Source organism: Prevotella sp. P3-122, from assembly GCF_002251365.1.
In the GTDB taxonomy this organism is placed as follows: domain Bacteria; phylum Bacteroidota; class Bacteroidia; order Bacteroidales; family Bacteroidaceae; genus Prevotella.
The window spans coordinates 1-43,394 of sequence record NZ_NPJH01000077.1 but is presented as its reverse complement, the minus strand read 5'-3'; the positions used below and the strand labels follow the sequence as shown (position 1 = coordinate 43,394).

Genomic DNA, 43,394 nt, shown 5'->3' with positions numbered 1-43,394 from the left:
TATATCTCGAGTGACAATATATTGTTGCGTGGTCGATGCATATATATATCATTGCCGATAAGGTTAATAACCTTACGCCTGCAAGGTTAATAACCTTAAGGCCGTAAGGTTATTAACCTTATCAGGGATGCAAACGTATTCATATCCTATGGCAAACGGTTTCACCCACTTCATTTAATAATTTACTTCAGGAATAATATATTATTTTCTCTATCGTATCGAATTCTCTATAAATCCATCTTTCATCGCTGACAAAGATAACAAAATAATCCATCTTTTAAATCATTTTTTTCTATTTTTCTTGTGTTATATTATAATTATCTTTGCAAACGAAAACTAACATAATTCACAATGATGGGTAAAAACGAAAAGCAATATCTGTATTTTATTTGTGCAGTCTCCGCAATGGGAGGTCTGCTCTTTGGTTACGATTGGGTTGTTATCGGTGGTGCGAAACCTTTTTATGAGTTATTCTTTGGCATCAACGAATCCCCTCTGATGCAAGGTGTAGCCATGACAACGGCATTGATAGGATGCCTTGCAGGTGCTACGGTTGCCGGAGCAGCCGCTGACAAATATGGTCGAAAGCCACTGCTGATGGTATCAGCACTGTTGTTCACCATTTCTGCCATTGCCACTGGATTATTCAACGACTTCACCTTATTTAATATAGCGCGCTTCATCGGAGGTGTAGGTATCGGTGTGGCAAGCGCCCTTGCACCGATGTACATTGCAGAAGTAAGTCCTGCAGATATCAGGGGCCGGATGGTGAGTCTGAATCAGATGACCATAGTATTGGGTATTCTTTCCGCACAAATTGTCAACATGCTACTGGCAAGAGATACGACCGTAGCGGAGAGCCAGACATGGAACATTGAATGGGGATGGCGATGGATGTTCTGGGCAGAGACACTTCCTGCGGCCCTGTTCCTATTGATGAGTTTCTTCATTCCAGAGAGTCCGGTCTTCCTCCGTCTCAAAAAGGACCACGACAACGGAACGCTTCAGGGTTCGACCGAAGCGGGATTAAAAGAACTATTTCAGTCAAAATACAGTGGTTTACTACTTTTAGGACTGGTCATAGCTGTCTTCCAGCAGTGGTGCGGCACGAACGTGATCTTTAACTATGCACAGGAAATATTTGTGGGTGCAGGCTTCAACGTTGACGGTATGTTTATCAACATTGTAATCACGGGAATCGCCAATGTTGTATTTACCATCGTAGCACTCTTTACCATAGAGAAATGGGGGCGTCGCACGCTGATGCTGTTAGGTGCCGCAGGACTGGGACTGATTTACCTAATCCTCGGAACATGTTACTATGCTGGTGTGACAGGTATCGTTATGGTTATTCTCGTAGTGGCTGCCATCTCGGTGTATGCCATGACTTTAGGTCCTGTGACATGGACATTACTGGCAGAGATCTTCCCCAACCGTATCCGTGGTATAGCCATGGCTACCTGTACCTTCGCCCTGTGGGTGGGATGCTGCACCCTCACTTTCTCTTTCCCATCGATGAACGCGGCTTTGGGAAGCAGTGGATCTTTCTGGATTTACAGTGCCATCTGCTTGTGTGCTTTCCTTTTCCTCTTCCATCGTTGTCCGGAAACGAAAGGAAAGAGCTTAGAAGAATTGGAAAAAGAATTGGTTCTTAAGCAATAAGAATAATAATTGTTAATTCGCTCTGCTTTGGCAAGTGGGGCAAAAATAAAAAAATCATGGTAAAAGCGTGGAGAGAAACGGTTCTGATCCCAACGTATGAAATTGGGGAACCTGAAAAGAATCCTATTTTCTTGGAGAAAAGAGTCTATCAAGGATCCAGCGGTGTGGTCTATCCATACCCTGTCATCGAATCGATCAGTAACAAGAAGGTTGACAAAGAATGGAAGGCTGTCTATCTTGAAAACGAATATATAAAGGTGATGATACTTCCTGAGTTGGGAGGACGCATTCAGATGGCTTACGACAAGATCAAGAAGCGCCATTTTGTATATTATAATCATGTAATCAAGCCGGCTCTGGTAGGACTTACCGGTCCTTGGATATCCGGAGGAATAGAATTTAACTGGCCACAGCATCACCGTCCGTCAACTTATCTGCCTATCGACTCCACAATCAAGGAGAATGCCGATGGCAGTGTGACGGTGTGGGTGAGTGAGATAGAAAAGATGTTCCATCAGAAAGGAATGGCTGGCTTTACGCTGCGCCCCGGCTGTGCCTATCTTGAGATACACGGCGTACTATATAACCGCACAGATGTGCCGCAGACATTCTTATGGTGGGCAAATCCAGCCGTAGCTGTCAACGACGCATATCAGAGCGTCTTCCCACCAGATATTAATGCGGTGTTCGACCATGGGAAACGGGCGGTGTCTTCTTTTCCCATCGCCACAGGAACCTATTACAAGATGGACTACTCCGCCGGTGTTGACATCTCCAACTATCGTAACATCAAGGTGCCAACCAGCTATATGGGGGTGAACTCGCGCTTTAACTTCGAAGGCGGTTATGAGAACGATACTATGGCAGGTATGCTGCATGTAGCCAGCCACCACCTCTCTCCTGGCAAGAAGCAATGGACATGGGGTAACGGTGATTTCGGACAGGCATGGGATCGTAACCTCACGGATGACGACGGTCCGTATATAGAACTGATGGCAGGTGTATATACCGAAAACCAGCCCGACTTCACTTGGCTGATGCCCTATGAAGAAAAGAAGTTCGTCCAGTATTTCATGCCTTACAGGGAGCTGGGCATCGTCAAAGAAGCATCAAAGGATCTGATGCTCAATATCGAAGAGACCGCCTCAGGAAATATAACTTTCAAGGTCTTCGCTACCAGCAGACAATCTGTACGTATTGAGCTGACCAGTGACAATGGATCCGTTTTGTATGATGAGTGTCATGAACTATCTCCCGAAAAAGTGTTGGTGAAGTCGGTGGATACAAAGGGTATCTCTTTCGGAGAACTGAACCTGAAGATATATAAGACACTATATGAGAAAGAGAGTTGTGTGATGCACTGGCATACGGAAAGCGACGAGATCCGCCCGATACCTGATAGTGCCGAGGCTGCGCTGCTGCCCGAACAGGTGAAGACCAACGAGCAGCTCTATCTCACCGGCCTGCACCTGGAGCAGTACCGCCACGCAACTTGGTGCCCGACAGATTACTATGAAGAGGCTTTGCGACGTGACCCCAATGACATCCGTTGTCTCAATGCCATGGGACTATGGTATATCAGAAAATGTCGTTTTGACAAGGCGGAGGAGTATCTTCGAAAGGCCGTCAAACTATCACAGAAGCGCAATCCTAATCCCTATGATGGGGAACCTATCTATAATCTGGCCATTGCTTTAAAGTATCAAGGACAGTTGGAGGAGGCTTACGAATGGTTCTGGAAAGCCACTTGGAACAAGGCGTGGACAGATGCCGGATATTTTGAAGCTGCTAAAATCAGCGTTGCACAACAGCGATTAGATGATGCGATAGAAGAGCTTAACCGCTGTCTGATCTTCAATGCACATAACCAAAAAGCATTGGCGCTGAAAGCCTCAGTTCTTAGACATATGAAGAAAGAAGACCAAGCACTTGTCGTATGTGAAGAGGCATTGGCCATTGATCCCTTTAACTACGGTTGCCTGTTTGAGCAATTCTTGTTAACAGAGGCAACAGAAAAACTGGATGAGATGGTCCAACTTATGCATGGTATGTCCAACAACTACGACGAGATTGCACTCGATTATCTGTCGGCCGGATTGCGAGAGGAAGCCGAGGCGTTATGGCAGACAGCCATCAACGAAGGGGCTGTCACCCCTATGACGTACTACTACATTGGACGTTATGAGGAGGCCGAACAACAAAGCCCCAACTACTGTTTCCCAAACCGACCAGAGGCAGCTATAGCATTGGAGAAGGCAAAGAGAGAAAATCCCAAGGGAGCACGGGCACCGTATTACCTGGGGTGTCTTTATTACGACAAACGACAGTATGACGTTGCTATTGAAAACTGGGAATTATCGGCAACCCTTGATCCGATGTTTCCTACCGTATGGCGTAACCTTGCTCTGGCACGTTTCAATAAACAAGACAGGCAGAAAGAGGCTGTGGAATATATGGAGAAAGCCTTTGCGCTGGATCATACCGACAGTCGTATCCTCATGGAGCTGGATCAGTTATACAAACGCATACAGAAGTCACCTGCCAAACGACTGCAAATCCTTCAGCAATATCCCCAACTTACAGCACAACGTGATGACCTGCTGTTGGAGGAGATCACCCTGCTCAACCAAGTGGGAAAATATCAAGAGGCAATGACAAAGTTGGACAGTCATCAATTCCATCCCTGGGAAGGTGGTGAGGGTAAGGTACCCACACAATATCAGATTTGTAGGGTGGAACTGGCAAAACAAGCTATTGCTGACAAGGCATACGACAAAGCGATCAAGCTTCTGGAAGAATGTCTTGAATATCCCCACCATTTAGGTGAAGGAAAGCTATATGGTGCCCAAGAGAACGACTTCTATTATCTGCTCGGCTGTTGCCATGAGGCTCTGGGTGAGAGAGACAAAGCGCACCAGTGTTGGGAGCTGGCGACACAAGGTCCTCAAGAACCGGCAGCCGCCATGTATTACAACGATGCAAAGCCTGATAAAATTTTCTATCAAGGACTGGCTTTGATAAAGTTGGAACATAAAGACCAAGCGAACGGTCGTTTCTATAAACTCATCAACTTTGGCAAACAGCATATCTTTGAGAAACAGGTAATGGACTATTTCGCTGTGTCGCTACCCGACTTACTTATTTGGGAAGACTCACTCGACCGTAAGAATGAGATTCACTGTAAGTATATGCTGGCTTTAGGCTACTACGGACTGGGTGAGACCGAGAAAGGTAAGCGTTATCTCTCCGAGTTACTTCAGGCTGACATCAACCATCAAGGCATTATGCAACTACAGTCATTAATAGATTTGAACCATTTATCCAAATAACTAGGGTGTGCATCAAACTGCACACCCTATTTTTCCCTTTTCTCCACCCTGTAGTTTACTGGCGACATTCCTACCTGCTTCTTGAAGAATGTTCCGAAGGCCGAGGGATTAGGGAAGCTAAGCGAGTCGGATATCTCCTTGATGGTCTTGTCGGTATTCATTATCAGGAAGATGGCGCGCTTGGTGATGGCCTTGAACACGAGCTGCTGCACGGTGCATCCCGATACCGACTTCACCATCTGTGTGAGGTATTTCGGCGACAGACATAGTTTCTCGGCATAGAACCTCACGCTTCTCTCCTCATGGTAGTGTTTGCTTATGAGCCTCATAAGCTCTGCATAGATGTCCATCTTGCGCCCAGCAGAGTCGGTGCCGAAGGTGCGGCTGCAGAAGATGTCGCAGAGCCTGTATGTCAGTGACAGCATCAGTAGGGTAAGCTCGTCATCGTTGAAGTTGCTGTCGGACATAGTCGCTGCCGATGACAGCAGCTCTGAGTATCTCAGCAGGTCTTCCTCATGTCCCGTATGCCATACTGTGCAGGCCGTAGGGTTGACAATCTCAAGTAGTCTCATGCCGGCAATGGTGCTGCCCAGCAGGTCGCGTATGGAGTCGGAGCTGTAGAATATCAGCGAGTAGCCCAGGTCGTAGCTTTGTCCCTCGATATGGAAGTATGAGCCACGTGTGAGGAAAACTGTTTCTCCTTGCTTGGCCTCGTGTCTGATGCCGTTGCTTGCAAAGCAGAAGCTTCCCCGGTGGCATACTATTATTCCTATATGCTCAACGAGGAAGCTTCCGTAGAATATCTTGGGAAATCTGTTCTGTATTCCCCCAGAGCAGCACAAGCGGTTGCTTGCAGCGAGCTGTTTGTCCAGCAGTTCCAGATCTGTATTATAGGCTTCCATTGGTATAGTTAGTTTACAACAGACGTTTTTTCGGGTGCTAAGATAGTGAAAAAAACTATACTCTCCAAATGTCAGGCCATAAATTAATGTTTCTCAAATGTCCCCAGAATGCCGCCGAGCTTGCTTTGGGCTGACTGGAACTCTGGTGAACCGCTTTCGGGGTGTTGGTTACAGTGCGGCAGTCGCTATTGGTGGCGGAGTATCGCGCACGTCCTTTGATATGTCCCTTTTGGGCCATGGCACCATCACCACGATGGCGGCGCATGCAAGGCATCCGTAGATAGTCCATCCAGCCATCTCCTTGATGGTAGACAGCGTTGCCTGCACCTGTATCTTGCCCTTTGCAGACATTGCTGCCATGTGCTGCGCCTCGGTCTCGCTCTTGCCCTGATACTGCATACCCCGTGCCGTCTGGTCGTATGATGCCGCCGTCTCGGCGTTGGTGCGGTCCATGCCGTGGGCATAGCGCGTGATGTAGTATTGCTGGCGGTACTGCAGTACGGTACCGTAGAGTGCGGAGCCTATGCCCGGCGCCACAATCATGCGCACGGTGAGCATTATGCACACCCATGTCGACATGAGCCTGTAGGGCATGCGCTGGTTGGCGTAGACGGCAGTCAGCGAGTAGAGCAGCATCATGCCCGTGCCCCTGATGATGACGGGCCATTTCATGCGCTCGTACAGGCCGTCGGTCTGTACCTCGAAGTACATGAAGAGCGAGGCTGCGCCTATGAGTAGGAAGCCCATGGCGAAGAGCCATTTCAGGTGGTAGCCCTTGGAGCTGCTCACTATTGCCATGACAAGGCCGATGAAGTAGCCCACGAGAACCCAGTTGCCGAGCATGGCGTTCTGGATGTTCTCCGTCTTCATGCCCACGCTGACAAAGACGTTGACGAACATCTGGCTCGAATTGAGTATCATCAGTCCCATGAACAGCAGTATGCCGCCCTGGATGCTGCGGTGCTTGAAGGCCTCAAGCAGGAAGTATGGCGACTGCCTGGTCTTCTCAAGATATATGAACAGCGCCGTGGAGACAACGCATATCAGCGTGGCCCAGCGTATGGTCGAGTCGTCGTACCAGTCGAGTACCTTGCCATATACCATAATATATATGAACGAGCAGCACATCAGCGAGAATACCACCACGTTGCCGAACTTGGAGAATGACAGCGGGATGTGCCTTGTGGGGTAGGGGTTGTAGGGCATGGTGAACAGGATGATGAGTATGGCCACGAGCATGGCGCCCATCATGGCGTAGTATACCATCTGCCACTCGTAGTTGTAGGCGAACCATGCCGTAAGCCATGTGCCGAGTTGTCCGAGCAGCATGAAGAAGAAGTATATGGTTGGCATGCTCGCCGTCTTTTCCTTGTCCAGCTTGTCCCATCCCTCCTCGCTGTCTGGCTCGTTGCCCGGTGTGAGGTTGCGCGTGGCCTCGATGCCGAAGCCGTACTTGATGAGGGTGAAGAGGTTGCACATGAGCAGAACCTGCCTTACAAAGCCCATTATGAGGCTGCACAGAGCCAGCAGGAACAGGCTGTCGGTGTTGGCGCAGACGTAGCTGAGCATTGCCAGCAGCGAGAAGCCTGCCACGCACATGAGTTTCTGGCGGCGCACGCACACCAGGGTGTAGAAGAATGGCGAGAAGGCCGCCATGCCCACAGACGTGACAAAGCCTATGAAGGAGATGTGTTCAGACAGGATGCCAAGCCCTCCCACCATCTCGCTGCTGTTGGCCGAGTAAGCGCCGCTAACGGTCATGATAGGTATGAAAAGGGCCACCAGGAAGATGATGCCGAGAGGCTTGGGCACCCAGTCGTAGAACGGGAAATTCTTTGGAAGTTGTTGTTGCATACGTGTGCAGGACATTAGAGTTGTGCCTTTACTACTACCATCATGCCGGCTACCAGACGGTCGTTGTCCTCCTTGCTCAGGCCCTCGAACTCAATGCGTACGGGCACGCGCTGCTGTATTTTCACGAAGTTGCCTGCCGAGTTGTCGGTAGGCACGAGCGAGTATTTCGAGCCTGTAGCTCCTGAGATGGCTGTAATCTTTCCGTTGAAGACTTTACCGTTGATGGCGTCGACGGTCATCTTCACCTTCTGGCCGACATGGAGGTTTTCCACCTGTGTCTCCTTGTAGTTTGCGATGACCCATTTCTCAGTGTCAGGCATGATGTAGGTAATGGTCTGTCCGGCGTTCACGGCCTGTCCCTCCTCAAGGGCGCGTCGTCCGAGCTTGCCGTCGCATGGTGCGAGCACTACGCAGTAGGACAGGTTGAGTCTTGCCATCTCCAGTGCGGCCTCGGCACGCTCTATGGCCGCCTCACTGTTGGCACGGCGTGTCTGCACCTCGTTCACACCCGAGTAGGCGGCTTTCTGCTGCCTGCGTGTGGCGTCGAGCTTTTTCTTTGTGGCGTCATACTCCGTCTCTATCTGCTCCAGCTGTATGGGCGTGGCGGCATTCCTTGCCACCAGGTTCTGGTATCTCTGCTTGTCTTTCTCCAGCTTGGCGAGCCTTATCTCAATCTCCGCTATCGATGCCTCGTAGACTGTGGCCGAGGTCTCGGTGGTCTGCAGTGATGCGTTCACGACGTTGGCACCGGCTTGAGCGTCCTTGAGTGCGGCCTCTGCCTCCATGACCCTGATGCGGTACTCGCGGTCGTCGAGAACCAGCAGCGTATCGCCCTTCTTGACGTCCTGATGCTCCTTGAAGTATATTTTCTTGATGTAACCAGTAGCACGCATGTTTACTGGAGATATGTACTGCTCAATCTGAGCGTCGTTGCTTGTCTCGGTGTTCTTGTAGTCAAGGAAGAGGCATGCTATCTCGAAGATGCCCCATACGAGTATGGCCACTCCTATGGCGCTGACTACGTATTGGCGTATGCGTTGTTTCTTCAGTTTCTTTGCAGTTGCCTCTGCTGATGTGGGTGCGCTATTGTTGTTCGTATTTGTATCCATGACGGTATATTTGTTATCGTTATCGTTTTCGTTATCGTTTATCGTTATCGTTATCGTTATCGTTTTCCGTTATCGTTATCGTTTTCCGTTATCGTTTAGGCTGCCCTTCACAAGCCTTTCCAGCTGCCCTGTGAGCTTGAGCAGGGTGAGGTTGGACACCTGGTAGTTGTAGTGGGCGGTGAGATAGTTGTTCTGAGCGTCGCTCATGCTCATCTCGTCCTGCAGCACCTCGGTCATCGATGCTATGCCCTCACGGTAGCGGTCGCTTGTCACCTTGTACACGTCCTCAGCCAGCAGGTAGTTGTCGCGCTGCTTGCTGAAGTTGCGCTGGTTGTTTGCCTGGTCGTTGACGGCATTGGCGTATTGCGTCCTCATGTTCTTGAGAGTGTTCTCGTAAGATATTTTTGCATTGTCGATGTCCACTTGCGCCTTGCGTATCTTTGACCTTTTCTCGAAACCGTCGAAGACGGGAACGCGCAGCGATAGGCCGATGCCGTTGGACTGGTACCAGTGGTTGGACTCGCCGGAGTGGAACCAGTTTTTGAACTTGTCTGTGTATGCCGTGTATGCCCATGTGCCGGTGAGTGACAGCGTAGGCAGATAGCCGTCGCGCACGAGCTTCTGCTGCTTCTCGGCCAGAGTCTGCTGCTGTCTGAGCATCTGCAGCTCGTACAGGTTCTCGTTGAGTCCTGACAGCTCGGCCATGTCCTGTATGTCCATGGTGGCATGCTCCACGGCGATATCGGCGTCAGCAGGATAGTCGAGAATGTATTTCAGCATGTTGTACTGCTGTACGAGCATGGCCTTTGCGTTGTCGTGCTGTACCATGAGGTTCTCAAGGTTGACGCTTACCCTCTTCACGTCAACCTCAAGCGCCATGTCGTTGTCGTAGAACGCCTTCGTGATGTCCCTGAGCTCCTCCAGTCTTTTGATGTTGTCGCAGATGATGCCTATCTGCTCCTCGGTGTTCTGAGCCAGGTAGTACATCTTGCTTATCTGTACTATAAGGTCCTCGCGCGCCTTCTCGTAAGACAGGGTGTTAAGGTGGTCAAGGGTCTTGGCAATGTCAACCGCCGTAAGGGCTGTCTGGCTGTAGAGAGGCATCTGCAGCTGCAGGCTTGCCGAGGCATTGTACTGCAGGGTCTTGGTGACGTTGTAGAGCTTGCCGTAGGCCGTACCGTCGGTTACGGACACTGCGGGGTCGAAATTGTCGTTGAAGCCTGCGCCGAGGTTTATCTGCGGCAGCAGCTTGGCGCGGTTCTCGCTGATGGCGTGCTTGCCTTTGACCACGTTTCCCTCGTAGGTCTTCAGCGAGAGGTTCCTCTCAATGCCCATCTGCAGGCATTGCGACAGTGACAGCCTCTCTTCTGCCGACATGTGCAGGGAAGAGAGTGTCAGAGTGAAAATGAACAGAAATTTTCTCATACCTATCTATTATTCTGAAAATCGGATGCAAAGTTACTGTATATTACCCATATAGGACTATTCATAGAATATCGCAAACTGTTCATATTTTCCTTTTCAGCCGTCAAGTGACGTTAACAAAAGCTAAATGAACAGAGAGAGGCAACCTAAAGTTTCCCTATTATCGTATTTTGCAGTACTTTTGCACGGAAAAATGAAACATACAGCTACATATTATCAACAACAGAAGGGCAAGCGCGTGCTCAGCATGCTCACTGCCTATGACTACCATACGGCCAGTATCGTCGACGAGGCTGGCATCGACATGATCCTTGTCGGCGACTCTCTTGGCAATGTCATTCTCGGATATGACAACACCCTTGCCGTGACCGTAGAAGATATGATACACCATGGCAGGGCGGTATGCCGCGGGGCGAAGAACGCCTTCGTTGTCGTCGACATGCCCTTTATGTCGTATCAGACCTCGGTATACGATGCCGTCAGCAATGCGGGACGCATCATGAAGGAGACCAACTGCCAGGCAGTGAAGCTGGAGGGAGGTGCCGTGTATGCCGACCGCATACGTGCCATCGTGGATGCGGGAATACCCGTCGTCGCCCACATCGGCCTTACGCCGCAGTCGTTCAACACTCTGGGAGGATACAAGGTGCAGGGCAAGACGGAGGACTCTGCCCGAAAGCTCATGGAAGACGCACAGGCCGTGGAGAAGGCAGGAGCCTTTGCCATAACGCTGGAGTGCGTGCCTGCCGACATTGCAGCCGCCATCACGCAGCGCACGTCGGCACTGACCATAGGCATCGGCGCTGGCAACCAGTGCGACGCGCAGGTGCTCGTCTGTCACGACATGCTCGACTATAGCGGCGGCTTCACTCCAAGGTTCGTACGCAAGTACGCGTCGCTACACGACACCATGCTGCAGGCATTCCGGCAGTATAAGGATGATTGCGAGAACAGAACATTCCCCGCACAAGAGAATATGTTTTAGGTCTGAGGTCAAAGGTCTGAGGTCAAAGGTCTGAGGTCTATTCCCTCTATCTCCTCTATCTGCTCTATCCCCTCTATTCCCAGAAAAAAACTTTCACCAAATGCAAATAGTAAAAACAATCAAGGAAGTGCGCGCCATAGTAAAGGAATGGCGCCGCTCGGGGCTCACAGTAGGCCTCGTGCCCACTATGGGCTACCTGCATGAAGGCCATCAGAGCCTCATTGCCAAGTCGGCACAGCAGAACGACCGCACGGTAGTGTCGGTATTCGTCAACCCCATACAGTTTGGTCCAAATGAGGACCTTGAGGCATACCCGCGCGACATAGAACATGATATGAAGGCCGTGGAGACGGCTGGCGGAGACCTCATATTCCATCCGGAACCATCGGAGATGTATCCTCCGCATTTCACATCCTTCGTTGACACCACTGAGACTACAGAGCTGCTCTGTGGAGCATGCCGGCCAACCCACTTCCGCGGAGTATGCACCGTTGTGAGCAAGCTGTTCAACATCGTGCAGCCTGACAGGGCCTACTTCGGGCAGAAAGACGCACAGCAGCTGGCAACCATTCGGCGCTTCGTACGTGACCTCGACTTCGACATAGAGATTGTGCCATGTCCTATTGTGAGGGAGGACGACGGACTGGCCAAATCGAGCCGTAACACATACCTCAGCAAGGAGGAACGGCAGGCTGCCCTCGTACTGTCGCGCAGCCTGAAGGCTGGACACGACGTTATAGAGAAAGGCGAGCGCAGCGCAGACAACGTAATAAAAGTCATAAGGGACGTGCTGGAGAAAGAGCCTCTTGCGCGCGTGGACTATGTAGAGGTGGTGGACTTCTGCAACATACAGCGCACGGAGACGATAACTGGAGAGGTGCTCGTGGCTATAGCGGTGTATATAGGCAAGACACGACTCATAGACAATTTTATCTGGAGAGAGGAGTAGGGCATGGAACTGACAATGCTTAAGGCGAAGATACACCGCGCCACGGTCACGCAGGCTGAGATAGACTATGTCGGCAGCGTCACCATCGACTCATACCTGCTTGAGCAGTCGGGCATCATGGAATATGAGAAGGTGCAGATTGTCGACGTAGACAATGGCGGCCGACTGGAGACTTACGTCATTGCCGGCGAGCGAGGCTCGGGCATTATATGCCTCAATGGTGCTGCGGCACGGTGCGTTAAAGTGGGCGACAAGGTTATCATCATGGCTTACGCCAACCTCACACCGCAGGAAGCTGCTGTCCATAAGCCGACGGTGCTGTTCGTAGACGCGGATAACGCTATTGTGCGTAAGGCCCACTACGAGAAACATGGCCTGCTGGAGGAAATGGAATAGTACGGTCAAAGGTCTGAGGTCTGAGGTCTAAGGTCAAAGGTCGAAGGGCTGGGGTCTAAGGGTTAATGTTGGATATCAAAGATATTAATTGGATGCTAAGCGGAAAAACAATACTTCTAGGAGTTAGCGGCAGTATAGCTGCATACAAGATAGCAAATCTCGCCTCGATGCTTGTCAAGGCGCATGCTGACGTACACGTCATCATGACGCGCAACGCCTGCCAGTTTATTACGCCAGTGACTTTCGAGACGCTAACAGGCAACAAGTGCATCGTTGACACCTTTGACCGCAATTTCGAGTTCAATGTCGGGCATGTGTCGCTGGCTGCTAAGGCCGATGTCTTCATGGTTGCTCCCGCAACGGCTAATGTCATTGGGAAGATGGCGGCAGGCATCGCCGATGACATGCTCACAACGACCATCCTCGCCTGCAAGGCTCCAAAGGTTATTGCGCCTGCCATGAATACCAACATGTGGGAAAACCAGATAGTGCAGGACAATATTTCAAAACTTAAGGCATACGGCTACGATATAATGATGCCGGCAGAGGGACGCCTGGCATGTGGTGACACAGGACGCGGCAAGCTGCCTTCGGAGGAGTTGCTCATGCAGCGCATTCTCTTCCATACAGCATGTCCTCACGACATGGCGGGACTGAGGGTTCTCATCACGGCAGGCCCTACAAGGGAGCACATAGACCCCGTAAGGTTCATAACCAACCGCTCCACGGGAAAGATGGGATATGCCATAGCCAAGATGGCTTGCCTGCGCGGAGCAAATGTGGTGCTCGTCAGTGGCCCTGTGGGATTGCGCCCCTTCGATGGTGTTACCGTGGTAGACGTCGTTAGTGCAGATGACATGCATAGAGAGACCGTAGCCCGCTCGGCCGATGCGGATATCATAGTGATGTGCAGTGCCGTGGCAGACTATACGCCTGCCTGCTACTCGGAGCAGAAGATTAAAAAGAATGATGGTGACATGAATATCCCCTTGACCCGCACAACCGACATCCTTGCAGAGCTTGGCCAGAATAAAAAGCCCGGGCAGACACTCGTTGGCTTTAGTATGGAGACCGCCAATCTGATTGCCAACTCCACGGCGAAGCTCGAAAAGAAGCATGCCGACATGATATGTGCCAATTCCATCAGCGAGGAAGGCACGGGATTTGCCGCCGACACCAATAGAGTCTCCATCATTACCCGCGATGGAGTAGAGCAGCTCCCTCTGTGCTCCAAAGACCAGACGGCAGCACTCATTCTCGACAAAATAATGAGAAACCGCCCTTAGCCCTTAGTCCTTAGTCCTCAGCCCTTAGTCCTTAGTCCTCAGCCCTTAGTCCTTCGACCTCAGCCCTTAGTCCTTCGACCTCAGCCCTTCTCCGGATATTCCAGATTTTCGGGCTTGATGTCTCTCAATACTTCTAAATATTTTTTTGCTTCGAGTCGTGCCATGGGCAGGTCGTGCAACAGGTAGTTGCCGCAGTCTTGTGGCTGTGTCCCCGGCACCTCACCTTGATAGTCGGCTATGAAGGCGAAGGTGTCTATCATTAGTTGCAGGATATCACGGCTCTCAAGGTCACCTCTGACGAGGAAGTAGTTGCCTGTGAGGCATCCCATTGGACCCCAGTATATTATCCTGTCTGCCCACTGGGCGTTGTTCCTCAGGTAGGTAGCTGCCAGATGCTCTATGGTGTGCAGGGCACCCTGGTGCAGAGCCGGCTCGCGGTTGGGTGCCTTCATGCGGATGTCGAATGTCGTTACCACATCGTTGCCGACGTTGTCCTTGCGGCTAACGTAGATGCCAGGCAACAGGCGCAGGTGGTCTATGGTGAAGCTCGGTATTTTTTTCATATCTTGTTTTTTGAAATAAAGTTTTGGCGAAGGAAGTACTATAAACTATATGGCACAGGAAGCACTATAATTTTGAGAGAAAGTCTTTTGTGACGTTAAAGCTGCCCTCGGCCATACGGTTCCAGAAGTCGAAATACTGTGAGGCATCAGTGTCGTTGAGTGGTACGTCGCTGATTATTCTGAACGACACGAAAGGTGTCTTGTATTTGTGGCATGTCTGCGCAATGGAGCAGCTCTCCATGTCAACAGCCTTTGCTGTGGGGAAATGGTCGAGTATGGACATCATTTTCTCGCGGCTGTCAACAAACCACTCTCCGCTAACTATTAGGCCTGCCGTTACATTTCCACAGCTCAAGGCCTTGTCCACGAGAGCCTGCGGCGACTTGTATCTTGCCGGCATGCCCATTATCTGTCCGTACTCACACTCGCTGCCGCAGTAGGCGTCGTGGTATGTGCATTCTGTAGATACCACGACGTCGAGTGGCGACATTTTAGCGTCCGCACCACCAGCCACGCCTGTGGATATTATCAGGTCGGGGGCATAGCGGTTTATCATTTCCACGGCTCCTATGGCAGAGTTCACCTTTCCAATGCCGCATTGTTGCATGATTACCTCGTTGTCTCCAATCCTGCCACTGACAAAGTCTGTGTTGTGGTAGTGCTCCTTGCAGCTGTCGTCAAGGAGTGTCATCAGCTGTGCGAACTCCTTGTCCATGGCTACTATAATTCCAATTCTCATATCTTGTTCAATATTCGTCAACTATATGAGGGGTGTATGTGTAGGGTTGCAAAAGTATAAAAAAAAAATGATGTGTGGAAATGTTTTTCATACATTTGTAGCCGAATGTCATATTTTTCCCGTATCTTTGCATACTGAGAAATAGCCTGTTGCCGTGCGGCCACCGGGGCTATGCATTCTCGCATACTCTTCGGATAATAAAAAACGAAATACAACAAATGAAGGAAAGGTTAAAACAACTGTTGCCCGACATTATTGTCGTAGCACTCTTTGCCGCTATCGCATTCTTTTATTTCATGCCGGCTGACATAGACGGCAGAATACTCTACCAGCATGACTCACAGGCCGGAAAGGGCCTCGGGCATGAGCTAAGCGAATATTACCAGAGGACGGGGGAGAGAAGCCGGTGGTCGAATTCCGTGTTCGGAGGTATGCCCACCTATCAGACGGCACCGTCGTACAAGAGTACCGACAGTCTGGCGGCTCTTGCCAAGGCTTATCATCTGTGGCTGCCAAGCTACGTGTGGTATGTCTTTGCCTATCTGCTGGGTTTCTACATACTGCTGCGCTCGTTCGACTTCCGCCGCCATCTCGCTGTGCTGGGCTCGGTGATATGGGCGTTCTCATCCTATTTCTTCATTATCATTGCTGCAGGCCATTACTGGAAGGTGGAGGCTCTCGCATATCTGCCACCAATGATAGCCGGCGTGGTGCTGAGCTTCCGGGGCCGTTACCTGCGCGGCTTCCTCGTTACGGCGATATTCTCGGCTTTCGAGGTGCTGGCAAACCATGTGCAGATGACTTACTATTACCTGTTTATCATTATCTGCATGATAGTGGCCTACCTCGTAGAGGCAATACGGAACAAGCGGATGCTCCATTTCCTGAAAGCCTCTGCAGTGTGTGCAGCTGGTGCCGTAATAGGTATCTGCGTCAATATTTCGAACCTCTATCATACATGGGAATACGGACAGGAGAGCATGAGAGGAAAGAGCGAGCTGGTGAAGGCCAACTCGGCTAATCAGACAAGCTCGGGACTGGACCGCGACTATATTACCCAATGGAGCTACGGTATTGACGAGACATGGACGCTGCTGGTGCCTAATGCCAAGGGTGGTGCGTCGGTGCCCCTTGCCATGAACAAGACTGCCATGGACAAGGCCGACCCTAACTTTATCCCCGTTTACCAGCAGATGGGACAGTACTGGGGTAACCAGCCCGGCACAAGTGGCCCCGTGTATGTGGGAGCCTTTGTTATGATGCTCTTTGTCTTGGGACTGTTCATCGTCAAGGGACCTATGAAGTGGGCGCTGCTCGTGGCAACCGTGTTGTCGATACTGCTGTCGTGGGGACGCAACTTTATGCCCTTCACCGACTTCTTCCTCGACTATGTGCCCATGTATGCCAAGTTCAGGACGGTGGCGTCGATACTTGTCATTGCAGAGTTCACGATACCACTGCTTGCCATGATGGCACTCAAGACAATAGCTGATGATCCGACCATACTGAACAAAAAGCTTAAGACATTCTATCTCAGCTTTGCCCTCACGGGTGGAGTATGCCTGTTGTTCGCTCTGATGCCGTCGGTATTCTTCTCCGACTTCGTGTCAGCGCAGGAGATGAGGTCGCTGCAGCAGATACCGCAGGAGTATCTCAGCCAGCTCCTCCCTAACCTCCGGGCTATGAGGCAGGCAGTGTTTACTGCCGACTGCTGGCGCTCGCTGGCCGTAATTGTTGCAGGCACGCTCGTGCTGTTGCTTTTCAAGGCGGGCAAGCTCAAGCAGACATGGATGGTGGGCACGCTTACCATGCTGTGCCTTGTCGATATGTGGGCGGTGAACAAGCGCTACCTCAACGACGACATGTTTGTTGAGGCAAGTGTGAAGGAGGCTCCTGTGCCAATGACCGACGCTGACCGTGAGATTCTGCAGGACAAGGCACTCGACTATAGGGTGCTGAACCTTGCCTCGAACACCTTCAACGAGAACGAGACATCATACTACCACAAGAGCATCGGTGGCTACCATCCTGCCAAGTTGCGCCGCTATCAGGAAATGATAGACGCATACATAGCGCCTGAGATGAGAAAGCTGATGCCGGCAATAGCAGAGACCATGGGAGATATGACCAAGGTGAACGGTGACTCTGTATGGCCTGTGCTAAACATGCTGAATACAAAGTATTTCATTGTGCCGTTGCAGGGTGGACAGACGGTGCCCATACAAAACCCATACACCTACGGCAATGCATGGATGGTTGACAAGATTACATATGTTGACAATGCCAATGACGAGATAGCGGCTGTAGGGAAGGTCAACCTTAGACACGAGGCCGTTGCCGACAAGCGTTTCAAGGACGTGCTTGGAGAGGCGGTAGCGCAGGACGAGGTGTCGGTAGCTTCTATTACTGCCTACGATGCCAACAAATTAGCTTACGAGGTGAGCACGGGCAAGGGAGGAATCCTTGTCTTGTCGGAGATTTACTACCCGGGATGGAAGGCTACCGTCGACGGCAAGCCCGTAGAGGTGGGACGAGTAAACTATATATTGCGAGCCATCAACATCCCGGCTGGAAAACACAAGGTTGAGCTGACATTCTTCCCGAAGAGCGTCGACAATACAGAGACTGCGGCATACATAGCGTATGCTATAGTAATCATAGTGATTCTGGCAACATTGGCAAGAGCATGGTGGAAGAGAAGGAAAGGGAAATAGCTCCCTTCCTTCCTACCATACCTACATCCTACAAAAAACTACATAACCTTTAAAACCTATACCATTAACGCAACCTTCATCATCTACAAATAACCTAAGCCACTATACAATAACATAAATCCCTTCTTAATATCCAATAACAATGACTATAAGAACCTTTATCCTATCAGCAGCAGCAAGCTGCGCAATGATATCTTTGGCTCAGGAGCCAAGAGTGTCATCGAGCATGTATCTCAACCCTCAGCCAACGGGAGCAACCCTGGTGCCATTCTCCATATTCTCCGATGGCTTAAAGTTCCCCATACGATGGGGACTCGACGTGGCATGGGATAGCGAGCAGAACGTCAGAAAGGGCATCAACCATATTGGCAAGGAGAATATCTCCATAATGAGAAGCAGTTTCCAGACTACTTACCCGCTTGTTGACGACAAGGAGCTCACGTCAAGCCAGATAGCGCGACTGGACACCAGGACAAAGCTAATAAACCTTGTCGGCACTGATGTTGACATCGTACTGAACGAGGACCAGGAGGCAGGCATTCACAGCTACTATGTGGAGAACGGTGTCGCCAACACCGACCACTGGGCAGAGCTTATCAATGCCAGCGTGAAATGGCTCAACGAGAACTATCCCAAGCATAAGGTTGTCGCCATATCGCCATACAATGAGCCCGACTTCGGCTGGGGACAGGGCAATCTTGCGAGCTTCAAGGAGATTGCACAGAAACTGAAGGCAAACTATCCGCTTTTTGCTGATGTTGCCATTACGGGAGGAAATACCCTGAACTGTGACGAGGCTCTGAAATGGTACAACGGCCTCAAGCCTTATGTCGATTGGGGCAACACGCATCAGCTGGCAGGCTCGTTTGACACCTATGCCAATTTCTTCAAGACGGTGGCCGAGGACGGCAACTACCCTTATGCCGACGAGCTCCACAATGTCGGTGAGGCAATGGTGGGCGCAGAGTATGGCATGAAGATGGGTGTATGGTGGGGCTTCGACAGCCGCGCCCGTGGAGAGTTCTGCCGTATAAGCAACAGCGGCTCAAGACTGGCTTATGCCGAAAACCGTCCGGCATGGACATCAGCATCTGTATATCGTGACGAGACATCGGGAGAGGTGAAGGCGTTCATAGGCTCGTCAGAGAGGCAGGCCAATACCTCAAGCTTCCTTTTCGTCTCCAAGGACAAGGATGTCTACTACGACGGCTACGGCCCCGTAAGGGAGCTGAATATGTCTGTGCCGGGAGGTACAGGATATCAGAACGGACAGACTAATGCGGAGAGGGTGATTGACGTTACTTGGGGAGCTGACGTGCAGCCAAGCGTCATAAACGGGAGGTACAGGATTATGAACAGGAGCACACGCTATGTGGCTGCTGAGTATGGCTCAGACAACATTGCTCTCGTGAAGGCGGCTGACAACTCCAGTGCTCAGATATGGGATGTCGCACCCGTAAGCGACCGTATAGGCGGCGACTATAGCTTCCTTACTTTTACGAATGCTGCTGACAGGAGGCACATGAACGTGTTGAACTTCTCGACGGTGAGCGGAGCAAATGTCATAGCATATGATGGTGGAAACTCCTCTAACGAGCAGTGGTACCTTAAATATTATGGTAACGGCTGCTACTACATACTGAACCGTGAGTCGGGATTATGCCTCATGGCGGCTTCTTCGCAGCAGACCAACGGCACGAATATCGTGCAGGGGCTGTTTGATGACTCTTCCGTGGCCAAGCGTAATCTGCGTTTGTGGCAGTTCCTGCCTGAGGGCGCTGCATGCGAGATTATCCCCCCTGCCATACCCAAGGGACTTACAGCCAAGGCTTCTACGGCTTCGGTGACATTGCAGTGGACGGCAAATACCGAGGCCGACCTTGCAGGTTATATGGTTCTTAGGGCTGATGCTGGCGATACCAACTGGAACACCATAGCACGCAAGGTACAGGGTACAAGCTTTACAGACAACACTTGCTTGCCGGGACATGAGTACCAGTATGCCGTGAAGTCCATAGACATGAGCGACAATATGTCGAAAGCCTGTACGGCGGTGGAGGCAGCTCCGGTAGAGGGTAATGCGTTAGTTGCCAACTGGCAGTTTGACGATATGCTTGCCGACAATACCGACAATGCCCTCGACGTGGCAGTCTACGGCAAGACGGTGTTCTCTACAGAGCACAAGTCGGGAGAGAAATCGCTCTACCTGAGCGGCACCGACAACTATGTGCAGTTGCCTTACACCATTGCCTCATACGACAAGATGACCGTGGCTATGTGGGTGAACTGGCGCAACACGTCATCGGCATGGCAGAGGCTGTTTGATTTTGGTAATGGTGTGGATGAGTATATGTTCCTCACTCCGAGCAATGGCTCGGTAATGCGCTTTGCCATCAAGAATGGTGGTGACGAGCAGGTGGTGGCATGCCCGACCAAGCTCGCTGCCAACTCTTGGCATCATGTCGCTGTTTCATTAGGAGATGGTACCGTCAGAATATTTGTTGATGGAGAGGAAGTCGCTCAGGCTACGGGCATCACCATCAAACCATCGGATTTCAATCCTGTGCTCAACTATATCGGACGAAGCCAGTTCAATGCCGACCCAATGTTCAAGGGATATATCGACGATGTGCGGATATTCAATTATGACCTTCAGGCAGATGATGTGAAAGAAATAATGGCCGACCTGACCAACGGAGTGCAGAATGTTGAAACTGACGAGGCGGTAAATACGGCCACATACACTATCGATGGCAAGGCCGCTGGCAAGAATGCCAAAGGACTGCTCATCAGAAAGGCTTCTAACGGTAAGGTAACAAAGGTTATAGAGAAATAAACTATAAAAGGAAAAGAAACTAAGGTTATAGAGAAATAAACGATATTTAGGGTATGAAAAAACTTCTGTCACTGCCCCCTAATCTTGTAGGCTGTTTCCATGATATAACGGGTTATAGCAAGGATGAATGGTTTTGCACAAATGACCCCGTGGACCACAAGCTCGGTTCGGGTGGAGGCTCGACATGGCTGTTGCAGCAGGCCTATCACAATGATGTTGCCAAAGGCTCTAAGGACGGTGAACCAACTTTCGGCCAGTGGCTGGCAAGTGAACGGCGGTTGCTGCTTCATGCCGGTGGACAAAGCCGCAGGCTGCCTGCTTATGCGCCTTCGGGAAAAGTGCTTACTCCGATACCTGTCTTCAGGTGGGAGAGGGGACAGAAGCTTGCGCAGGACTTGCTGTCGTTGCAGTTGCCGCTATATCAGAAGATTATGGATGCAGCACCTGATAGCTTACATACCATGATTGTGAGTGGTGACGTGATGATTAGAAATACGCAGCCTCTGCAGCCTATTCCTGATGCCGACGTTGTATGCTACGGACTGTGGCTCGGACCGGAGACTGCCCATAACCATGGTGTGTTCGTATCATCAAGACAGACACCGTCAGTACTGAAGTGTATGTTGCAGAAGCCTTCCGTTGAAAAGCTTGGCGAACTGCTTAAGGACCATTACTATCTGACTGACATTGGTGTATGGCTGCTTAGCGACAGGGCTGTAAAGGTATTGATGTCACACAAGGGAGAGTACGACTTGTACAGTGAGTTTGGCGGTGCTATGGGAACACATCCAACGCTCGATGACCCAGAGGTGAGAGGGCTGAAGGTTGCTGTGCTGCCACTGCCTGGTGGGGAGTTCTATCATTTTGGAACATCACGGGAGCTGCTGTCGTCCACTCTTGCCATTCAGAACCTGGTCAATGACCAGAGAAGGATAATGCATCTCTCCCGCAAACCACATCCAAGCATTTTTATCCAGAATACCATAATGTCGCTGAAGGTTACGGCGGACAATACCGATGTGTGGATAGAGAATTCCTTTGTCGGCAAGGACTGGTCTCTCTCCTGCCGCAACATCATTACCGGCGTGCCTGTCAACGAATGGCACGTGGCATTGAGGCCAGGGCAATGTGTGGACATTGTCCCTATGGATGAGAGTAGTTACGTTGTGCGACCTTATGGCTTTGATGATAAGTTTGCTGGGGATGAGCAGCAGAAGAGGCTGTTCCCGGTTGCCAACGGAGTGGAGGAGGCCGGACGCTTGCTGAGATACATGCTCGGCCAGGAGCCAGAGGCGAAAAGACTCTACGAGGAGGCACGTAAGATGAGTGCGGAGGAGATATCGGCAACAGCAAATCTCAGAAGGCTCTTCGCTCAGCGCAATGAATATAGGAAACATAACTGGCAGGCTCTGGCCCAGAACTATGAGCACAGCGTGTTCTATCAGCTCGACCTTCATGATGCGGCACGGCAGTTTGCAGACAATGGTATAGAGATGCCTGCTCCGCTGCCTGACGACGCACCGTTGATAACGCGTATGAAGGATGCCATGTTCAGAGGCCAATCGGACAAGGCGTTCTCCTTGCTCAGGGAGGGAATACTGACAACACCAGTAAACAATGACGGGACTGGTGCTGAGATGGTTCGCCCTTGTCGTGCTGTGGCCGACGACCAGATAGTATGGGGACGCTCGCCTGTGCGTATAGACATAGCTGGTGGGTGGACGGACACTCCGCCGTTCTGTCTCATGGAAGGAGGTAATGTGGTCAATTTTGCCATTGAGCTGAACGGCCAACAGCCTATACAGACTTACGTGAAGCCGTGCAAGGAGCATCACGTTGTACTGAGAAGTATTGACTTGGGGGCTTCAGAGATAGTAGAGACCTACGGACAACTGGCCGACTTCAAGAAAGTGGGAAGCCCGTTCTCTATCCCCAAGGCTGCTCTTGCCCTCGCAGGTTTTCTTCCACAATACTCTGGGACATGTTATCCTGATTTGAAGACACAGTTGGCCGACTTCGGCTGCGGCATGGAGGTTACACTTCTTTCTGCCATACCAGCAGGAAGTGGGCTCGGTACAAGCAGCGTCCTTGCTGCTACGGTGCTCGGAACGCTCAACGACTTCTGCTCACTTGGCTGGGACAAGAATGAAATTTGCCACCAGACCCTTGTGCTTGAACAGCTGCTTACTACAGGTGGAGGATGGCAGGACCAGTCGGGAGGAGTGTTGCAGGGCGTGAAGCTCCTGCAGACATCGGCGGGATTTGGACAGACGCCAACGGTGAGATGGCTACCTTCCGACCTATACACGCAGCCTGAATATCAGGCGTGCCATCTGCTATATTATACCGGGCTGACGAGGACAGCCAAGACCATACTTTCGGAGATTGTTCGCAAGATGTTCCTAAATCAGCATGACCAGCTGGTGCTGCTGAGGGAGATGAAGGAGCATGCCATGATGATGTATGAGGCTATACAGCGCAACGACTTCAACGACATGGGGCGGCTTGTAGGTAAGACGTGGCTTCAGAACCAGGCTCTCGACGCAGGTACTAATACGCCGGAGGTATACAGGCTGACACAGCTTGTCGATGACCTGTGCCTCGGATATAAGCTCCCGGGAGCAGGAGGCGGAGGATACCTGTATATGATAGCCAAAGACCCAGAAGCGGCAGCAAGGATAAAAGTCATTCTGAATGCCAATGCGCCTAATGCCAATGCAAGGTTTGTAAACATGGCGCTAAGCAAAGTGGGCATGCAGGTCAGCCGCAGCTGAATGGTATTTCCTGATATTAATCTATCCAGCACTTTTGAGCAAGTCTTGCAACTTGTAATATATATGAAGTAATTAATGTTTTACCCTATGACATAGCGCAGATGGAGTTTCGTACCATAGTTGACATACCGGCACCTTCGTTCAGGATAGAGCCGCAGGAGGAGATGCTGTTCGTAGGCTCATGCTTTGCAGACAATATTGGCAAACGCTTCGCTCAGGAGATGTTCAGGGCAACCGTGAACCCCTTTGGCGTGATGTACAATCCTGCAAGCATATACCATACTGTCATGAGGACAGACTGCGCACCGAGGGTGGTGGTGATGACGCTTGGGACCAACCATGTATACAGGCTGATAGAGACAGGAGAGATAGTGGACAATTGCCGCAAACGCCCTGCAAGGTTGTTTCAGGAGGAGGATCTGAGCGTTGAGGAGTGCTGTGACTATCTGCAAAAAGCTGTAGATATCCTTGTCGGCCGTAACAGTCAGGTGAGGGTAATATTGACGGTCAGTCCCATAAGGTATGCCAAGTATGGCTACCATGAGAGTCAGCTGTCGAAGGCGACGTTGCTGCTTGCAGCGGATGCCATGGTGAGACGCAATGACTGTTGCTGCTATTTCCCTGCTTATGAGATTGTCAATGACGAGCTTCGTGACTACCGTTTCTATAAGGAGGACATGCTGCATCCCTCGGAGCAGGCCGTGGAATATATTTGGCAACGGCTTTCTGAGGTGTACCTCTCTGATGCGGCCAAAAAGTTTCTGGCTGAATGGGAACCGTTAAGGAAGGCACTCGCACACAGGCCGTTCAATGCCGATGGCGAGGAGTACCGTAGGTTCATCAATGCCACGAGGCAGAAGATAGAGGATCTGCGGAGCCGTTATCCGCTTATGCCGGAAATATGATGGATGGTAGCTTTTTGTATGGAGTTATTATTAATCTAAATAATTGTTGATATGAGAAAAAAACTTTTAGTGTTATTATTGGTATTGATAGTACCTTTGCAGGCTATGGTTGCTGCCAAGTCAGCTACAGTGGTTGCTCAGGGAACTGTATGTAATGTGACCTTCTATGCTCCCGACATTGTGAGAGTAGTGAAGTATCCGCAGGGAGCTAAGGGACCGTCAGAGAACAGTCTTGTGGTTACTATGGCCCCTTTGGAGAATATGAAGGTTAATATCACAAAGCAATCAGGCACGACATTGCTCAAAAGTAAGAAGCTCACTGTTGCCATTGATAACGCTACGGGAATCGTTTCTTTCTACGATGGTAGCCAAGTGTTGCTGAAAGAGAAAGGTACAACGTTTGAGGAAAGAAACTCCGGCCCTGACAAGGGGGCCTACCGTGTTACGCAGGTGTATGAGCTTGACGGTGATGAGCCAATCTACGGACTGGGTACCTTGCAGGACGGCAAGCTAAACAGGCGTGGCACGCAGAAGTTTATGGAACAGTCTAATCTTGAGGACTTCCAGTATGTTGTTCAGTCGCTGAAGGGGTGGGGCATCTATTGGGACAATTATTCCAGGGCTGACTTCAAGGACGATGCCAGCGGAATGTCCTTCTCTGCCGAGGTTGGTGATGCGTCCGACTATTATTTCATGTACGGAGGGTCTGCCGACGGTGTAAACGCGCTTATGCGCCAGCTCTCGGGAAAGGTTGACATGTTCCCTCTGTGGACATACGGTTTCTGGCAGTGCAGGGAGAGATACAAGACGGAGAACGAGTTGCTGGAGGTTGTCGACTGGCATCGTAAGAATAATGTGCCGCTCGACGGTATCATACAGGACTGGCAGTATTGGGGCAGCAACTATACCTGGAATGCCATGGATTTCATTGGTGAGGGATTCAGACATGGGCAGATGATGGTTGACTCTGTACACAGAATGAATGCGCATCTCATGATCAGTATCTGGGCAAACTTCGGACCATATACCAAAGGCTACCGACAGCTGGATGAGAAAGGACTTCTCTTTGATTTCGAGACTTGGCCGCAAAGCGGCATCTCGCATATATGGCCGCCAAGGATGGATTATCCAAGTGGTGTCCGTGTGTATGACGCTTACAGCAAGGAGGCAAGGGACATATACTGGCAGAACCTCAAGACACTGTATGATTATGGCGTGGACGCTTGGTGGATGGACTCTACCGACCCTGACTACTTCAACTCCAAGGATAGCGACTACGACAGGATGACGGGCCTTGGAACATGGCGAAGGGTGAGAAACGCATTCCCGCTGTGTACGGTGTCTGGTGTCTATGACAACCAACGCAAGGAGTCGGATGACAAGAGAGTGTTTATAATGACGCGCTCGGCATTTGCCGGACAGCAGCGTTACGGCTCCGGACTATGGTCGGGCGATGTGGCTTCCACATGGGATATGCTGCGGAAGCAGATACCGGCAGGCTTGAACTATACCATGACGGGATGTCCTAATTTCAATACCGATATAGGCGGCTTCTTCTGCGGAGCATACAACAGAGGACGGATTTCTGCACCGCAGAACCCACAATATCAGGAACTGTACGTAAGGTGGATGCAGTACGGGCTTTTCTGTCCCGTCTTCAGGAGTCACGGAGCGGATGCGCCTCGCGAGATATACCAGTTTGGCAAGAAGGGTGAGCCGGTTTTTGATGCAATAGAATCCGCCATACGCCTGCGCTACCGTCTTATACCTTATTTATATAGTACAGCATGGCAGGTTACGTCATCAGATGAAAGCTATCTGCGCGCGCTCGTCTACGATTTCCCCAACGACAGAAAGGTATGGAATATGACGGATGAGTTTATGTTTGGCCGAAATATTCTCGCCGCGCCCATTGTCGAGCCTCAATATACGGCTGAAGAGATAATAAAGGACCACAAGGCGGTAGAACGCTGCAAGGCAGAGACCGATTTCAATGCAGGGAAGACCGCTGAGAAGTATTTGCCTGAAGGTGCTACGTGGTATGACTTCTGGACGGAGCAGAAACATAAGGGTGGACAGAGCGTGAGGCTTGAGACGGCTCTCGACCGTGTCCCGATGTTCGTGCGTGCCGGCTCTATCCTTCCTTTGGCTCCCGTCATGCAATATGCAGGTGAGCGGCAGTGGGACAACCTCGAAATAATTGTATATCCCGGTGCCGATGCCACGTTCACACTCTACGAGGATGAGGGTGACAACTATAACTATGAGAAGGGACAGTACAGCACGATTACTTTCCGCTGGAATGATAAGGCGGGAAAACTGTCTGTTGGCAAGCGCGCTGGAGCATTCAAGGGTATGCTCAACAAACGTACATTCAATGTCAGGGTAGTGGGTAAGGAACATACAAAGACGGTCGGCTACGATGGTACTAAGGCTGTGAGCGTTAGGTTCTGACAAGCCAATACCGTTCCACCTACGTGAAAATAGGCCTATACGCCTCCCCGAAATAATAGTGACTCCTTCATGAAAGATGCAGTCTTTACATGGAGGAGTCACTTTTTTATGCTTGTTTGTGTCAGGCCATTATGCCTTGATAGGCTTGTAGGTGGGCACAAGGAGTTTCATGCATGCCCATGCAACAAGATATGCAACGGCGCAGATGCAGAAGATAATCATATATCCGGCAGGCTTGCCCTCGAAGGATAGGAATATGAAGGCTGAGCCCTGGGTCTCTGCGTAAGTGAAGAGTGCGCCCGCACCCTTGTTGATGATGAGCGAGCCGAGACCTCCTGCCATGGCGCCAATACCGGTGATGGTGGCAATGGTTGACTTGGGGAACATGTCGCCTGTCGTTGAGAAGAGGTTGGCCGACCATGCCTGATGACCAGCACCGGCAAGACCGATGATGATGGCAGGGTACCAGGCTGATGACTCTCCGAGAGGCTGGGCAAAGAGGGCGAACAGCGGGAAGAAGGCGAAGATAAGCATTGCTATCATACGGCCTGCATATGGCTCCATACCCTTTTTCTCAACAAAGTATTTTGGCAGATAACCACCAAAGATAGAGAGTACGGTCACGATGAGGTAGAGCACGAAGATGAGTGCCTGTCCCATGGGGTCGGAGGTCTTGTAGCCAAACTGGTCAGAGAAGTATGCCGGTGCCCAGAAAAGGTAGAACCACCATACACCATCCGTGAAGAACTTTCCTGCGATGAACGACCATGTCTGGCGGTAGGTGAAGCATTTCAGGAATGGGATTACACGCTCGTCTTTCTGCTCTTCCTTTACGGTCTTCTCCTCTTGCTGCTCATCCTGGTTGATGTATGCCAGCTCTGCCTCGTTGACATGCTTTGAGTTCTGTGGCTTGTCGTAGATGAAATGCCAGAAGAACATCCATACGAAGCCTATGGCACCGATAATGATGAACGACATCTCCCAGCCGTAAGCCTTGGCCAGGACAGGGATGGTGAGTGGTGCGGCGAGAGCACCGATGGATGCTCCGGAGTTGAAGATGGATGTTGAGAAGGCGCGGTCTTTCTTCGGGAAATACTCTGCCGTCACCTTGATGGCAGCAGGGAAGTTGCCGGCCTCACCAAGGGCGAGGATTGCGCGGCATGTGAGGAAGAGCCATACGCTCAGCGTGGCTATGGCAACGGCTATTTCGGAACCTGCCTGTACGGCGCGCAGGGCTTCTACAGAGTCGAGGCCCTCTACCTGCATGGTTACCCAGCCGCAACCGGCGTGCATACATGCACCAAGCGACCAGATGAAGATAGCCCACATATAGCCTTTCTTGGTTCCCATCCAGTCAACGAATTTTCCTGCAAAAAGGCACGCAAAGGCATAGAAGAAGGAGAAGAAGCCCGTTATCGTTCCATAGTCGTCATCGGTCCAGTGGAATTCGGGGGCAATGAAATCTTTCCATGTCAGGGATAGTACCTGACGGTCCATGTAATTGATGGTGGTGGCGCAGAAAAGCATGGCGCAGATAATCCACCTCCAATTGGTCATTTTAGTGTTCTGTGTAGGTGTCATAGCTTGGTTTGTTATAGTAGATTAGTTTTTAACAGTCTGATGTTATTTGAGTTCAGTAACTTTAATCTTGTCCATGTCACCATAGTTCAGGTTTTCTCCTGCCATACCCCAGATGAACATGTAGTTGTATGTTGCTGAGGCTGCGTGGATAGACCACTCCGGCGACATGATGGCCTGCTCGTTGTGCAACCACACCACGCGGCTCTCCTGCGGCTGTCCCATGACATGGCAAATGGTGTTGCCCTCGGGGAGGTTGAAATAGTAGTATGCCTCGATGCGGCGGCCGTGTGTGTGAGGAGGCATGGTGTTCCATACAGAGCCTGGAGCCAGGATGGTGAGACCCATCTGGAGCTGGCACGGGCCTTCCTGCAGCACGTTGTTGACGATGAGCTGGTTGATCTCGCGCTTGTTGCTCTCTTCCATAGAGCCTGCCTTGATGACATTGGCCTTCAGCGACTGTATCTTGCCGTTCTTGCGGCCGTCGAGGGTTATCCACTGGGTCTTGTAGGCCCTGTGGGCAGTAGCGGAGTTGATGTAGAACTTGGCTGGCTTCGTGGCATCCTTAGAGCGGAAGATTACTTCCTTGTTGCCACGGCCTACATAGAGCGCCTCCTTGAAGTTGAGAGGATACTCAACGCCGTCAACCACTACCGAGCCCTCGCCGCCAGTGTTGATGACGCCAAGCTCACGGTTGAAGAGGAAGTATTCAGCCTTCAGAGGGTCGATGGTGTCCAGTTTCAGCTCACGGCTTACAGGCACTGCTCCACCGAAGACGAAGCGGTCGTACATAGAGTAGGTGAGTGTTATCTGGTCGTTGACCATCACCTTCTCCATTACAAAGCGGTCGCGCAGGGTCTGTGTGTCATAGTGCTTGACGTCTGCCGGGTGGCAGGCTGTCTGGGTTGTGTAGCTTACTTGTGCTGAGGCTGACATGGCTGTTGCCATGAGAGCGAGTGATAAAAACAGGTTTTTCTTCATTGTTCTTTATTATAGTTTTTGTTGATGCTATATAGCTAAAAGAGTGGATGGAGCTGACGGACTAAGATTAGCCGTTAATCTTCTTCCTGTTCCAAAGTACGAGGGCTATGGTGCCGAGTGCCAGGATGCCGGCGCCGATATAGCTCAGGTATTTCATGCAGGCGTAGATGATCGTGGAGAGTGGGCTGGACGCAAAGTCAAGGGCACCAGCCTCGAAACCGGATGGTACGGCCACGGAGGCATCCTCCGGGTGTATCTCCTGTACATAGTGGGCGGCAGCGGTGAAGTCGGGAGCCATCCATGTCACGAAGTACAGACCTATGGCCATTACAATGAGGCCGACGATGAAGCTGCGCAGAACGTTGCCGTTGGTAAACGGAAGTACCATTACGAAGACATAGAACATTCCGGCAAGAGATGCCAGCGGCAGGAACTGGTTGCCGGGCAGAACAACGGCCAGTACCAAGGTGACAGGAATGAGTAGTAACGACACTACGAGAGTGGTGGGGTGACCAATAACGAGAGCCGGAGACATACCGATGTAAAGTTCCTTCTTGCCACCGAACTTCTTTGCTATAAGCTCACGGGTAGCCTCGCTGATAGGCTTCAGACCCTCGATGAAGAGTGACGTGATGCGTGGGATAAGCTCCATCACCGCACCCATCTTGATGCCGAGGCCCAGTGTGGCGGGTATCTTGTCAACCATCTCGGTGAAGTCCTTGCATGCCAGGCAGCCTATGATGATGCCGATGATGACACCAAGCACAAGGGGCTCGCCGAAGAGGCCGAACTTCTTCTTCATACCCTCGGAGTCGATGTTTACCTTGTTGATGCCGGGAACATAGTCGAGTGCCTTGTTTATAGCGACGGCAAACGGCATGAAGCCCTGGCAGAATGGTTGCGGGATGCTAATTCCCTCCATGCCGGGATAGAATTTCTGGAAACGCTTTGCTGTGATGTCGGCAAGCACCAGGGTTATGACATAGCAGACGATGGCGGCGAAGAACCCCCATGCTACGCTTTGGGTCATGAAGTATACCACGGCACCGATGAAGGCGAAATGCCAGTAGTTCCAGAGGTCGATGTTCACTGTGCGTGTGCAGCCGAGCAGCAGCAACACTAAGTTGACACCAAGGCATACGGGAATGATGAACGAGCCTACGAGGGTGTTGTATGCCACTGAGGCGGCAGCTGGCCATCCCATGTCAAAGACTTTCAGTTCCAAGCCGTATATCCTCACAACGTCTGAGAGGGCAGGGCCCAGTGAGCTGGTTAGAAGGGCTGTGATGACGCTAAGACCAACGAAACCGACTCCTACATAGAGTCCGCTTTTCAGGGCTTTTGAGAACTTGATGCCTATACATACTCCGAGTACGGTGAAGATGATTGGCATCATGACGGCTGCACCGAGACCGATAATGTAACTGAATACTTGTTCCATGAGATTGTTGTAATTGATATCAGGATGTAGTTTTTATAAATAGTATTGGTGCAAAGATACGAAAAAATTTCTTATCCTTGCACCATTTTGTTATTAATCTTGGAAATAAATGCGCTTTACTCTGTTGCTGATGCCTGTAAGCACCTCGTAAGGGATGGTGTCGAGGACATCAGACAGTACGGTGACGGGAAGGTTGTCACCGAATATCTCAACGCTGTCACCCTCGTGGCAGTCTATTCCCGTGACGTCTATCATGGCCACGTCCATACAGATATTGCCTACATACTCAGCCTTTTGTCCGTTGACAAGGCAGTAGCAGTGGCGGTTGCCCAGATGACGGTCAAGTCCGTCGGCATAGCCTATTGGAATAGCTGCTATCACCGAAGGCTTGCCTATCGTCCCGCGACGGCTGTAGCCGATGGTGTCGGGAGGAGTGACCTCCCTGAGCTGGAGAATGGTGGTCTTCAGCGAGCTGACGTTGTTGATGATGCTGTTGTCGCGCGGGTTCACACCATATAGTCCTAGTCCCAGACGGCACATGTCCATCTGCCTCTCGGGGAAGTGCTCTATGCCGGCAGAGTTGTCCATGTGGCGGAGTATCTTGTGCTCGAAGGCTGCCTGCAGCCGTCTGCTGCCCTCGTCGAAGAGAGCAAACTGGCGTGCGGAGAAGTCATCGAAGTTGTCGCTGTCTGCACCAACAAAGTGTGAGAATACCGAGCGTGGTATGATGGCGTTCTGGCGATGCAGCCTGTCTACCAGCTTGTCAATGTCGGCGATGGGGTCGAAACCAAGTCTGTGCATGCCCGTGTCGAGCTTTATGTGTACGGGGTAGCCAGTGATGCCTTCCTTCTCTGCAGCCTTGATGAGTGCGTCCAGTATGCGGAAGTTGTATACCTCTGGCTCCAGGTCGTAGTCAAACATCGTCTTGAAGGCCGTCATCTCGGGGTTCATCACCATGATGTTGCTCGTAATGCCGTTGCGGCGGAGGGTCGCCCCCTCGTCGGCAACTGCCACCGCGAGGTAGTCTACCCGGTGGTCTTGCAGCGTCTTGGCTATCTCTACGCTGCCGGCTCCGTAGGCATCTGCCTTTATCATGCACACCAGCTTTGTCTCCGGCTTCATGAACGAGCGGTACCAGTTGAGGTTCTTGACGATGGCATTCAGGTTGACTTCCAATATGGTCTCATGCACCTTGCGGACGAGCAGCTCCGTAATCCTGTCGAAACCAAACTGCCGGGCGCCCTTGAGCAGTATCACCTCATCGCTCAGCGAGTGGAACACGTTGCTGCTGATGAACTGCTGCACGGTGCTGAAGAAATATTTCTCCGATATCTGTATACTGCCCGCATTGGTTGTCAGCGCTGGTCCTATGCCTATGAACTTCACAACTCCGCGCTTCCGTGCGAGGTCACTAACCTCCTTGTATAGCTCCTGAGGCTCCATGCCGCTCTGGAATATGTCGCTCAGTATGAGTGTGCGCCTGCGCCCCTTGTGGTCGGGACGGCGGTTCATGAAGTCCAGGGCAATGTCGAGCGAGTTTATGTCGGAGTTGTAGGAGTCGTTGATGAGCGTACATCCGTTGTTGCCCTCCTTCACCTCCAGACGCATGGCGACAGGCTCCAGGGTAGCCATCCTCTCGCATACTGTTGCGGCCGGCACGCCAAGCCTTAGTGCGACAGCTGCGCAGATTACGGAGTTCTCCACAGAGGCGTCGTCTATGAACGGTATGGTGTATTTCTCCGGCTCTCCACCTTTATATATATATGTCACTATGGTGTGGTCGCCCTCCTTGACAACCGATTGTATATACATCGCAGCCGTAGGGTCGGTGGCCGACCATGCCAAACGCTCGCCGGAGCAGTCGGCGGAAGTCTCCACTACTTTAGCCACAATGGTGTCATCCAGATTGTAGACAATGGTCTTTGCATCGTGAAAGAGAATGAGCTTCTCACGGCATTTGTCCTCACGCCCGTCAAAGTTCTCGTCATGGGCAGCTCCAAGATTTGTCAGTACTGCTATCGAGGGCTGGATGATGTCACGCAGGGCCAGCATCTCTCCAGGCTGGCTTATTCCCGCCTCGAACACTCCCACCTGTGTGTTGGTGTCCATGAGCCATACGCTCAGCGGGACTCCTATCTGGGAATTGTAGCTGCGGGGTGAGCGGGTAACGAACAGCGTTGGTGACAGCAACTGGTACAGCCACTCTTTTACCATGGTCTTGCCGTTGCTGCCAGTGATGCCCACGACAGGTATGTTGAACTCGTCACGGTGGCGCTCGGCCAGACGCTGAAGTGCTTCGAGGGTATTGACAACTTTCAGGAAGTTTACCCCAGGATAGTCCGAGGCCCATCCTTTGGGTACGCTGCTGACAACAAAGTTGCGCACCCCGCGGCGGTAAAGCTCTGGTATGAAGTTGTGTCCGTCATTGCGTTCGGACTTTAATGCGAAAAACAGTGTCTCCTCAGGGAAACAGAGTGACCGGCTGTCTGTCAGCACGAAGCTCACATCGGCATCCGTATCGCCATAGCGACGCGCACCTATCAGTGTGGTTACTTTCTCGATAGTATATCTCATTTACGTCATTTTTTGGAAACTGATGCAAAATTAAGAAAAATATCCGATACGGAGTAAATAATATGAGAAAAATCAGTTTTCCTTGGAAAAAGCATAGGCGTGAGATAAGGAGTTAACCTGCTTTATTCATAGGTAGACACATTTATGGTAATGGCAACAAAATAATACTTGCAAAATATACTCGCTTACTTTGCAGCTTCATTGATACCTAGCAGAGACACCCCCTCCGTAGTGGCAAAACAAAGTTTCGACAGAGAATTCATAGAATATTCTCTGCCGAAATATTTGCAAATCATTTGCAAGCAGGCTATGCCACATTGCATCGTATCATGTTGATGTATGATTTCTATTTTCTTCATTTGAAAAGATCTGAATTTACATTCTGTTTTTCTGACTCAGGCCTGCACCAGTGCCCTGATACTTGCTTCTTGCTGTGTTGAACTTATATCGTATAGTAAGAGACACTTTGCTTGTTGACAGTCCATCATACACCATTTCCTTTATTTTGCCAAAATGAGCAATCATGTGGCTATCGCTTGTCCCGAACAAATCATAGATGAAGAGCTGAAACGACAAATGGTCTTTCAATAAAGCCTTATATGCGGAAACATTCGTGCAAAACATTGGCTTGTACAGATACTGATTCTCTTCATGGCCTTTCGTGATATACGACATCATCCACGTAAACATTCCCAGCTTGGTGTTGAGGGTGTTATCAAAACGGAATGAAGCCATTGGCTTGTTGAGTGATTTTCCATCGTGCGTCTCCATATCAAACCATTGCTTGTCAATGGATGCTGTAAGCGAAGGATACCAGATGCCAAACGAAGGGCGCAAGTTGATGGATGCAGCTACGTCATTATACGAATTTCCATTCACTGGCTTCATCAAACCTATTGCAGGATTATCCTTATAAGTCTCCACTGTGGATATAATCGGATTGGAAGTATGGCTATAGGTCATATCGAATGTCAACCATTTGTAAGCCAACTCGTAGTTGAGATTTCTGCTTGTCTGAGATACCAGAAATGGATTTCCCGTTTCATACGTGTATCGGTTATCATACTGAATGCCACTGCGCAAATTAGGATAGGAAGGACGATTAATGTCGGCTGCATAGCTCAGCTGCATCTGCACTTTTCCAACAGGTATCGACAGATTGAGCGATGGGAACCAATTGCCGTACGACTTGCTTTGCTCTGGCACATACTTGCCATATTCATAGTAATTGAAGTCGATGTACTCGTATCTCATACCTGCCTCCAAATTCAGATCACCGAAATCTCTTGAATAGGTCAAGAATGAAGATGTCATGCTTTCTGTAATACGGCTGTCGTCATCCGCTACCAAGTTGGTTGGCACCACTTGGTACTTTGAAGTACGATGGGTGTTGGAATATTCACCACCCAAAGACAAATTACCACCTAATAATGGATAAGAAAGCACCAGTTTGGAAGCGAGCAGATGATAGTCCTTGTTAGTCAAGCTGTGAGCCGTTTGTCCTTGTGCATTCATTCCCACTTCCTGGTATCGCTCTTTTGTAACATCGTTCTGGTATTCCTTCGACCATAGCCAATCTGTATTGAAATCGATGCTGAGCTTACCAATCTTTCCTACATAGTAAATATTACTTGAAAGATTATTCTTCTGCCAAAAGAAATCAGCATGACTATCAGAATTTTCAGACAATTCTTCGTCTTGCAATATAGAAGAACTCATATCGCCGTTCCATGTTTGCTTAGGATTTCTAAGAAAACCGAAGTTGGCACCTATAGAATTGTTGGCATCCAACTGGTAGCTGGCATCCAATCGAAAGTTCATGGCTTCGACAACACCTACTTGTCTGATTTCACTCTTCTGGTTCCAGGTCTTGTCAAGATAAGTCTTCTGCTGTAAGTCTTTATTGTCTGGCTGGTATTGTCTTGCTCCAAAAGCGTATGCGCTCAGCTCTAAGCCATTCTTGCGATAGCTCATATTCAATTGGCTATATCCACCGAAGTTTTTCTCCTCATCATACTCACCAGTAGTCATCGCATCAAACCCGAAGCCCTCGCCTTGTATCTTCTTCGTTGTGATACGGATGACCGCCTTGGTGCTGGCTGCATAACGAGAACCAGGGTTAGTGATGACTTCCACCGACTTGATGTTGTCGGAAAGCAAACGGTCCAGCTCGCTCTTGTCTCTCATCTGTCGTCCATTGATATAGATAACAGGCTCACCGCGACCGAATACCTTGATGCTGCCATTTTGGGCAGAAACGTTAGGTATGCGGTCGAGCAGGTTCTCCATGGTACCTGCCTTCTCAAGTACGGATCCGACAACGGTTGTCGTCATTCCGCCATTCTTCAGGATAGTCTTAGGCAGGGATGACTTCACGACAACTTCGCCGAGCATCTTACTGTCTTCTTCCATCTTTATAATGCCCACATTCTCACCTGTGCAATCCTTGCAGATCGTCTTATAGCCTACGGATGTCACCTTTATGATTCCTCCATTGCAGGAAGAGTCGATGCTAAAGCTGCCATCTGCTCCACTTACAGTGCCATTGATGAAAACCGAATCCTGACGATTCAAGAGCACTACGTTGGCAAACGCCAAAGGTTCACCCTTTTCAGATATAATCAAACCTTTTATCTGATTCTGCCCAAACATGCTGGTGAAAAAAGTCAATAAAAAAATCAATAAAATCTGCTTTCTTTTCATCATCTTCTATTTTTATTTACAAATTAATTTACTTTTCACTTTAGGAGCATAAATGCACCAGGTGATGGGCGTAATTCTCCCTGACTACGAAATCGGCGATTTCATTTAGACAGGATTTATCTGCCATGAATATCTCATACTCGTTGAATGACGCGACTTTCTTTTCCATAATAATCCTTTTATAGTTATTTTATACGGCAAAAATAGTGGCTCTTCAAATATGGGATACTACACTTTTGGGTAATTTTCCTTTTTCAGCTTTACTTTTTACACTTTAGTGTAGTCTTTTGATGTCATTCCGAAAAAAACAAGTATATTTGCCAACAGATTAAGTAAAGGACCTAATATATTCATCATATGACAGATGTAAAAGACTTCTTTATCGCATCGAATACCGTACGCAATGCACCGGACTATGACTCAAATGTACTGTCCACATTGATTCATACCGTAGAGGCTTTTGCGCGTGTAACCTATCAGAGTGTTTACCTGATAGACTATTATAAGCAGGAGTTTCTTTATGTATCAGATAATCCTTTGTTCCTTTGTGGTCATACGGCAAAGGAGGTGAAGGAGTTGGGATATAGTTTTTATTTGGAACACGTGCCGGAGGAAGAACAGAAAATGCTCGTGGAGTTGAACAGCAGTGGCTTTAAGTTCTTTGATACCTTCGATGATGTTGACAAATACCAGTGCTCTATGTCATATCATTTTCATCTGAACAGTGGGGCAAAGAGCAAACTAATCAACCACCAACTTACTCCCATTCTATTGACCGATGAAGGCAAAATATGGATTGGTATGTGTGTCGTATCGCTGTCTTCACATAAAACTGTGGGACATGTAGAGTTTCATAAGAAAGGACTCAGCAACTATTGGAAATATTCCTTCGACAGCCATCGGTGGAAAGAATGTGAGGGAGTGTCACTCAAAGAAGAAGAAATTGAGGTGCTGCGATTGTCTGCAGCTGGGTTTACCATGACGGAAATTGCGGATAGGATGTGCCGTTCATTGGACACTATTAAATTCTATAAACGCCATGCCTTTGAAAAGTTAGGCGTGGCGAATATTACAGAAGCTATTTCAAGGGCAACTTTAAACAAATTGTTCTAAAACGATATTTCACTTTACTGCAAAAGTGAGGAGAAATAGAATTTTGGAAAATAGTTCACAGGTTTTCCTGTAGCAAGATTGTACATTGCCGTTGTACATAATCCTGCTGCAATCCATGATGCTATGGACAGTTGCGGAGGTGGGAGCATTTCGCTTTCTTCCCTGTATTGAGTAACGATTTTATCCAACCATTCTTTTGGCTGATTCCAGAAAGCCCCGTGCCCGATTACATACTCAGCCACCTTTAGCTCAAATCCCTTAGGCTCGTCTGCCAGTTCTGATATGGTATGTCCCAGTGGATCAACAACCGTGACAAAACTTGCCCATCCAAAATTATATGGATGGAGTACGGGAATTTTCCTTTCTTTGCAAATTTTATCAAAGACAAAAGGCGTATCGTCCTTGAAGTCCAATGCATTGATGGCTACATTATGGCCATTCAACATTTCTTTTATGTTATCAGGGGTAAGGAACTCCGTATGGTAATCTATCTGCGCATTTGGATTGATATTTAGCAAACGCTCAGCCAAACACTCTGCCTTGTATCTGCCAATGTCATTGTCCGTATAGTTCTGCCTGTTCAGGTTACTTTTCTCAACTTTATCACCGTCAACAATGGTAATATGCTCAAAACCAAATCGCAAAGCACATTCAGCCACGATACTGCCTATACCTGCACCACCAAGGAATATTCTGTACTCCTTAACCATGTTTTGTTCACTTTCACTCACATAGAGCCTGTTTCTGCTGTATCTATCTTCCATAACTAAATATTTATTATTTGTGGCAAAAGTAAATGCTCAAACACTTATATGCACTACACAAAAGTGTAAAAAGCTCTCATTCAACTGATTATTTTAGAATTTATAACATATTCAGAAGGTAAAATGTTTGCTACTCTTGATAATGTTCGTCCAATAATCTCTCCAAATCCGAAACCTTATTAGGGTGTACAGTTTGATAGGGTGTACAGTTTGTTGTATCCAAAATGGAACTGTTCCTGATTTACGCAGACTGCTTGCTCGCAGAAAATACATTGAGTAGCACGCGCTGTAAGCGCAGAAGCACATAGCCCAGGGCTGGGCGTAGCGACACCCTGGGTATAAGGGGTTATAATCAATGCGCGCTGTAAGCGCAAAAGCGTTATGTATCCTGCTGTTATCTACGCTTTTGCGCTTACAGCGCGACCATCACCTATATGAAATAGCCCAGGGTGTGGCTACGCTCTACCCTGGGCTATGTGCTTCTGCGCTTACAGCGCGACAATTACCGACATAAACTTCAGAATTAGGATATTCAATTTTTGCACATCAAACTGTACACCCTACCTATTTCTTCCCAACTCTGAACCAGTCAGCGTCAAGCAGTCCTACGTCCGACTTCTCGTTGTTGTCAATGGCGTACAGTCCCACTTTTGCTCCTACCCATTTGCCCTCACGCATGGTGAACTGTTCGCCTGCCGCCTTGTAAGTCTTTCCGTTGAGGCTGTAGGCAAATGTAGCCTTGCCGCCGTCAACGGTTATGCGGAGGTATATGTCCATGTATAGGGCAGGGTGGTAGTCGAGCTTGTCCTTGGCTGTAGGCTTGAAAGTCTCAAGTATGGTAACAGCCTCCTTGCCACCTGTGTCGGCCTTTGGGCATGTGCGCTGTTGCAGCTGGAACATGTCGCCGATACGCTCTACGACAAGCGAGCTGTAGCCGCGTCCCATGACAACGATGCCTCCGTACTGCTTCTCTGCCTTGGCAGCCAGCCGGATTTTGGTTGTTGCCGTGAACACGTCGGCAGGAGTCTTTTGCAACAGCATTGCCGGCACGGTCCAGAGATTGTCTGTGGAGGGATGGCGGTAGGTGAACAGCCTGAGGAAACCGTCGGCTGTCGGCATGCCGTACAGCTGGTTGTAGTCGCCTTGCCACTGCCATTGCAGGCCGAGCTTTGGAGCATTGAATTCGTCGCTCTCCTGAGGGTTGATGTTAGTGGTTGATGACGACTTCGGCTTACGGTATGTTGTCAGAGGCTCGCCTTTGTCTCCCATGATGGGCCATCCGCTCGACCAGTCAACAGGCTGCAGCCATACCACACGGCCATAGGCACCCTTGTCCTGGAAGTGCAGAAACCAGTCCTCGCCATACGGGGTATGTACCCAGCCGCCTTGGTGTGGACCGTTGATGGCGGTCTTGCCTTGTGCCAGCACGGTCTTGCTCTCGTATGGTCCCAGGGGACTCTTCGAGCGCATGGCCAGTTGCCATCCCTTCTCTACGCCGCCAGCTGGACACATTATCCAGTACCAGCCGTCGCGCTTGTAGAACTTCGGACCTTCCGTGGTGTGGTTGACGTTGCCGCCGTCGAAGACTATCACGGGATTGCTGATCGGGCGCATGCCGTCGGCAGAGAGCTCGCGTACCGTCAGTATCGAGTTGAAGCCGCAGCGGCTGTTGGCCCATCCGTTGACGAGCCAGCAGCGGCCATCGTCATCCCATAGTGGGCAGGTGTCTATCATTCCTTTGCCTGGTATGACACATACAGGCTCGCTCCATGGGCCGCGGGCGTCCTTTGCCTTAACCATGAACACTCCACGGTCGGGGTCGCCCCAGTAGATGTAGAACTCGCCGTTGTGGTGGCGTATGCTTGGTGCCCACACTCCTTTGCCATGCTCTGGTGCCTTGCTCTCTGGAAACTGGCTCTGCAGCGCATGGCCTATTAGCTCCCAGTTGACGAGGTCGCGCGAGTGGAGTATAGGCAGTCCGGGTATGTGGGCAAACGAGCTTGCCGTCAGGTAATAGTCCTCGCCTACCGCGCAAAGGTCCGGGTCGCTGTAGTCGGCATTAAGTACAGGATTGGTGTACGTGCCGTCGCCATTGTCGGGATTCCATACTTCCGAGACATATTGCGCATGGATACAAAGCGGGAAACACAGAGTGATGAATGATATTAGCTGTCTTTTCATATAAGGATTCTTCATTTATCTCCTTTTATCTCCTTATTACTCCATTTTACTCCTTTTATCTTCATTTATCTCCTTTTTACTCCTTCCATTTATTTGCTATACATGGTGAGTATTGTCTCGTAAAGCTCCTGCTTGCCGCTTGTCTGCTTTGGCTCGCCGTTGCCCTTGGCGTAGTCTACGGCCTGCTCAAGGGTCATGCGGCCTTCCTCAAACTCCTTGCCTGCGCCGGAGTCGAAGCTGGCATAGCGTTCCTTCTTCATTGCAGGCAATACGCTTTCGCCGAGTACGGCAGCGGCATTCTCCAGTGCACGCGCCATAGCGTCCATACCGCTTATGTGGGCAATGAACAAATCCTCGGCATCTGTAGAGTTTCTGCGGAGCTTGGCGTCGAAGTTGCATCCTCCGTTGCCCAGACCTCCGTTGCGTATCACCTCCATCATTGCCTGTGTCAGCTCAAGGCTGTTTATTGGGAACTGGTCGGTGTCCCAGCCGTTCTGTGCATCGCCACGGTTGGCGTCGATAGAGCCAAGCATACCATTGTCTACAGCCACGGCAAGCTCGTGCTCGAAGGTGTGTCCGGCGAGCGTGGCGTGGTTAACCTCTATGTTCACCTTGAAGTCTTTGTCAAGACCGTGCGCTTTCAGGAAGCCTATTACGGTTTCTGTGTCAACATCATACTGGTGCTTTGTTGGTTCCATTGGCTTTGGCTCAATGAGGAAGGTTCCCGTAAAGCCATTGGCACGGGCATAGTCGCGTGCCATGGTCAGCATGCGTGCCAGATGGTCCTTCTCGCGCTTCTGGTCGGTGTTGAGCAGGCTCATGTAACCCTCGCGGCCTCCCCAGAATACGTAGTTGGTGCCGCCAAGCTTGATGGTTGCGTCAATGGCATTCTTTATCTGAACGGCAGCACGTGCCACAACGTCGAAGTCGGGATTGGTTGCCGCTCCGTTCATATAGCGCTGGTGTCCGAATACATTTGCCGTTCCCCACAGCAGGTGCTTGTCGGGATGCTCTGCAAGTTTCTCTTTCAGGTAGTCGGTGATAATACCCATGCGCTCCTCATATTCCTCAATGGAGTCGCCCTCCTCAATGAGGTCTATGTCGTGGAAACAGAAGAAGTCTATGCCCAGTTTCTCCATTACCTCGAAGCCTGCGTCGGCTTTGTCTTTCGCACGCTGTATTGGGTCTGCGGCATCGTCCCAGGCGTAATGTCTTGTCTGGCCGCCAAACTGGTCGCCAGAGGCCTGGCCAAGCGTGTGCCACCATGCAAGGGCGAAGCGCAGCCAGTCTTTCATCTTCTTGCCGGCTACTACTTTCTCTGCATCGTAGTAGTGGAATGCCAATGGGTTTTTACTCTCTGTTCCCTCGAAGGGAATCTTGCCGATTTGTGGGAAATACTCTTTCATAGCTGTGTTTTTTTTATAAGGTGGAGTCCTACAGGCCCCCGCCTTTAGTTTACGTTATAATGTTCTTTCCATCTGTCAAAAGCCTCTTGGTATGCGGCCCTCTTGCTCTCTTCTGGAGTAATGACGGCCTTGCGTTCCAGAGTGGCAAATGCCTCGTTGTGGTCTGCGTATATGCCGCACCCTATGCCGGCTCCTCTTGCTGCGCCAATGCTGCCATCGGTGTCGTAAAGCTCTATGGTTGCTCCACTTGTTGCAGCCAGAGCCTCGCGGAACAGCGGACTGAGGAACATGTTTGCGTTGCCTGCATGTATCTTCGATACGTCCATACCCATCTGTCTCATGATGTCCATACCCTGACAGAATGCGAAGACAATGCCTTCCTGTGCGGCACGGAGCAGATGACGCCTGTCGTGCTTGTTGAAGTTGAGTCCATGTATGCTGCATCCCGGCTCACGGTTTTCAAGCATGCGCTCAGCTCCGTTGCCGAAGGGCAGTATGCTCACTCCCTCTGCTCCCACGGGTACCGATGCAGCGGCATCGTTCATCTCTCCGTAGCTCATGTCGGCTGCTATGTTCCGTCTGGCCCATGCGTTGAGTATGCCTGTGCCGTTTATGCACAGCAGTATGCCCAGACGGTCGCACTCCTTGCTGTAGTTGACATGTGCGAAGGTGTTCACACGGCTCTTGGTGTCGTACCCCAATACTCCCGATACGCCATATACCACGCCACTTGTACCGGCTGTTGAGGCAACCTCGCCTGGATTGAAGACGTTCAGCGACAGGGCGTTGTTGGGCTGGTCGCCTGCGCGGTAGCATATCGGAGTACCTTCCGCAATGCCCGTTTCTTTTGCTGCCTGGGTATTTACTTTCGACTGTATACCGAATGTTGGCACAATGTCAGCAACAAGGTTGCGAGCAATGCCGTAGTAGTCGAGCAGGAAGTCTGCGACGCATTTGTTGCCAAAGTCCCACATCATGCCTTCCGACAGACCGCTTATGGTTGTCGAGACTTCTCCGCTGAGCTTCATGGCTATATAGTCACCAGGAAGCATCACCTTATATATATTATGGTAAACGTCCGGCTCGTTCTCCCTAACCCATGCCAGCTTGGCGGCAGTGAAATTGCCAGGCGAATTGAGCAGGCTGCCGAGGCATTGCTCCGCTCCAAGGTCTTTGAAGGCGCGCTCGCCGTAGGCAACGGCACGTGAGTCGCACCAGATGATGGAGTCGCGAAGCACGTTCAGTTGCTTGTCTACGCAGACCAGGCCATGCATCTGATAGGAAATGCCGATGGCGGCGATGTCACTCCCGGCCACAGATGCTTTGCCAAGACATTCGCCAATGGCATCCTTGGCATATTGCCACCAGTCGTTTGGAGCCTGCTCTGCCCATCCGGCACGTAGAGCCTTTATTGGAGCCTCCTGCTTGGGGAAGAATGATGTTCCGCAGCATTTGCCGTCAATGCTGTCAACCACGGAAGCCTTTACGGATGAGCTTCCTACATCGAGACCTAAGAGATATCTTTTGACCATTCGTTCTGATTAGTTTTATTTAACTTACTTATTAATAATACGTTTGATGGTGGCGAATTCCTAATATCTTTATCTTTTTTAACGTGATGGCCTTTTCCTGGTAACACTCTCCCCCCCCAGGCCGTCCGAAAACGGCACTTTGAGGCATATCACAGTTGGCAGAGCCGCTATTGCGACTCCACCTGAGCCCATTTAAGGGCATATAAGTTTTCATCTTAAAAAATCAGTTTATGTTAAAC

Annotated in this window: 27 protein-coding genes and 1 pseudogene; 12 read left to right on the top strand and 16 right to left on the bottom strand. The window is 50.3% G+C overall.

Annotated features, from left to right (window positions below):
* Window positions 1-354 precede the first annotated feature (354 nt).
* Complete coding sequence (locus CIL02_RS11870) at window positions 355-1,662, top strand: sugar porter family MFS transporter (protein WP_094401974.1); 1,308 nt, start codon at window positions 355-357, stop codon at window positions 1,660-1,662.
* Window positions 1,663-1,718: 56 nt separating this feature from the next.
* Window positions 1,719-4,991 carry a DUF5107 domain-containing protein gene (locus CIL02_RS11865; protein ID WP_094401971.1) on the top strand — a complete coding sequence of 1,091 codons (3,273 nt, stop codon included), beginning with the start codon at window positions 1,719-1,721 and terminating at the stop codon, window positions 4,989-4,991.
* A gap of 26 nt (window positions 4,992-5,017) precedes the next feature.
* Here the strand turns inward: CIL02_RS11865 and CIL02_RS11860 are convergent, their stop codons facing one another.
* The 4 genes from CIL02_RS11860 to CIL02_RS11845 form a co-directional block, all read right to left on the bottom strand.
* Entirely contained in the window at window positions 5,018-5,893 is an 876-nt protein-coding gene (locus CIL02_RS11860; protein WP_094401969.1) for an AraC family transcriptional regulator, read from the bottom strand.
* Window positions 5,894-6,061: 168 nt separating this feature from the next.
* A complete protein-coding gene (locus CIL02_RS11855) occupies window positions 6,062-7,747 on the bottom strand; it encodes an MFS transporter (RefSeq protein WP_094401973.1) in 1,686 nt (561 codons plus the stop codon).
* 14 nt (window positions 7,748-7,761) lie between these two features.
* Window positions 7,762-8,856, bottom strand: a complete 1,095-nt coding sequence (locus CIL02_RS11850; protein WP_094401968.1) for an HlyD family secretion protein — start codon at window positions 8,854-8,856, stop codon at window positions 7,762-7,764.
* Window positions 8,857-8,931: 75 nt separating this feature from the next.
* A complete protein-coding gene (locus CIL02_RS11845; RefSeq protein ID WP_094401966.1) occupies window positions 8,932-10,281 on the bottom strand; it encodes a TolC family protein in 1,350 nt (449 codons plus the stop codon).
* A gap of 193 nt (window positions 10,282-10,474) precedes the next feature.
* Between CIL02_RS11845 and panB the strand changes: the two genes are divergently transcribed.
* From panB to coaBC, 4 genes are all read left to right on the top strand, one after another.
* Entirely contained in the window at window positions 10,475-11,266 is a 792-nt protein-coding gene (gene panB, locus CIL02_RS11840; protein WP_094401965.1) for a 3-methyl-2-oxobutanoate hydroxymethyltransferase, read from the top strand.
* Window positions 11,267-11,366: 100 nt separating this feature from the next.
* The gene (gene panC, locus CIL02_RS11835; RefSeq protein WP_094401963.1) at window positions 11,367-12,215 is read left to right on the top strand and encodes a pantoate--beta-alanine ligase; all 849 of its coding nucleotides are present in this window, start codon (window positions 11,367-11,369) and stop codon (window positions 12,213-12,215) included.
* A 3-nt stretch (window positions 12,216-12,218) separates the two neighbouring features.
* On the top strand, window positions 12,219-12,611 hold the full coding sequence (panD, locus tag CIL02_RS11830) for an aspartate 1-decarboxylase (protein ID WP_094401962.1): 393 nt from the start codon (window positions 12,219-12,221) through the stop codon (window positions 12,609-12,611).
* Between the two features lie 92 nt (window positions 12,612-12,703).
* On the top strand, window positions 12,704-13,897 hold the full coding sequence (coaBC, locus tag CIL02_RS11825) for a bifunctional phosphopantothenoylcysteine decarboxylase/phosphopantothenate--cysteine ligase CoaBC (protein ID WP_094401960.1): 1,194 nt from the start codon (window positions 12,704-12,706) through the stop codon (window positions 13,895-13,897).
* A gap of 80 nt (window positions 13,898-13,977) precedes the next feature.
* Here coaBC and CIL02_RS11820 read toward each other — a convergent pair whose 3' ends face one another.
* Both CIL02_RS11820 and CIL02_RS11815 read right to left on the bottom strand, forming a co-directional pair.
* On the bottom strand, window positions 13,978-14,460 hold the full coding sequence (locus CIL02_RS11820) for an S-ribosylhomocysteine lyase (protein ID WP_094401958.1): 483 nt from the start codon (window positions 14,458-14,460) through the stop codon (window positions 13,978-13,980).
* 64 nt (window positions 14,461-14,524) lie between these two features.
* Window positions 14,525-15,199, bottom strand: a complete 675-nt coding sequence (locus CIL02_RS11815) for a 5'-methylthioadenosine/adenosylhomocysteine nucleosidase (protein ID WP_094401957.1) — start codon at window positions 15,197-15,199, stop codon at window positions 14,525-14,527.
* Window positions 15,200-15,417: 218 nt separating this feature from the next.
* Between CIL02_RS11815 and CIL02_RS11810 the strand changes: the two genes are divergently transcribed.
* The 5 genes from CIL02_RS11810 to CIL02_RS11790 all read left to right on the top strand — a co-directional run bounded on the left by CIL02_RS11810 (window position 15,418) and on the right by CIL02_RS11790 (window position 26,882).
* Window positions 15,418-17,913, top strand: a complete 2,496-nt coding sequence (locus CIL02_RS11810) for a YfhO family protein (RefSeq protein WP_094401955.1) — start codon at window positions 15,418-15,420, stop codon at window positions 17,911-17,913.
* Window positions 17,914-18,055: 142 nt separating this feature from the next.
* A complete protein-coding gene (locus CIL02_RS11805) occupies window positions 18,056-20,749 on the top strand; it encodes a LamG-like jellyroll fold domain-containing protein (RefSeq protein ID WP_094401954.1) in 2,694 nt (897 codons plus the stop codon).
* A gap of 53 nt (window positions 20,750-20,802) precedes the next feature.
* A complete protein-coding gene (locus tag CIL02_RS11800) occupies window positions 20,803-23,523 on the top strand; it encodes a bifunctional fucokinase/fucose-1-phosphate guanylyltransferase (RefSeq protein ID WP_094401952.1) in 2,721 nt (906 codons plus the stop codon).
* A 101-nt stretch (window positions 23,524-23,624) separates the two neighbouring features.
* Window positions 23,625-24,428 (top strand): GSCFA domain-containing protein, encoded by an 804-nt coding sequence (locus tag CIL02_RS11795; protein ID WP_094401950.1) that lies wholly within the window; start codon window positions 23,625-23,627, stop codon window positions 24,426-24,428.
* 51 nt (window positions 24,429-24,479) lie between these two features.
* The gene (locus CIL02_RS11790; RefSeq protein ID WP_094401949.1) at window positions 24,480-26,882 is read left to right on the top strand and encodes a TIM-barrel domain-containing protein; all 2,403 of its coding nucleotides are present in this window, start codon (window positions 24,480-24,482) and stop codon (window positions 26,880-26,882) included.
* Window positions 26,883-27,011: 129 nt separating this feature from the next.
* Here CIL02_RS11790 and CIL02_RS11785 read toward each other — a convergent pair whose 3' ends face one another.
* The 6 genes and pseudogenes from CIL02_RS11785 to CIL02_RS11760 form a co-directional block, all read right to left on the bottom strand.
* The gene (locus tag CIL02_RS11785; protein ID WP_094401947.1) at window positions 27,012-28,463 is read right to left on the bottom strand and encodes an MFS transporter; all 1,452 of its coding nucleotides are present in this window, start codon (window positions 28,461-28,463) and stop codon (window positions 27,012-27,014) included.
* Between the two features lie 42 nt (window positions 28,464-28,505).
* On the bottom strand, window positions 28,506-29,441 hold the full coding sequence (kduI, locus tag CIL02_RS11780) for a 5-dehydro-4-deoxy-D-glucuronate isomerase (protein WP_094401945.1): 936 nt from the start codon (window positions 29,439-29,441) through the stop codon (window positions 28,506-28,508).
* A 67-nt stretch (window positions 29,442-29,508) separates the two neighbouring features.
* Window positions 29,509-30,882 (bottom strand): PTS galactitol transporter subunit IIC, encoded by a 1,374-nt coding sequence (locus CIL02_RS11775; protein ID WP_094401943.1) that lies wholly within the window; start codon window positions 30,880-30,882, stop codon window positions 29,509-29,511.
* Between the two features lie 93 nt (window positions 30,883-30,975).
* Complete coding sequence (locus CIL02_RS11770) at window positions 30,976-33,456, bottom strand: bifunctional UDP-N-acetylmuramoyl-tripeptide:D-alanyl-D-alanine ligase/alanine racemase (protein WP_094401941.1); 2,481 nt, start codon at window positions 33,454-33,456, stop codon at window positions 30,976-30,978.
* 191 nt (window positions 33,457-33,647) lie between these two features.
* Window positions 33,648-33,791 (bottom strand): annotated as a pseudogene (locus tag CIL02_RS11765) (cysteine peptidase family C39 domain-containing protein); the annotation flags it as partial.
* Between the two features lie 40 nt (window positions 33,792-33,831).
* Window positions 33,832-36,081: a TonB-dependent receptor domain-containing protein gene (locus CIL02_RS11760; protein WP_170935086.1), complete on the bottom strand. Its 2,250-nt coding sequence runs from the start codon at window positions 36,079-36,081 to the stop codon at window positions 33,832-33,834.
* Between the two features lie 435 nt (window positions 36,082-36,516).
* On the opposite strand from CIL02_RS11760, the gene CIL02_RS11755 reads away from it, so the two are divergent.
* Entirely contained in the window at window positions 36,517-37,272 is a 756-nt protein-coding gene (locus CIL02_RS11755) for a helix-turn-helix transcriptional regulator (RefSeq protein ID WP_094401937.1), read from the top strand.
* A 14-nt stretch (window positions 37,273-37,286) separates the two neighbouring features.
* On the opposite strand, the gene CIL02_RS11750 is transcribed toward CIL02_RS11755, so the two are convergent.
* From CIL02_RS11750 to CIL02_RS11735, 4 genes are all read right to left on the bottom strand, one after another.
* Window positions 37,287-38,036 carry a ThiF family adenylyltransferase gene (locus tag CIL02_RS11750; protein WP_094401935.1) on the bottom strand — a complete coding sequence of 250 codons (750 nt, stop codon included), beginning with the start codon at window positions 38,034-38,036 and terminating at the stop codon, window positions 37,287-37,289.
* Window positions 38,037-38,600: 564 nt separating this feature from the next.
* Window positions 38,601-40,217 (bottom strand): glycoside hydrolase 43 family protein, encoded by a 1,617-nt coding sequence (locus CIL02_RS11745; protein ID WP_094401933.1) that lies wholly within the window; start codon window positions 40,215-40,217, stop codon window positions 38,601-38,603.
* Window positions 40,218-40,306: 89 nt separating this feature from the next.
* The gene (gene xylA / locus CIL02_RS11740) at window positions 40,307-41,623 is read right to left on the bottom strand and encodes a xylose isomerase (protein ID WP_094401931.1); all 1,317 of its coding nucleotides are present in this window, start codon (window positions 41,621-41,623) and stop codon (window positions 40,307-40,309) included.
* A 44-nt stretch (window positions 41,624-41,667) separates the two neighbouring features.
* On the bottom strand, window positions 41,668-43,155 hold the full coding sequence (locus CIL02_RS11735; protein WP_094401929.1) for a xylulokinase: 1,488 nt from the start codon (window positions 43,153-43,155) through the stop codon (window positions 41,668-41,670).
* Window positions 43,156-43,394: the final 239 nt, after the last annotated feature.

What these genes read in the sequence shown, in the direction of transcription:
- CIL02_RS11845 (WP_094401966.1), bottom strand. Translation starts at nt 10,281, where the DNA reads ATGAGAAAATTTCTGTTCATTTTCACTCTGACACTCTCTTCCCTGCAC.
- CIL02_RS11820 (WP_094401958.1), bottom strand. Translation starts at nt 14,460, where the DNA reads ATGAAAAAAATACCGAGCTTCACCATAGACCACCTGCGCCTGTTGCCT.
- CIL02_RS11750 (WP_094401935.1), bottom strand. Translation starts at nt 38,036, where the DNA reads ATGGAAGATAGATACAGCAGAAACAGGCTCTATGTGAGTGAAAGTGAA.
- panB (WP_094401965.1), top strand. Translation starts at nt 10,475, where the DNA reads ATGAAACATACAGCTACATATTATCAACAACAGAAGGGCAAGCGCGTG.
- CIL02_RS11855 (WP_094401973.1), bottom strand. Translation starts at nt 7,747, where the DNA reads ATGCAACAACAACTTCCAAAGAATTTCCCGTTCTACGACTGGGTGCCC.
- CIL02_RS11815 (WP_094401957.1), bottom strand. Translation starts at nt 15,199, where the DNA reads ATGAGAATTGGAATTATAGTAGCCATGGACAAGGAGTTCGCACAGCTG.
- CIL02_RS11745 (WP_094401933.1), bottom strand. Translation starts at nt 40,217, where the DNA reads ATGAAAAGACAGCTAATATCATTCATCACTCTGTGTTTCCCGCTTTGT.
- CIL02_RS11850 (WP_094401968.1), bottom strand. Translation starts at nt 8,856, where the DNA reads ATGGATACAAATACGAACAACAATAGCGCACCCACATCAGCAGAGGCA.
- CIL02_RS11790 (WP_094401949.1), top strand. Translation starts at nt 24,480, where the DNA reads ATGAGAAAAAAACTTTTAGTGTTATTATTGGTATTGATAGTACCTTTG.
- CIL02_RS11800 (WP_094401952.1), top strand. Translation starts at nt 20,803, where the DNA reads ATGAAAAAACTTCTGTCACTGCCCCCTAATCTTGTAGGCTGTTTCCAT.
- xylA (WP_094401931.1), bottom strand. Translation starts at nt 41,623, where the DNA reads ATGAAAGAGTATTTCCCACAAATCGGCAAGATTCCCTTCGAGGGAACA.
- panC (WP_094401963.1), top strand. Translation starts at nt 11,367, where the DNA reads ATGCAAATAGTAAAAACAATCAAGGAAGTGCGCGCCATAGTAAAGGAA.
- CIL02_RS11775 (WP_094401943.1), bottom strand. Translation starts at nt 30,882, where the DNA reads ATGGAACAAGTATTCAGTTACATTATCGGTCTCGGTGCAGCCGTCATG.
- coaBC (WP_094401960.1), top strand. Translation starts at nt 12,704, where the DNA reads ATGCTAAGCGGAAAAACAATACTTCTAGGAGTTAGCGGCAGTATAGCT.
- CIL02_RS11735 (WP_094401929.1), bottom strand. Translation starts at nt 43,155, where the DNA reads ATGGTCAAAAGATATCTCTTAGGTCTCGATGTAGGAAGCTCATCCGTA.
- CIL02_RS11785 (WP_094401947.1), bottom strand. Translation starts at nt 28,463, where the DNA reads ATGACACCTACACAGAACACTAAAATGACCAATTGGAGGTGGATTATC.
- CIL02_RS11770 (WP_094401941.1), bottom strand. Translation starts at nt 33,456, where the DNA reads ATGAGATATACTATCGAGAAAGTAACCACACTGATAGGTGCGCGTCGC.
- CIL02_RS11860 (WP_094401969.1), bottom strand. Translation starts at nt 5,893, where the DNA reads ATGGAAGCCTATAATACAGATCTGGAACTGCTGGACAAACAGCTCGCT.
- CIL02_RS11865 (WP_094401971.1), top strand. Translation starts at nt 1,719, where the DNA reads ATGGTAAAAGCGTGGAGAGAAACGGTTCTGATCCCAACGTATGAAATT.
- kduI (WP_094401945.1), bottom strand. Translation starts at nt 29,441, where the DNA reads ATGAAGAAAAACCTGTTTTTATCACTCGCTCTCATGGCAACAGCCATG.
- panD (WP_094401962.1), top strand. Translation starts at nt 12,219, where the DNA reads ATGGAACTGACAATGCTTAAGGCGAAGATACACCGCGCCACGGTCACG.
- CIL02_RS11870 (WP_094401974.1), top strand. Translation starts at nt 355, where the DNA reads ATGGGTAAAAACGAAAAGCAATATCTGTATTTTATTTGTGCAGTCTCC.
- CIL02_RS11795 (WP_094401950.1), top strand. Translation starts at nt 23,625, where the DNA reads ATGGAGTTTCGTACCATAGTTGACATACCGGCACCTTCGTTCAGGATA.
- CIL02_RS11805 (WP_094401954.1), top strand. Translation starts at nt 18,056, where the DNA reads ATGACTATAAGAACCTTTATCCTATCAGCAGCAGCAAGCTGCGCAATG.
- CIL02_RS11755 (WP_094401937.1), top strand. Translation starts at nt 36,517, where the DNA reads ATGACAGATGTAAAAGACTTCTTTATCGCATCGAATACCGTACGCAAT.
- CIL02_RS11810 (WP_094401955.1), top strand. Translation starts at nt 15,418, where the DNA reads ATGAAGGAAAGGTTAAAACAACTGTTGCCCGACATTATTGTCGTAGCA.